This window comes from Paraburkholderia strydomiana (genome assembly GCF_046030495.1).
GTDB classification, from domain to species: domain Bacteria; phylum Pseudomonadota; class Gammaproteobacteria; order Burkholderiales; family Burkholderiaceae; genus Paraburkholderia; species Paraburkholderia strydomiana_A.
Genome location: NZ_JAQQCJ010000036.1, coordinates 1 through 57671, shown reverse-complemented (window position 1 = coordinate 57671; position 57671 = coordinate 1). Strand labels below are relative to the sequence as shown.

The window sequence follows — 57671 nt, the reverse complement described above, 5'->3', positions numbered from 1 at the left end:
TTCGCAAGCCGTGACCGGTCCTGCTGCCGCAATGTTGCCATTCATCAGGCGGGATTTGCTCAACCTTGCGATGCGCAACATCGACAATCCACGCTACACAGCCCTGCGGATCGCGGAAGGACACATTCTCCTCACACCTCTGTCCGACTTCGCTCCGATGGATCCGGATCCTGACCTGATTCCACATACGCAGACCTTGCGCCAGGCCTGGTAGAAGAAGACAAAATTACCGGCACGACGGGGGCGCGCCAAAGGATCGCATTGTGCCCCGATTTCCGGAGATGAATGAACCCGCTCTGGCACTTCAGTTCGTCTTCCTTATGCCGATAACGCGATAACGGTCCCACAGCTTCGCTCAGGTTATGCGCGCTTTTCCCTATCAGACAATCCGGCAGGTCATCGGTCTCGCGGCGACGGTGCTTGCAACTGTCTTCGCATTATCCTGTTTCTGGGAAGTTGAACTGGAAGGCTGGACCATGCGCGCGATCGGGTTGGCCTACGAACCATCATTCGAGACGGCACAGCGCTGGCGCTTTATTTTGACGTCCACCAGCTTTGCGCTCCTTGCGCTTATCGTCCCCGCAGTATGGCTGGGTCGACTGTTACGTAACCAGCACGAGAGCTACATCGCACTGAGACGCGAGCAGGCGCTGAGCGAATCACTGGCGCGCCATGACGCGCTGACAGGGCTTTTTAACCGTCGTGTGTTCAGTGACCAGCTGGGAGTCATGCTTGCGGACGACCGGAAGAAGGCTGCGGTTCTTCTGATCAACCTCGACATGTTCAAGTCAATCAATGACTCGTATGGTCATGCGATCGGGGATAAGGTGTTGTGCGAGATCGCCGAGCGCCTTAGGCGTTTTACTGACCGGCCCGCGTCGAGCCTCGCCCGACTCAGCGGCGACGAGTTTGCGATGATCGTCGACGATGCCGACAAGGAGTCGCTTGCGAGTCTTGCAAGAGGCATCTTGCGGGAAATAGGTGCACCCCTCGTTTCGTTGCAGGGCGCCATATCGATCAGCGCGACAATCGGGATGAGCATCGCATACGTTGATGCGATCCTGCCCGATGCACTTTTGCACTGCGCAGACCACGCAATGTATCGTGGGAAAAGTACCGGACGCGCTACATTTAATTTTTACGACCCGGGATATGAAAGCGAGCAGCAAATAGCAAAGCAGTTGGAATTCGATCTGATATGCGCTGTCGCACAGGATCAAATCGAACCGTTCTTTCAACCAATTGTCAGTCTGCCGGACGAAGAAATTGTGGGATTCGAAATATTGGCCCGCTGGCAGAATCCCCATCGCGGCATGCAGATGCCCTCGACCTTCATTCCGATTCTGGATCGTTTGGGCATGATTCCGTGTATGACTTTCTCATTGCTGAGAAAGTCGATCGACTATGCAAAGCTCTGGCCGCGCGACTTGATATTAGCGATCAACGTGACTGCGTCGATGCTGGAGGACACCGGCTTTGCGGGCCAATTGCACGATACGCTGGTCGAGCATGACTTTTCTCCCGGCAGACTCGAAGTGGAAATCACCGAGCAGGCACTTGTCACTAACATCGCGGCAGTTCGTGAAAGTCTGGCGAAGCTTCGCGCGCGCGGTATAAGTATCGCACTCGACGATTTCGGTACGGGTTATTCCGGGATTTACCATCTGACGCAGCTTGCGATCGACAAAATAAAAATAGACCGCTCGTTCCTTGACCTTGGCGTGCCAGGGCACGAGAAAGTTGTTTCCGCGGTGTTAGGCCTCGCGAATAGCCTGCGGATCAAAGCGACCGCCGAGGGTGTCGAGCGACAGGACATTGCACGCTGGCTTTCGTCGCGGCGCTGCGATTTTGCGCAAGGGTACTTGTTCGGTAAGCCTATGTCGGTAGATCAGGTCTCAGCTCATCTCAGGGAACGCCGGAAGTGCGAAAAGTCCGCTGCGATCCGAGTATGAAGTCCGGACGCGCGTGTAGTGGCGGACGAGGCCGACCCCTGCCGCACGATGGCTTCAGTCGCTGCTTGTTGTGCAAGGGCGCCGGGGATGGATGTGCACGTGGAATTACGCTCAGGCCCGACATGGATTATAGGTAGCCGCCGAGCATCAAGGATGCGCCGCCATCGATGGCGAACGGCGGCACAACGGGGCGCTCGCGCGGCTCGCAGGTGGGCTTGCTCGGAAACCCGGTATTGAATAAAGCTTTTGCAAGGTGAGATTTTGTCTGATTGGTCCAAGGAGCCGAGCCAGGGCATGGATGACGTCGCCGTATGCGTCGCCATGATCGGGCTCAATGAGCGCGGGAATCTTGTCCTCACCGCCTGCAACGACCCGTTCTTCCAGTTGACAGGCGGAGCGGGTGCAGTTTCGCAGGCATTCCCCATTCCATTCGGAGCGCTGACTACGGATTCGGCGTCGCGCGGGCTTGGCGAGAAACTCCTCGCTTGCTTTGCGTCCGACCGAGCACAGGAGCCGGCGCAAACTTACGATTTCCGCGACGGGAAACGGTGGTGGCGCCTATCGCTCAAACTGATCGGGCATACAAGCGCCGACGTTAGCGTTCGCGAGATTCTTGTGACCGGTTTCGACATGGCTGCGAAGTTAAATCTGACGCAGCAGCCGGATGTTGATGCCTCGCGCTATCGCGCCTTGGTCGACTTGGCCTACGACGCTATCGTGGCAATGGACGATCAGCACAACATCACGCTGTTCAATCGCGCAGCGGAAAATCTCTTTGGCTATTCGTCAGCCGAGGTGCTCGGGCGGCCAATCGTCACCTTGTTGCCCGAGAGGTTTCGCGCGAACCATCCGCGCAAGGTGCAGCAGTTCGCGGACGCGTACGATCCGGGCGCGCGGCAGGCGACGCCGCCGCGCATGGACGAGAGTAATAGTGTGTACGGTCGGCATCGCGACGGATCGGTGATACCAGTCGAAATCGCGGTCTCCAAAATCGACCTGAACGGAGGGATCGAATTCATGGCAGTCGTGCGCGACATAACCGATCGCGCCCGATTAATGGACCTGCTAAAAAAGCAGGCCACGACTGACGCGTTGACAGGTCTGCCAAATCGCCGTGAGTTTGTCGAATGCATAGAGAAAATGCTTGTCACCGGAGACGATTTGTCGGTGTTCATTCTCGACATCGATTTTTTCAAGAAGATCAACGATCAACATGGCCACGATGCCGGCGATGAGGTTTTGCGCGTGCTGGCGAAGGTCGGGGCATCAATGACAGACAGGCCGAGTTTGTTCGCTCGCTGGGGAGGCGAGGAGTTCGTAGCGGCCCTGCCGGGCGCGGACGCAGATCTTGCGCATATGATCGCGGACGACCTTCGGCAGCGCTACGAACGACAGGATTTCGAGCACGTGTGGGGCCTTAAGCCGATTCCGTTCACCGTCAGCATCGGCGTGGTCACACGTGAAGCAGGCGAGGTCAACGTTGACGCGTTGATGAAGCGCGCGGACCGTGCGCTCTATCGGGCGAAGAAATCCGGCCGTAATCGCGTCGAGGTTGGATAGGCGCTGTGAGCGGGCCAGGAAATATCCGCTCCAGCAATACGCGACCATTGGGGCAGACGCTCACAACGATGCCCGCACGAAGGTTTCATGCGCCATCGTTGCTGACAATATGCTGCCGTTGATGAGCGGTGTTCAATTGTAGCGGTCGGTCGCATCACACCCCGTCTACTTTTCGGTCCCGTTCCTGCTGCAATCGGCAGTTGACAGGGTGCCGGCAGACGCTCGTCCCACTGCATTTCTTCGAAAGCCGTACTCACCGGCGAAGTTTCTTGCGCTTCTGGAGGGCATGAACCCTTCCCTGAATCGTACGGATCCCCTTTGGCTCAGGCGCGCTGTGTCGCGCAGGCGCGCAGGCCGTGTCTTTCGGGAGAGTCCCCTGGACCGATGCCTACTATAACGACCCGCGTCGGTCGGCCATCACATAACAACATAAATAGTAGCGGCCGTTGCTCCGGGGAAGCGGCTTTCGCGGCACGCCACTCATCACCGATCCAGCGCCGTCCGCCGCAGCTGGGACTTTGAACTAAACAAGGTTGGCGCGTATACCGGAAATAGGGAGAGGCCCGAGGTGAATTGCTGAAATCCGTAGACTACCCTAGCAGGGGTGCGTGCCTTTTGAGTATCGGCAGATTCCTGTCGATGCAGCTGCTGTCCCAACCAGCGATACGATCACGCGGAGAACCAACATGCACGACCTTGTAAAGTCCACCCTGAAGGACATGTTGCCACCAGGGCTCGTGCGATTGCTGCGACCCAAAGATCAGTCTCCCGATGCTTGGGGAACCGCTCGATACGGTCTGCACGGGTTGAGGCTTCCCGGCGGAAGGCGCTTCAATTTCCGGCCTTCAATACCGGACCGAACGGTGTGCAAGCAGATTTTTTTTCGACGGGTGTATGCAACGGACCATCTTAGCCGGGCGCAAGAGATAGTCGACTTTTACCGGGCCTGTCCGGATCCGATCATCGTCGACGCCGGGGCCAACATCGGGGCCAGTGCGGTTTGGTTTGCGCTCACGTATCCGAAAGCGAAGATCCTGGCTATTGAGCCGGACGTATCGAACTACGAACTCCTCAAGAGCAACTCGATCTCGTTCCCATCTGTGGTGCCGCTGAACGCCGCCATTGCAGCGACCAGTGGTACGCTTTATCTGGACGATCCGGGACGAGGCGCCTGCGGATATCGTACGGCTGAGCAGCCCACCGATCACTCGTACGCCGTTGAAGCGATGACGCTGGAACAGGTGATAGCGAAATCGAGCGGAACGCCGTTCATCCTGAAGATTGACATCGAGGGCGCAGAGTCGGACCTCTTTTCACGCCACTCCGAGGAATTAAACAGATTTCCGCTGGTGATCATTGAACTGCATGATTGGATGCTTCCACGGAAATCGAACAGTCGGAACTTCTTGAAGTGGCATGTCGAAATGCAGCGTGATTTCGTATACGCCGGCGAGAACGTTTTTTCGATTTCCAATACGATTCGGCCAGTGTGATTTAACGCCAGGTATCGTAGGCCGTCACTGCGCTTCGCTGACCGGCAATTGATCATCCAGGCTGCGTTGGAAAGCAGCCGTCGATTCGCGCACGAAAATCCCTCTCAGATCAGCAAATCCAGCACGCTGGATAACGCGTGCGCATCGAGGTCGGCTGCGCGTAGATGGATCAGCGGGGTCAAGTGCTTAAGCAACAAGTCAGTGACGTCGCTTTCAAGTAAAGCGGCCGCTCGCAAGACTGACGCGTTCCTCGTCGCCGTCGCCCTGATATCGGACCACGCCGTCACTACGGCGAATCGATCGGCTGCCGACCCGCAACATCGACAGTACGTCTAATAACGCGTCCACAAATGTACGATCGAATAAGAACTCAGCCTTATTGATTATAGCCGCGGTCAATCTCCCGCGCGATCATTGTCGCCACTGAAGCGGCGAGAAAACCTGCACGAGATCCTTTTGCCACTTCCGGTGAACATTGGTCGAGATCGATTTACTTGGCCTGGGGACTTGCGGCCAGCATCTTTTGATAACCGGCGCGCGATCCCAAACGCCGTCAAGGACACGCTATGAAAGCATGGCAACTCGAACGTCTGGGCGGTTGGCCCCGATGCCCATGGCACCGCAGCGACGTTTGCTCGATCTGACTGGTAGCGGTCCGCTCGACATCGACCTGCCGCGCTCACGCATCTCTCCACTCGCCGCGTTGCCCGAAGCCATGGCGGCTGCAGCCCGGGCGAACAATTTCGAATGTGTCGTCATCGATCATCACGAGGCATAGACCCATGCAGATCCTGCACAAAGCCTTTCGTCTTTACGTCATGCCACAAGCACTAGAACGCACTGTCGCGTTCTACGAAGCGGTCCTGGGACAATCGTGCGAACGACGTATCCGGCTCGACTCCGTCGGTATCGAAATCGCAGTGATCGGCGCAGTGATCGTTCTGGCCGGTAGTCCGGAAGCACTCGCCCCTGTGCGTGACGCGCAGGCGGTATTCATCGTCGACGCGCTTGACGAGTTCCTGCCGCAGCTGCGTGCCCAGGGTGCGGAGATTCTGCATGAACCGCGCGCCGCGGCGGGCGGCCGGAATTTCACCGTGCGGCATCCTGACGGGCTCGTCGTTGAGTATTACCAAGCGGACCAGCCCGTTTGACGCCGGGCGGCGTTGCACACCTTTTAACTTCAGGAAGAGCAGATGACAGCCAGACAAACGCCCCTTCACTCCGGCTTCGGTTCGACCAGCACCGCCGCACAAGTAATCAACGGCATCGATCTACACGGCAAGACCGCGGTGGTGACCGGCGGGCACTCGGGCATCGGACTCGAAACGACGCGTGCACTCGCACAGGCGGGCGCAACGGTGATCGTTCCCGCGCGAGCGCCGGATAAAGCACGCGAAGCACTGAGCGATATCGCGGGCACCGAGGTGGCTCGGATCGATCTGCTCGATCCGGCTTCGATCGATGCCTTCTCCGTGAATTTCGTCGCCAGCGGACGTTCGCTCGATCTGCTCGTCAATAACGCCGGCATCATGGCCGTGCCGCTCGCACGCGACGCCCGCGGTTACGAGTCCCAGTTCTCCGCCAATCATCTGGGGCATTTTCAGCTTACGGCAAGGCTCTGGCCTGCGCTCACGCGCACCTGCCATGCGCGTGTCGTGACGTTGTCGTCCGGCGCACACCGGCGTGCCGCGTTCGACTTCGACGATCCGAACTTCGAACGCCGCGACTACGACAAGTGGCGTGCGTACGCGCAGTCCAAAACCGCCAGCGTGCTGTTTGCCATCGCACTCGACCGCCGCGGTGAGCCGCACGGTGTACGGGCGTTCGCGGTACACCCGGGCCGGATCGAGACAAACTTGCAGCGATTCATCACGATGAAAGAACTCCAGGCGCTCGGTTACCGGAACAAGGATGGCGAGATACCCGAAGCGCAGCGCGGGTTGTACAAGACCGTGCAGCAGGGCGCGGCGACGACCGTATGGTGTGCGACGAATTCTGCGCTTGATGGAATCGGCGGAGTCTATTGCGAGAACGCGGATATTGCGGCTAGTGTGCCTGCGGATCATGCGACGCCTGACGGCGTGCTGCCCTGGGCAATCGATCTAACCATGGCAGAGCAGTTGTGGGCTCTGAGCGAAGCGATGACAGGTGTCCGATTGTGACCGATCGACATGCGTCCTTGCGCCACCTGATCATTGTTGCCGAGCGCCGAAACGTCTGCAATTCACCGGAACTCAGCTGATCCCCTCTGTCGCAGGACTGCTGCCATGAGGTCGCTTGCTGCCGATCGCCGCATTACGCGCAATAAGAAAGAATGCCCTGTGCATGAGACAGCAGGCGGCCGACAGAAAGGAGGTCGAGATTCGTTCGAGATAGCAATTCGTGTCCGTATGCAAAGTCGCGGTGCGGCTTGCAAAGGCGCAAAGAGTTGCATATGTTCATACGTAAGCCACCGATCACGAATCTGGAATCTCGCTGGCCGATCATTCACGTGAATGATCACTACCCTTGGAGAGCATCGGTCATGGTCGAGCAAAAGCGCATTCATGCTGCGATTCTCGCTGCAGTGATCGCCTCGATTGCGCCAGCCAGTCAGTCGGAAAACACCACGGACTGGCTGGCGAACACCTATGGCACCCTCGCCGCCCACGTCGGTAACACCGCGCGTTCCATGTGGGTCGCGCCCGAAGGCGTTATCTACACGGCCTCGATGTGGGACGAGTACGAGGGTGGCGTCGCTGTCTACCAGGCCGGCAAGAGCCTCGGCTCGATCGGGGCGCACGGAGAGTTTCAGGGCGGCGCGATCACGGGCAGCGCGACGTCGATCTTCGTGGCACTGCAGCCTGGCGGGACATACGGAAGTGGTGCGGTGGGCCGATACAACCGCACCACCAGGACTCGCGATCTTTTGATACAGGTCAGTGCATTTAACAACCTGCCCCGGGTCGACGTCGTCACTGGACTGGCCACGGCGGCCTCGCTCCTCTATGCGAGCGACTTCTATGGCAACCGCGTCCGGATATTCACCGCCGACGGTGTCTGGAAGCGCGACATCGACGTCACGGGCCCGGGTGCCCTCGCAGTGGATGGCGCGGGCGACGTCTGGGTCGCCCAGAAGGGTGAGGGCTCGGTCGTCGAGTTCAGTCCAAGCGGCGCGTTGTTGAACACCATCCAGATGCCGAGTGGGGCGCGGCCATCGGCGCTTTATTTCGATGCGTCATCGGGGCAGCTCATGGTCGGGGACGAAGGCCCCGACATGAACATCAAGCGCTACAAGCTCTCGGGCACGCCGGCGCTGGTCGGTACGTTCGGTATTCAGGGCGGTTATCTCGATACCACGACGGGCATCAAAGGGCAGGTTGGCGACAAGCGCTTTACCCGCGTCACTGGCATCGGCAAGGACACCGCAGGCAACCTCTATGTGCTCAACAATCCATGGGGCGGAAGCTGGGATCTCGGCCGCGACGGCGGCACCGACATTCACGCTTACAACAATTCTGGTCGCCTGCAATGGAAGCTTCAGTCTCTCAACTTTGAGGGGATCGCCGCTGCGGACCCTGGCACTGACGGTGTCGACTTCTATGGAGGCACCAACATCTATAGCGGCACAGCAGGGGGAGCCTTCGTAGCGAACACTGTCGATCCGTTCGACTATCCATCCGATCCACGCATCAACATCAACGATCGCTCACGGGACGAGCATTTCGGTCAGCTTGCCACCGTCGGCGCAAACCGCATCCTCGTGGCATCGGGCCAGAATCCCGATATCTACTACTTCTTTCACTTCAATGCGGCGAATGGCTACATCGCAATACCGGACGCCACGCTTCCCGGTCCGGCGTTCAAAACGACCGCCGCGGTCAGGGATGGATTCTGCATCGACAGCAAGGGGGGCGTATGGGCCGGCCTGGACAAGACCGGGTACATCTACCACTATCCGCTGATCGGCTTCGATGCCAGCGGCAAGCCGACATGGGGGCCCGGTGTCCCCATTCGCATTCCCGAGAGCATCAAGCCGTTGACGCGCATCGTCTACCTCGCGGACAGCGACACCATGATTCTCGCGCAGGGGATCGTTGGGAGTACGGACTGGACGTCGATAGGTACGCGGATTGAGGTGTATCACGGCTGGAGCGCGGGCAACACCACGACACCCAATCCGGTGATCAACCTCACCCACGCTGGCGCCAAGTCGATTGACGCGGCGGGCAGCTATCTATTTGTCGGCTACTGGTTCGGCAGCGGGCAAGCTTTGCCGAACATCGACGCCATCAATCTCGCTACAGGCAATCTCGACACCACACTCGTCAACACCAGTACCGGTACCGTTGACGCCAGCAGCGCCATCGATTCGATGTACGGCGTCAGGGCATTTCGTCGGTCGACGGGCGAGTACGTGGTCACGAAGAACAACGTCAAAGGTTCCAGCATTACCGTTTATCGCTGGACGCCCTGATCCTGCGTTTCGTCAGGGAGAGACCGGTTTGTCATGACCGTTTCTGCTCCGCAGAGCATCCTCACGGGTGAACGGCTACGTTGGGGAAAATCAAACGGCCGCTGGGGGGCGACCTGCGGCGCTCATCATCTGGCTGAGTGTGGCGAGGATCGGCCAGTCGATGCCTCAGCAGGAATGATCGGAACCAGCAGCAACGCAATCGGTTGAGCGGGGTATCGCTGCTATTCAGCAGCGATGAAGGCATCTGCTCCATTGCTGGACATCAACATGAACGCTTCGAGCGCAAAGGCCATCCGGCTGCTTGGCTGGAGGCCGCGATCAAGCGATGAGGCAATCGTCGCCAGTGCTGAAAGCCTCGTGCGACTCGGGCTGCCTGGCGATCACCAATCGTAAGAATCCCGCAACGGCTGCCGGCACGCGAGAACGATGATTGAACTTCCTGCCGGGAGCGGCCTGGCGAAGGTGCGGCGTCAGTGCATGACGCCGTCGGCGGATGAGTGCTGCTATCCTGCAATCTGATATGGTTCTTGTCTCAATACGTTTGCAGATTTCATCTTTATTGCGAAGGATCACGAAGTTGCCATTGCAGAACGAGCGCATCTACGCGCCCTATAAGATCGCCGCGCTGGTCGAGGTGCTCAGCGAGCAGGGCATTGCGCCGGAAGACAGCCTCAAGGGCAGCGGTGTCGACGTCGACAGGATCTACGACGCGGCGGCATTGACCTCGGTCCGGCAATACGCCGCCGTCTGCAGAAACGCGATCCTGCTGTCGTGCTCTCCCGCCACGCCGTTCATTGTCGGCTCGCGCTTGCATCTGTCCGCGTACGGGATGTATGGCTATGCGCTGATGTCGTGTCTCTCGCTGCGGGACTATTTCCGGCTCGGCGTGAAGTATCACCAGCTCGCGACGCCCACGCTGACGATCGAGTGGACCGAGTATCCCAACGAGGGCATCTGGACGTTTCCGGATGCGTTCATCTCCAGTCCTTCGAGCGAGCTGCGCGAGTTTTTGATCGAGCAGCAGTTCACCCAGCACGTGACCCATCTTCAGGACGTCGCTGGGCGAACCTGCCCGCCAACCAAGGCGTGCTTTTCGTATCCGGCGCCCGCGCATGCCGCGATTTATTCCGAGTACCTGGGGTGTCCGTGTTACTTCGATCAGCCGCAATGCGAGCTTCACTACGACAGCGCGATTCTCGAGCAGAAGCCGCAACTCGCGCACCGCTTGACGGCCACGTTATTGCAGGAAACGTGTGACAGGCTCATCGGCGAGGCGAAGACGTCGGTAGGCGTATCCGGCGAGGTGTATCAGATTTTGATGCGTCAACCCGGCGAGTTTCCGGGCATGGAAGTGGTCGCGAAAGCGTTGCGGATGACGAGCCGAACGCTGCGGCGTCGGCTGGAAAGCGAGGGCACGTCGTTCGTGGCGATTGTCGACGACGTACGTTGTTCGCTCGCGACCGAGTACCTGAAGACCACCAGGATGAGCACCGACGACATCGCGATGCTGCTGGGATTCAGCGACCCGGCGAACTTCCGGCGCGCGCTGAAGCGTTGGACGGGTAAGGGGCCGAGGGAGTTGCGTCGCTAGACGGCTACCTCGATTGCGCAAGCTTCCTGTTCAACCGGCGCATACCGTCGAAGACCGCATCGGCCACGTCCATCGGGAAGTCCGCAGGCAAGCGCGACGACACTTCGTCGATCACCGCGTCGGTGCGTGCCGTCAGCTCGCCGATCATCGCCTCTACGGTCGCCGCGGAAAATCCGACGCGTTGCCCCTCGGCAATCCAATGCCGCCGCTGGATCTGATTGAGCAGATAGTGAACGTTCTTGCCATGTACGGCCATCGCCAGCTTGACCTTCTGCGCGGGCAATCTGCCGGCGCCCGCACCGATGATCGGATGAGCGGACAGCACGTCGTAGAGCGGCGTGGATTCGTACCGGTTGCCGGGCAGGTGCGCGATGCTGAAGTTCTTTGCGTGGCCGTCGGTCGCGGCGAGTAGCCAGAAGACCATCTGCGTGATGAAGAAGTTGCGCCGGTCGAGCGCCGCGCGCGCGGAGCCGGAGAGCACTTCCATGATGGCCTCGATCCCTGGGCCGCCATCGGACTCGTACTTGTGGAGCGCCGAGGTGGCCGTCGCCTGGCACATGTCTTCTTGCGGGAGCCGCACGATCCATGTCGCGTCGCTGGACGGACGGCGGTCGAATCGCTCGACGATCAACACCTTCTGATCCTCGAATCCGGCGATGTCGCAACGGGCGACGGGCAATCCATAAGCCGCGACTATTTGCGAGCAGAGCCACTCGTTCTCGACGGAGGTGCGCATGTCCGCTCGCATATTGCCGACCAGTCCGAGCGGCAACTTGAAGATATGCGTGGTCGGCGTGCTGCCTTCAGGCAGCAGCCAGCGGTCGCGATGCCGGAGCAGGGCGGTCTTTTCCTGCGCGCCCGCGATCGACAGACGCAGATCTTCCAGGGGATCGTGTTGTCCCAGCGGTGACGTCGAGGTCGTGCCGCGCAGCAGCTGGGCGATCTCGCTGTCGCTGAGTTCGCGTCCGTGGATGCTTGTGAGGTCGGTGGGGGATTCGTCCGGCGGCAGCATCTGCAGCGCGCCAACGCAGTCGCGGCCGAGCGTGGCGAGCAGCGCGAAAGGCGCGGTGCTGCCGGTCCGGTAGCGTGTGGCGATCCGGCGGCGGATCGGTTCGCTGTCGGGAAGCAGGTTGTCGAAGTAGTCCGCGACGACCTGGCCGCGATACGGCTGGTTGCCCGGCGTGAATGGCAGCGACAGCGACAGCGGGCGTCCTTGCGGATCGTCGAGCCAGTCGTCCCGGTATGCAAGACGTTCGCCGTGACGCGTCGTTTCCCAATAGCCGACCTGCAGGCCGTTCATCCAGAGGTTTAGCCGGCTGGGTTGCGTGCTTCGCGCCATGCTTACCAGTTCTCCCGTTTCTTGCTGACGCGCCTCGCCTTCGCGGCGGCGCGTTGGGCTTCAGACGCGGCATGGCCGACGACTTCCCGCGTGCTTGTCCGCGCGCGGGGTTTCGCCGGGCTTTTGATGCGCGCCGGCGTTTCGGCGGACGTTGTCTGCTTGCGCGTCGATTGGGCTTTGCGTTTTACGTCGCCCGTTGCTACGGCCGATGCTTTCTGTACGAGGCGTGCGGACGTGGTGCGAGTTGCTACAGGCGCGGCGGCGGGAGCGGATGCTGGATTTTCCGCAGCGGCGTTTTCGGCTGAGTCGCCAGCGGATTGAGTGAGTTTCAGATCGACCTGGAGCACCCGCAGGACCTTGAAGAGCCGCTCCACGCTGACCGCCGCCGGATTGGCTTCGAGTTGTGCGTAAGTCTGCTGCGTCACGCCGAGATGACTCGCCATCGCGGCTTGGGTGAGACCGGCGGTCTTTCTGTAGCCCTGCAGGATTGGCCGCAACTGGCTCAGTGTTTTGATGGGATAGTCCACGGCGATTCTCCGGCAGGTGCGTTGGCACCATGACAGGCTAAAGCCTGTAAATTGTTTATACAGTCTATACGCTGTATTTCAAAAATACAAGCTAAAGACTGTTAATAGTAGATGCGCGGCAAGACAGGCACGGCGCCGATGCCGTGTGTGGCTGCCGATCCGAATTTATAACGCAACTAACGGCCAAGCCGGTTTGCCGACCGCCAAGCTGCTCCACTGCTCCATCCCGCCATCACGAGGAACCGGCGCGATCAATGATGGCGCCTGACCGGAACGATACATCTTCTGATTCCGCATCTTATTTCGGGATTTTCCCAATGCTTATTGGATAGGCTGGGAATTGTTCTGACGCTGGCAGATATGGGTACGAGAGTCGATGAATAAAAGGCTGAATCCGTTGCACCAGATGGTTAATGAGAAATAGTTGTTTGCGAGACGCAGAATGTCGGTGTCCTGAAGAATCTCATAGGTCTCACAAATGCTATGTCCTATTTCCTGACTTGCCAAACCTTCGAGGCCGCCCAGAACTTCACGCAACGTGCTGTTGAGACCTATCCCGCGAGCCAATATAAAGAATTTCTCGAAGTAGGAATTGCTAAATGGCGCTTCAAATTGCAAGGCGAGGTACATGACGCACGACTAGATCATGTTCGTCATGTTTATTCGGGAGGAACAGCTATGCCTGCCATCCAGTGAATGTCGCGCTTGTTGCTGTACGGAGATGGGTCGGTCGGGCAGGGGCGCAACGCGCTATTTGCCGAACAGCAGGCAACGGCGTCGGCCGGCTGGACGCTCTCGCAGAATCAGACACACGACGGCACATGGCGCGTGAGTGCGCTGCTGGGCGCAAGCTACACGCTGCTGTCCCGATGGACCCAGACGCTGGAACTGCTCTATAACGGCGACGGCTACACGAGCCGCGAGCGGCGAGAGGCGTGCGTATCAGAACGCGATCCGCTCCGGCAACACCGCACTTGCTATGGGCGATGCGGCGGCCGCCGGTTTGTTGGGGCAGGCGCAGCAGAGTTTGCTCGGACAACGTTATGTATTGGTACAGCGGGGCCGCACGGAGCTGTTCAATAGACTCGATGTGACACTGAGCTATATCCAGGCATTCGATACGCCATATGGAGGAAATCTGGCATTGTCACTGACCTACAAATTGAGTCCATCCGCCGAGTTGTTTGCATTCGGCCAATGGAATGTCGGCAACCCGCAATCGGAGTTCTTGCAGCTTTACAGATTTTCTGTCATCAGCGGCTTGCACTACTACTGGAACTGAATTCAACGCGCTATGGCCGAATGACAGTTTCTTTTCCCCCGGTGACCGGCGCCGCTTTCTTTCGGGTCCATTGTATTGCATTGCGACGCGCGGCAATCATCGTTCCCTGTGGTTTCGACCGCGTGGAAATGAGCTTGGAAATTATAGAAAACGGCCCTAGACTCTATATCGAGCCGGTTGTTCAGGTTGGCTGACTGTGCCGGCCGACCGGTCGTATCCGCAATCAATTCCAGTGATCCGGGTAGACATCTGTCATTCTGCGCATCGTTGGAATAGCTCTCCGGTAACGCCGGAGCGGATGCCTTCACTGCGTAAGTCGAGTCTGAAAAGGAGACCCAAACAGCCCCCAGACCATTTCTCGACACAATTCGATCGACGCCGCCGGAGACGGTCGGCAGCAAGCTGCTGGAGAACATAACTTCCATGGAGTACGTGATGGCAACTAAACCACAATGGCGAACGCTGTTATCTCTGGGTTGTCTGTCGTTCGTCCTGATGGGCAATGCCGCCCGCGCAGAAAGCATTCCGATTGTGACGGGCGAGCAATGGGTCGCGTCGTCGCCGGAGGCCAAGAAGGCGTATCTCGTCGGCGTCGCCAATGTGCTTGAAATCGAGCGCGCCTACGCCGGCAATACGGCCGCCCATAGCAACGATATCGCGCCGCGCTTCGCCAAAGGCATGCAAGGTCAAACTCTCGATAGCGTGCGCCAGGGGCTCGACAACTGGTACGCCGCGAATCCGACGAGAATCCAGCACCCGGTGATTGAGACCCTGTGGTTTGAAATGGTCATGCCCGGCCTGAAGAAAAACCAATGAGGAAGACGATCATGAAACGACTTGGATGGATCATGAGCATTGGCGTTTTCGCGGCCGTGGTCGGATGTACGGACATGAGCGCGCAACAACAGGGAACGATGAGCGGCGCGGCGATCGGCGCGGCCGGCGGCGCGGGCATTGCGGCGATCTCGGGCGGCGACGCATGGACCGGCGCGCTCATTGGCGGTGCGGCGGGTGGGGTGGCTGGCAATATCAGGGGCGGGCGACAGTAAGACGCCAGGACGGACGGGACGCGGAGTGGTCAGTGCGCCACGCCCCGTCAGCGTTCGTAGTGCGCGTCGACGCGCTTTGCATCACGCCGGGCGGTTCGGCTGTCGAGTCGTCCGGCCATCTAACGGCATGGGCCTGAGTGCCTACTGCCGCATTACAAACAGCAATCCGATTCTGCGCGTCGCCGGCGAGTTGCCGCAAGCCGAAGCAATGTGAAAGCCTTCCATTGTGTTCACGTCGCGTTTCGCATTCAAGGTGCGGCGCCACCGATCACCCCATTCATCTTTCGAGCACCGCCCATTGCGGCGCCTGCGCCCTTCGTAGCCCAGTCCATCGCACTTCATGGCCTCCTGGGCAAATGTCAAATGGTCATGGCGAGCGCCGAAGCGATTCACCGATCGACACAAGAGTTTGAACGGATGGATAAAAAACCTTAGGATATCCAGGCGGGAACAGGCAACGAACGCGCGCCGTGATCGCAGCCAAACTGGGAAAACCATGACGGCGCTCTTTAATAGCCTCGCTCCGTCGGCTCGATGAACGGCCTTCGCCTTGCAGGCCGTTGCAAGGCCCGGCCAGCGCGTATGATCGGACGATGGACAACCGCGAGCCGAGGCCCCGCGCCCGAGCCCCTGAACGCCGTCGAGGTGGCGGCATGAGCACACGGCGCAGACGCCTGTCTGCGAGAGTGTGCAATCCTCACTAAGAGAGCACGAATGCTACGCACGTCGCTGAAGGTAATAAAGATAAGTGCATTGATTCTGGTTCTGCTGATCATCGCCGCGCTAGGGATGCGCGCATGGTACGCACAGCGTGCTCCGGACCTGTCGGTCTGGCATACCTATGTGCCGCGCGAAATGACGATCGAGGAAATGGACGCCGGCGACTGGAATGCCTACATGAAGGCGGAGGCGCGGATTTTTAACGACGTGCGCGTCAATGTCGTCGAGAAACTGAAGCCAGCCGAGCGCGTGCCGTCGAACCGCTATTACAAAGGCTCGCCGATCTATCCAGAGCAGTTCGCGGAGAACTGGAACCGCTCGTACATCCTCGAACCGTCTGGGCCGCCCGTGGGGGCCGTGGTGATGCTGCATGGCCTGACGGATTCGCCTTTCAGCTTGCGCCATATCGCGCGCCGCTACCGGGACCGGGGCTTTGTCGCAATCGGCATCCGTCTGCCGGGACATGGTACGGTGCCGGCCGGGCTGACGCGCGTCGAATGGCGTGAATGGGCCGCCGCGACGCGGCTCGCGGTGCGTGAAGCGCGCCGGCGTATCGGTCCGGACAAGCCGCTGGAATTGGTCGGCTTCTCGAACGGCGGCGCGCTGGCGCTGCAATATGCGCTCGACTCCATCGAGAATCCTGCGCTCTCGCGTCCGACGCGTGTCGTGCTGATCTCGCCGATGATCGGTGTGACCCGCTATGCCCGCTTTGCCGGCCTGGCCGGCTTGCCTGCGGTATTCCCGGCATTCGCGCGGGCCGCCTGGCTCGGCATCGTGCCGGAATTCAATCCATTCAAATACAATTCATTCCCGGTCAACGGCGCGCGCCAATCCTATCTGCTCACGAGTACGATTCAGGATCAGATCAACCGGCTGCATCGTGAGAACAGGCTGGTTGCCTTGCCGCCGGTGTTGACCTTCCAGTCCGTGACCGATTTCACCGTCAGCACGCCTGCGGTCATGTCGTCGCTTTACGATCAGCTTCCCGAGAACGGCAGTGAAGTCGTGCTGTTCGACGTGAACCGCAGCGTGAGATTCAGAACCTTTCTGCGCGTGGCGTCCTATACCGCGCTCTCACGATTGCTGCGCACCGGCCCGCAAAACTATCGCACCACGGTCATCGCGAACGCATCGCCGGACTCGAGCCACACCGTCGCGCGCAGTGTCGATGCGGGCCAGGTGGAGACCCATGTCACGCCTTTGGACATCGAGTATCCGCAGGATATTTTTTCGTTGTCGCACGTCGCGATTCCGTTCCCGGTGACGGACGCGCTCTATGGCATCGCGCCGAACGACGAGGAAAATTTCAACGAAAATCTGGGCACGCTCGCCCCACGCGGCGAACGCGGTACGTTGATTCTGACGCTCGACTCCATGTTCCGGATCGCATCGAATCCGTTCTTCCCGTATCTGCTGGAGCGCATCGACGAGGGCATCGGCAAGCTGCCGAATCCCGTGGTCAAGTCGCCCGAGCGCTCTCACGAAACCGCCGCGGGGCAGCCGGACGCAACGGCTGACGAGCTGCCGGAACTCAACGAGGTCGGGTCTTATGAGCCGTGACAAGCCGATGCCGCTGTAGTCGACGATCGACGAGAGACTGCGCCCGCTCATCGCAGTCTCTTGAATCACGCGAAAGTTACGGCTGATAGGACGGATCGACGATCGTCCAGAACGCCGCTTTCGGCTGCAGGTTGGCCGCGAACAGCAGCGGCAGATTGTTGCGCGGCACTGGCGTCGACGTCAGCCACGTGTGCTTGTCGGTATAACCCCACAGCGTCACCGCCTTGATGCTCGACTCCTGTTCGAACAGGTCGAACACGGCACGATAGCGCTGAGCCTGGGCGCGCATCACGTCGTTCGGCACCGGACGGCCGAGGTCGGGCAGGCACGCATGCGGGTTGCTCCAGCATTCGCCAGAGTCGGTATAGAGGCTCACGTCGAGCTCCGTCACCTGGTTCTCGAGTCCGAGCGCGGCGACGTCGTCGACAGCCTGCTTGATGTTCGGCAGTGGCGGCCAGTTGACGCTGATGTGCATCTGATGCCCGACGCCGTCGATCGGCACGCCCTCGGCGCGTAACTCGCGAATCACGGAGAGCAGTTTCGCGCGCTTGCCTGCATCGTCGGTGTTGTAGTCGTTGATATAGAGCTTGACGTTCGGATCGGCCGCCCGCGCCGCACGGAACGCGATCGCAATGTAGTCCTTGTCGAGCGCGCGATACCACGGACTGTCTTCGCGATAGACCTGATGCGGGTCGTTGGGGTCGCCGGCAAAGAACCAGTCCGGCGCTTCTTTCCAGTCGCCGCTCCTGAAGTGCCAAACGAGCGTGTGCCCGCGCACCGCGATGCCGTGGGCTTGGGCGAATGCGATGATCTCGTCGGCCGGCGCGAAGTTGTACTTGCCCTCGCCGACACCGATCGTGCCCGGCTTCATCTTGTTCTCGGCGATGTTAAGTAGCGGCACGGACCCTCGCTATGCGGGGTTAACCTGACTGATCCGGCGCAGCCGACACGGCGCGCAGCAACCGCGCGACGCTTCATCGTCATCGGCACGCCGAACCTTCGCGGTGCCTACAAACTCGTAGGGCAGCGCGGCGTCAGTTTAATAAGCTTCGCCGGATTACAACCTTGGCCAGACCAGCGCATGGGCATTCGACAGCTCGCCAGCGAGCTCAATCTTTCTGTTTCCACGATCTCGCGCGCATTGAACGACAGCGACGAAGTCAGCGCCGAGACCCGCGAGCGCGTGCGCGCCGCGGCGCTTGCCCACGGTTACGCGCCGAGCAAGTCGGCGGAGAGTTTGTGCAAGGGCCGCCTGGACATCATCGGACTGATGCTGCCGATGCGGCGCGAAGAAGAGAAATACACGCTCGGCGTCTTCATGACGCTGGCCGATGGACTGCAATCGGTGCTGGCCCAGCATGGCATGGACCTCGTCATGTATGCGAGCGAGTCATGGGACGACGAGTTCGCCCGCTTGCGGCGCATTGTCGAGCGGCGCCACGTCGACGGCGTGATCCTCGCCGGCACGCGGCAGCACGACGAGCGGCTCGATTACGTGATGAGCCGCAATTTCCCGTTCGTTGCGTTGGGCCGCAGCGAATCGGGCGGCGAGCACGCGTGGGTCGACCTCGATTTCGAAGCGGCGGCTGACGCGGGTGTCGCGCGGCTCGTGGCGCTCGGGCATCGGCGCATCGGTGCATCGCGCTGGGTGTCCCCGATAACGACGCAATGCATGCGCATGTCTATCGCCGCGCACGGCAGAAAGCGATGAAGCGGCATGGTGAAGGTGCCCGCCGACTACATACAGCGCAACGAGTTGTCCGAGCGTGGCGGCTATCTGATCACGGAGCAGTTGCTGCAACTCGCGCAACCGCCAGGCGCCCTCATGTTCCAGAGCGACTGCATGGCGATCGGCGCCTATCGCAAGCTTTACGAACTGGACAAGACACCGGGACGCGATCTCGCGATCTCGGGCGGCGTGCTGGCGGGCGATCTGCCGGAATACCTGGCACCGCGTCTGACCGGCTTCATGCTCGACGCCTATTCGTTGGGGCAGCGCCTCGCGCAGGCGCTGCTCGCGCAATTTCCCGACCTCGCCGCGGCCTACGGTGCAGCGCGCGAGCCATGCGTGTGGCCGCTGACGCTGCGTGAGCGCGACAGTGACGCCATCCCGTTCCCGTCCCAGGGCCGCTGACCAGACGCTTACGCTGAATCTATGATTTTTAGTGGCATAGCCCCACGCTAGCGAAAAACAAAGTCTGTACCTAACTACATCTCGTCACTTACAGGATCGGGAGATGGTCGCGGGATAGAGGCTGAACGATTCGGCGACTTCTTTGTGCGGCGGGCGAACGCCTCCCGCACGCAGGTGTCGACGCCATTCAAGTTGACAGAAGTCGTGTGCTATCGACCGTGCGCACCGTCAAAATCCATTCCGGTTTATGACGTATCAAAGCCGCTGCAGTTCTTCTCTCATCCACTCGTGAACGGCTCGCCCCAGTTCCTGCTGTGACAGGTCTCGAGGGGAGAAGGCCGGCCCAACAACTACACGAATTCGCCCACGGCCGCTGGGCCAGCCTTTCGCCGGCCAGACCTTGCCCGCGTTGAGGACCACCGGGACAGCAGGTACGCCTGTCGCGCAAGCCAATCGCACGCCTCCCGATGTCATCCTTAACGGCGCATCATGGGGCACTCGGGTGCCCTCCGGGAAAATGACCACGACGTCTCCCTTCGCCAGTCGCTCAGCGCTTTCTTGCGTGACAGCCTGGTGAGCTTGTCGAGCGGAGCCGCGGTTCAGACTGACCATATCGAGGCCGCGCAGCACCCATCCAAAAAAGGGAATACGAAGAAGCTCTTCCTTGAAAACGAAACTGATCCGCCGTGGGAAAAGTGCAAGAAATGCGAGAGTTTCCCAGGTCGATTCGTGACGGCACAGTAGTATCGCTGGCCCTTCAGGAATATGTTCGAGCCCATCAACCGTACATGAGACTCCCGGCAGCACGCGCATCACAATCACCAGTGCCCGGCACCATTGTTTTGCCAGCCAGTATCGTCCAGCCCTGCCGACGAAAGGAAACAGGAGCAGTATGACCATCGAATACAGCGTCCCGCTACCGAGAAGGTAGACGATGAACAACCATTTGGTGAAAGTCGAGCGCATCGGGGCCTGATTCAGATTGATTTCGGGTGAAACACTTCACCGTTGGCAAGTAAGACTACGCCATGAAGGATGGGTTCGCTGCCCAAACCGAAAGTGACGACCCCGCGCCTGAAACATGACGCACTCAGCAAGCCATGGGTTCGAGGACGGCCAAAACCGTAGCACTGATGCCCACCAACACCGGGCAGGCGACCTGGCGGTAAGGCCCTCCCGGAGAGCGCTGTACTGCTCCCGCTGAATTCAAGCCCTTCTGCGGCTTTGCCTCCTGGGTATCGAAGCATTAAAGATTCATGAAGTTGGACCGCAATAATACAGACGTGGTGGCAAGCGTCGCACCACCACGACCTGGTCATCGTGCGAGTTGCTGCATTGGGAGAAGCACGACAAGCGTCTGCATCCGCAAGAAATTCACGAATCGTCGCGCAGCGAGTGCAGTTGCCGAACTTTGTCGAAGAGCCACTGGAAGACCGAATGGTCGGTGTCCTTCGCTGCAGGAATAGCTGTCATTAGTTTGCCAATCGCATCCTGACGATAGGCCAGCAATCGGCACATCTGCTTCGCCACCTGGGGATGCTCTTTCAGGAACGAAGTCATATCGTCCTTGCTTACCTGATAAAGCACGCAAGGGGTAAGAGTCGCAATGGAAACATGCATGGGAAGTCCAGCGAGTAGCCCGGTTTCGCCAAATGTTTCGTCCGGCCCAATACGAGCAATTTCACGGCTGCCGGACGATTCAGCAAAGGTAACGGCAAGGACGCCGGAGTGGACAATTGAAAGACTGTCCGGGACTGCTTCAGACGTCAGAATCTGTTGATTGGCTTGGTATTCGTGTCTCGAAAGCCGCGCTGCAAGCCGTGTGACTTCATCGCCTGTCAGGCTTTCGAACAGGCTGACCCGTTTTAGAAGTGCTTCCTTGGCGTCATGCGCGGTAGGGGTTGGCGCAGGCATCCCCAAGGCACGCAGTGCCACGCCCGATGCGGCGAGATGTCGATAACAGAGGTCGAAAAGCTCGTTGGATGCGCTGAGCTTTTTGTTCATATCGTCGACGAATCCAACCACCTCGTATTGCACCGAGTTCAGCGTGGTGCGCTTCATGCGGGCCGAGGGAGCAGGGGCGGCAAGGATAGCGTTGCAACCGGTCAGCGCCTGGCCTAAGGCATCGAGCACCGTCTTAGGCCGTGCCTCTGGCTCAATCTCCAGGACCAGCGACAGGCCATGAACATTCGCCGGCCTGCTGTTGTTGGAAATCTTTGCCTTTGCGGCGACAGCATTGGGAACAATAAGCGTGTTTCCCTGACCGGTAAGCAAATGCGTGGCGCGCCAGTTCATCTCGACCACCTTGCCTTCAACGTCATCAATCATCACCCAGTCGCCAACCGAGTAAGGTTCAGTGGTGTTAAGCACGATGCCTGCGAAGACGTCGCTGAGTGTGCTCTGGATTGCCAGGCCAAGTACGATGGCGAGGGCGCCCGATGTGGCGACGAGCCCACGCACCGGCAACTCAAGCACGAAACCGAGAGCTGCCACGATCGCGGCAAGAAATACGACAGCACCGAAAACATCCGAGAATAACCGCTGCCGTCGCCACGCACTTGGAAGTAACAGCGTATCAAGGGAGAGGGTGAGCAGTCGCGCCGCCATCAACCACCAGATTATTTCCAGCACCTGGCCTAACCAGTGCTGTTCGACCGCGCCCAGGTCGGGTGCTTGTGTGAATGGACTCAGGCCGGACCCAAAGAGTACCCAACTCAGCACGGAAAAAAGCGCAAGGCGTATCAGGAGCCGCGAGAACTCGTGAGCAGGAAGTCGGAAACGCCACACGATGACGTCGATAGCGACGATACCGAATCCCAGAATCAGTGGATATTTCACAGGCGCTTCCCCAGGAGGCAACCTTGGGAGGATACACACATCGCATCCACATTCGGAGAGATTATGCGATGTCGCCGTTGTGGGCGCGAGCGGCCGCCAACTATCGTGGCAAAGTTGAATCAGTCAAACTCCACACCCCCATTACATTGGAGTTGGTAAAGTTTCCGGACCTGTTGAGGCAAAATGCGACCCAGCGACAACGGAGGCAGTGCGTCAATGTGAAAGAAACCGGCGGCGTTCGTTTCAACGCCGGAAATCTCGCTCAAAGCGCCAATCTCTCCGAGGAACACAAGTTTCCAGATGTGAAAGACAGATGGGGGGTGCCCGTGTTTTGGCATGTCCCAAAGTGCGAGGAGTCGCTTGATGGTTACGGCGTACCCGCTTTCCTCGCGAACTTCACGTACAGCGTTCTCAGCCGGCGAGGCACCGACGTCAGCCCATCCCCCAGGGAGGGACCAGCGACCATCGGCCGCTTCGCGCACGAGCAGAACTTCACCAGTGCCGGTGAATACCGCGCATCGGACGTCGAGCTTCGGATTGGCGTAGCCTTCTTCGCGAGCAAAAAGTTGCGCAACCTCCTCTGTTTGCATGTTAGCGAGTTCGGCTAGCTGGGCGTGGGCAATGCGTAGTATCTCTTCGTAGCGTTCGCGGTCGAATGCCTCCGTCGCGTAATGCAGTCCGGTTTGCGCGATTGCCAACAGCCGACGCGCCTGCGTCAATCTGCGTTCCGTCAATTCTCCAAATCTATTCATGAGACGCTCCGCATCACGAGGATTGAGTGCAAACATACCACTCTAAATTGCTGGCTTCCGTTGCGGGTAACGTCACAACTCGCGCGGCCATGCCACTGCGCGAAGAGCGGCGTGGCAACCCATCGATAACGCATAAATTTCAAAGTTACTCGAAGGTCGGCCACAGTTTGTTGTCACCGGTACAGGCTTTATTGCCACTCGTTACCGCCGCGCCGTCGCCGCTCTTTGCCGAAGGCATGGCGAAGGGCTACCTGCTGCGCAAGCCGAACGGCGACGTCTGGCAGTGGAACCGCTGGCAGCCCGGTCAGGGCATCGTCGACTTTACCAATCCGGCCGCCGCCGGCTGGTATGCGGGACATTTGCGCCGCCTGCTGGAGATGGGGGTGGATTGCTTCAAGACAGGCGGTCGATCATGGCACGCCGATGCTGCGCGCGATGCTGCTGGAATTCCTCGACGATCCCGCTTGCGATTACCTCGACCGCCAGTACCTGCTCGGCGATGCGTTGCTGGTGGCGCCGGTGTTCAACGCCGAGGGCGACGTGGACTTCTATCTGCCCGCGGGACGCCGGACGCACCTATTCAGCGGCAAGCAACTCGATGGCGGCCGCTGGATGCGTGAGTCGCACGGTTTCACGAGCCTGCCGCTCTACATGCGGCCCAATACGCTGCTCGCGCTTGGCACCGAGGATCAGCGTCCCGACTACGACTACGCGAGACGCAGCGAGCTGCACCTGTTCGAGCTGGGCGATGGTGCAACGGCCACCGTGACCCTGCGCGATCTGGACGGCACGGCGGTGACGCATGTGAGGGTGACCCGTCAGGGCGACATGCTGCGGGTCCGGCACGAAGGCGTGCAAGCCCCGTTGCGTCTGGTGCTACGTCGGCGGCATAGCGTGCGGGATGCGGGCAGCTTGCCGATGCAGGCGGGGGAATCTGGCGTAAGCATCACACTGCCGATGGGCGAGGGCGAGGGCGAGGGCGAGGGCGAGGTGACGGTGCGCGTTTGATGGCTCCGTCCTGTCGAGCCGGGCGTTGCGCGCGAGGAACTGACGTTCCGCGCAACGCTTGCGGGCGCCGTGCTCACCGCGGGCGCTGCCGCTTAAGTTGGGCGATTGGTGTAGTCACTGACATGATCTCGCTGTCGTTCAGGTGTTCCAGCGCAGTTCCATTTCCCGGGCGATCAAAGCTGCCGAAGCAGACCACTATTTAGCGCGCGGACGGTTTGGCTTGTCGTCCGCGCAGCGATATCGTTTGATTTCAACGTCAATTCAACCGTCCCCCCGATCGCGAGAGCAGATTGTTCACCGAGGTGACGCCGTCAACGGTGCGGGCGCTCTGCTCGGCCAGCGCGACCTGCGTGCCCTCGGGCACCCATCCGACCAGTGTGACCTGTCCCGATCGCGCAAAGACGAATACGTGAGACAGGCTGACGCCGCTATGCGCAAAGCTGACGCGAACGTTATGGGCGAGTTGCCGGTCGGCGGCCGACGAATCGCCTTCGGCATGGACCGCCGGTGCGATAGCGCTGGAAATCAACAATGCGAGAGTGGAAGCAATGGCTATTTTCACGATAGCTCCTTAACGAGAGGCAACTGTGCCGGCGAACTCCGGCAGCAGGTCTTCCGGTCCACTACGGGAGGGGCCGCGGAAGGCGATGACAAAAATCCCCGTGCGCACCATGCCTGCCTCTATGGATGGCGCGATCAGGGGTTTTGTCTGTCGGGTCGTTTGGGGTTTTGTTCTCGCCCGGCGAATAGCTTGCGCGTTCATCGTGGGGAACGCGGCGTTGGATTGACGGCGTGACGCCAAGCCGCCGGAGCACACTCGTGAAGACCCATTGAGCGATTTCCGCATGGCGCGGCGAGCCCTCGTGGATGCGTCGACGAGATCGCACTTCGCGATCTGCCAACACGGAGCACGAGTCGTGGCTCAGCGTCGTATCTGTTGATCATAGTCCCGAAAGCCGGGGCCTGCTGACGGCGGCCAGAGCGGCGGTTCGAAGGTTCGTCAGCCAGGTGACTCGCGTGTCACTGCCGGGAGTGTGAAGGAGGGTGACGGCGACATTTTTTGTTACCGGTACCTCGAAATCTGCAAGCGGCGCGCAGTTCGTCGTTGCATTTGCACAACATCAAGATCGGCGCACGTGCGTGTTCGAACGTTTCCTGGCGTCCCGCGAACAGCCCGGCAGGCAGCGCACGTCCTTCTGGCGGCTTTTCGTTGCATGGATTCAAACGGATTTGCCAGGCACATGACCACGGCGTCATGGTCACGAAGCGCGTGCTACTTCGTCATTGAATTGCGCGCAACCGCTATGTGCAACAGCGTTTTCCCTGACACGGAAGATCGATACGCAGCGCATTGGCGCTACCTATAATCGCCTCGAAATGTGTATCGGACATTTCAGCAAAGCGGGGAGTGCGGTGAATCAGCACATCCCGAGCGGCTTGGAGACGCCAAAATGTATATAGGATATCTAATGAAAAAAGAAGTTCTTGCTTTGTCCATGATGGCAGCTGCGACGGTGGCCCACGCGCAGAGCAGCGTCACGCTGTATGGCCGTATCGACAACGGTATTCAATACGAGACCGGCCTGCCGGGTGGTCACGCATGGGCCGCTCAGAGCGGTAACTGGGGCTGCTCGTGGTTCGGCCTGGAAGGCGCCGAAGATCTGGGCGGCGGCACCAAGGCGGTCTTCCAGTTGGAAGGCCAGCTGAACACGATGACCGGCGCGTCCGCAGGCAATCTGTTCGGCCGCCACGCCACGGTCGGCTTCACCAACGACCGTTTCGGTCTGTTCAAGATGGGTAACCTCGGCGCCGGCGAACTGTCGCAGGACAGCTGGGGCACGGACCCACAGCTGATGCAGCGCTACGCCATCTCGACGCTGGTGCGCGGCCGTAACTGGGCAAGCGCCAACAACGGCGCGGAATACAACTCGCCGGTGCTGCTTGGCGGCCTCGTCCTCAAAGGACAGTATTCGCTGACCAACAACACGAGCTGGAACTCGGCGCCGAATAACGCGCAAGGTGTTCCGACCGGTCAGGGCCGCACCAACGCCGTCGAAGGTGTCTACACGTTCGGCAGCGGCGACTTCCGCGTGATTTACGACGAAGTCCGCGGCGCGAACGGTTCGTTCAACAACGTCTACTCGGCTTCGCGCTCCATCCTCGCGGGGGGTACGTATGTCTTCGGCCCGGTGAAGCTGTACGCTGGCTACCAGCATCTGAGCGCACCCGACGCAACCAATTCGAGCATGGGCGTGAGCGACGCGTCGCAGCCGATCGGCGTGAGCGCACCGACCAGCGTCAATCACGAATGGGTCGGCGCAGCGTGGCAGGTGACCAATGCCACGGCGATTACGGGCGCGGTGTTCCACGCGAACGCGAACAACGGCAACGGCAACGCGACGCTGTTCACGCTCGCCGCGACGTACGCCCTGTCCAAGCGCACCTTCCTCTACACGGAAGCCGGCTACGTCCACAACAGCTCGACGTCGAACCTGAACCTGGGCAACGGGCCGTACGGCAACAACAACTTCGATGCGGCGACCAACACGTCGTCCAACAGCAACCCGAACTACGGCCAGAGCCAGACCGGCGTGTTCGCGGGCATCATGACGACGTTCTAAGCTGGACCTGCCTTAACGGGCAAGTAGTGAGTAGTGCGTAGTGTAGTGATCTCCGGGTTTTAAAGTACTGCTTATATCTCTTCACTAGAGAGGCCGGTGCGACGCAATCCTCCACCCTCGTCGCACTGGCTGTTTTTTGGGTCGCCCGCCCAGCGCTTATGCACAACCGGGTAGGGTTTACTCACGTTTGAAAGCGCTTTCAAAAAATCGTATGCTGTGGACATGATCGACGACAGCCCTAATCCACCCAATGTGACACTCGAGGAAATTGCGCGGGCAGCCGGCGTTTCCCCCAGCACGGTGTCGCGCATCCTGAACGGCACGGCGCGCGTATTGCCGGCCAAGCAGAAGGCGGTGGAGCAGGCTATCGCGAGATTCAACTACCGGCCGAACGTGCTGGCGCGCAGCCTCGCGAGCGGCAGGACCGACACGATCGGTGTGCTCACACAAACCGTGTCCAGTCCGTTTTACGCGGAGTGGCTGCGCGGTATCGAAGACGGTCTGTCGGAGACGGGCTTCACCGCGCTCTTCGTCAGCAGTCGCTGGAACGTCAAGGACGAGATGGCGCGCCTCGAGCAATTCATCGCGCGCCGCGTCGACGGAATGATTCTGTTGCATGCCCAACTCGACGAGCCCTCGCTCAACGAATACTCCAGGCATGCGCCCTTGCTCGTGCTGGGACGTTCGCTGCAAAACAGCGCGACGCTCGCGAGCTTGCCGCTCGACAACGTGCAGGGCGCGCGCGACGCAACCCGTCATCTGATCGAGCAGGGCCATCGCAGGATCGCGTTCATCGCTGGGCCGTCCAATCACGAGGATGCGATCGAGCGCCTCGACGGTTACCGGATGGCGCTCGAAGAAGCGGGCATCGGCTTCGACGCCGAACTCGTCGAACAGGGCGACTATCTGGAGACGGGCGGCGTGGCGGCGATGGCGCGATTGTTCGCACGCGGCCCCGTGTTCAGTGCGGTCTTCTGCGCGAACGACCAGACCGCCTATGGCGCGCGGCTCACGATTTTTCATCGTGGTCTGCGCGTGCCGGAAGACGTCTCGCTGGTCGGCTTCGACGATTTGCCTACCTCGTCGTATATGACGCCGCCATTGACGACGGTCCGCCAGCCCACCTATGAAATCGGGCGCCTCGCGGCTCAGGGGATCGTGCAGATGATCCGCAAGCAGCCCATTGCGCTGAACCCGATTCCGCTCACGCTCGTGACGCGGGAAACCACTTGCCGGCTCGCGCCTCCATCGAAGCGAAAAGCGGCGCGAAGTTAGCACATCTCGCAGCCATCAGGCTGCAGCACCCCGAGGGGCATTTTTTTTTGCAACGTCATGAAAGCGCTTTCAAAACTGTCGGGTTTTTAAGTTACCGCTAACAATTCTCAGGTAAAACGCAAGCAAGCACAAAGAAGCAAACGAAGCAAAAAGAAGAAGCAATAAGCAACCGAACGCAATCAACAAAACGGTTCAAAAGGAGACGAGTAATGAAATTTCGCTTTTCAGGTCCTGCCGCCGCCGTGCTGCTCAGCCTCGCGGCAGTCGGCGCGCAAGCCAACACCACGTTGACGGTCGCGGTCTTCCCGAAGCTGGATCAGGAGATCAAGGACGCGCTGCCCGCATGGAAGAAGCTCCATCCGGACGTCGATATCAAGGTGTCGTCGCTGGCGATCGCCGACCACCACAACGCGATGACCACCGCGCTCGCGACCAGCTCCGATCTGCCCGACGTGATGGCGGTCGAAGTCGGCTTCATCGGCCGGTTCGCGGCGGGCGGCGGCCTCGAAGACCTGTCGAAGGCACCCTACAACGCGGGCCAGTACAAGAACCAGTTCATCCGCTACACGTTCGCGCAGGCCACCACGCAGGACGGCGCGATCGTCGGCATGCCGGCCGATATCGGCCCGGGCACGCTGTTCTATCGCAAGGACATCCTCGAGAAGGCCGGCGTCACCGAAGCTGATCTGAACAAGTCATGGGACTCGTATCTCGCCGCCGGGCAGAAGATCAAGAAGGCCACCGGCGCGTACCTGATGGCATCGTCGCGTGATATCGAGGACATCTACATTCGCGCCGACCTGAAGGAAGGCGACGGCGTGTACTTCGACAAGGCCGGCAATCCGGTCGTCACGTCGGAGCGCTTCGTCAACGCATTCAAACTCGCGAAGAAGGCGCGCGATCTGGGCCTCGACGCGAAGATCACGCCGTGGTCGAACGAATGGGCCGAAAGCTTCAAGCGCGGCACCGTCGCCACGCAGATGATGGGCGCGTGGCTCGGCGGCCACCTGTCGTCGTGGATCGCGCCGGATACGAAGGGCCTGTGGCGCGCGGCCAATCTTCCGAACAACGCGTACGCGTCGTTCGGCGGCACGTTCTACGCGATTCCGGTGAAGGCGACCCAGAAGCCGATGTCGTGGGAATTCATCAAGTTCCTGACGACGCGCCAGGACACGCAGCTCGCATCGTTCCGTTCGATCGACGCTTTCCCGGCACTGCTCGCCGCGCAGAACGACGGCTTCTTCGCCGAGCCGGTCGCGTTCCTCGGCAACGAAAAGGCGCGTCTGATCTGGCGCGATGCGGCCGGGCATATTCCGTCGATCCAGCGCAGCAAGTATGACCAGGTGGCCGAAGAAGCGGTGCACTCGGCGCTCGACAAGGTCGTCGACGGCAACGAAGACATTGGCACGGCACTGAAGGAAGCGCAGGACCAGATCGCACACCGCGTCCGGCGTTGAGGAAGCGGCGCGGCGCCGCGCGCGCCGTGCTGAAGTTTGCAATAGCGTGGCCGGCGTCGTTCGCCGGCCTCGCCAGACTGGATGGACGGAACTACCGATGAGCCTTTCGCTGCCCACCCCCGAACCGGCCGCCCCTGACGGGCGCATCGCCGACGTGCGCCTGCCGCTGAGCGCGCCGCGCAAGAAGTCGCTGATTGATCCGGTGAAGATCGCGCCTTACCTGTTTCTCACTCCTTTTTTCGCGCTGTTCGCGTTGTTCATCGCTTTTCCGCTGCTGTTCTCGCTGTATCTGTCGTTCCAGAGTTGGGACGCGACGGCGGGACTCGCCAGCATGAAGTGGGTGGGCCTGTCGAACTTCACCTTCACGCTGACCGACCCGTGGTACTGGAAGTCGCTCTACAACACGGCGTCGATGGCCATCATGTCCGGCTTGCCGCAACATCTGATTGCGCTGCCGCTCGCGTTTTTCCTGCAGACCGCGTTTCGCCGCTGGCGCAATTTCGTCGTCGGTCTGTATTTCCTGCCGTTCATCACGTCGAGCGTGGCGATCGCACTGATCTTCTCGTCGCTGTACTCGACGGACTTCGGCATGATCAATCTCGCGATTGCCGAGATCGGCAAATTGCCGGGCCTGCACTGGATCGTGCCCGCTCATCCGATCGAATGGCTGTACAAGCCAGCTAGCGTCAAGCCGGCGGTGTCGGTGGTGATTTTCTGGCGTTATGTCGGCTGGAATACGGTGCTTTATCTGTCGGCGCTGCAAACCATTCCAAAGGATCTGTACGAAGCCGCGAAGATCGACGGCGCGAACGGCTGGCAGCAATTCACCCGCATCACGATCCCTCTCATCAAGCCGATGATTTTCTTCGCGGTGACGCTGTCCATCATCGGCGGTCTGCAGCTGTTCGAAGAGCCGTTCATCCTGCTGCCGAACGAAGGCATGGGCACGAGCCAATCGGGCTTGACCACGGCCGTCTACATGTACCGCACGGCTTTCCACGACGGCGATTTCGGCACCGCGAGCTCGATTGCATGGCTGCTGTTCATCACCATCGCCGCGCTGATGTGGCTCAACACGCGCATCTTTCACCGCAGCGGCATGAACGAGGAGAACCAGCGATGAAACTGTCGCCACTGTCCAATAACAAGGCTCGCTATACCGGCTATGCAATCGTGCTGACGGGCGCGCTGCTGATGTTCTCGCCGTTCTATTTCATGTTCGTATTCGCGACGCACACCAGTTCAGAAATCTTTTCGATGCCGCCGCCGTTGTGGTTCGGCAGTGCGTTTCTGGACAACATGGCCTCGCTGATGCGGCACATCCCGTTCTGGCGCAATCTCGGCTGGAGCTTCTACACAGCCACGATGCAGACGCTGCTGACGCTGCTCGTCACGTCGATGGCGGGCTACGCGTTCGCGATGTACGAGTTCCGCTTCAAGAAGACGCTGTTCGCGGTCGCGCTGACGGCGATGCTGGTGCCGCCGTTCCTCGGCATGATTCCGACCTTCATGACGATGAACCTGCTCGGCTGGATCAACGAGCCTCGCGCGCTGTACGTGCCCGGCGCGGCTGCCGCGCTCGGCGTGTTCCTGATGCGCCAGTACGTTGCGTCGGCGATTCCGTCCGAGCTGATCGAGGCGGCGCGCATCGACGGTTGCGGCGAATTCCGCATTTACTGGAGCGTGGTGCTGCCGCTCCTGGGACCGGCATTGGGCACGCTTGGGCTCATCAGCTTCATCCAGGCATGGAATAACTTCCTGTCGGCGCTCGTCGTGCTGCGCTCGCCGTCGATGTACACGCTGCCCCTCGCGCTGCGCATTCTGCAAAGCCCGACCAATTCGGATTGGGGCGCGGTGATGGCGGGCTCGGCGGTTGCGGTACTCCCGCTGCTCATGCTGTTCGCGTTCACTTCACGCCGGTTGATCGACGGTCTGACGACCGGCGCGGTCAAGGCCTGATCCGGTTTCATCCGGCTTACTTCGAGCCCTCACCGGGCATGACTATCCAGGACAACATTATTTATGTCGACATATCGGTTCAAGGAAGACTTCGTTTGGGGCGTCGCCACCAGTTCCTATCAGATCGAAGGCGCAGCGCATGAAGACGGCCGCGGCCCGTCGATCTGGGACGCGTTCTGCAACGTGCCGGGCAAGGTCGTGAACGGCGAGAACGGCGATGTCGCGTGCGATCACTATCATCGTCTCGAGCAGGATCTCGACCTGATGGCCGAACTGGGGATGCAGGCCTATCGTTTCTCGATCGCGTGGCCGCGCGTGCAACCCGACGGCCGTGGCACGTTCAACGAGAAAGGCCTCGGCTTTTACGAGCGTCTCGTCGACGGGTTGCTCGAGCGCGGCATTCAGCCGTTCGCGACGCTGTATCACTGGGACCTGCCGCTCGCGTTGCAGGAAGCGCAAAACGGCTGGGAAAACCGTGACACCGCCTATCGCTTCGCCGACTACGCGCGCAAGATCGGCAGCGTACTCGGCGACCGGGTGGCGTCGATTGCGACTCACAACGAACCGTGGTGCACCGCGTGGCTCGGCAACGCGACCGGCTATTTCGCGCCGGGCAACGCAGACCTGAAAAAAGCGGCCAACGTATCGCACCATCTGCTGCTCTCGCATGGCCTCGCGCTGCAGGCGCTGCGTGCCGACGGCGTGAAGGCGCCGCTGGGCATCGTGCTCAACCAGTCGCCGGCGCACGGCGCGACCGATTCGCCCGAGGACCAGGCTGCCGCATCGCTCGAATATTCGAAGTTCGTCAGCTGGTACATGGACCCGCTGTTCAAGGGCGAGTATCCGGCCGAAGCGTTGCAATGGTACGGCGAGAATGGCCCACAAGAAGTGATTCGCGACGGCGACTTCGACATCATCGGCACGCCGATGGACTTTCTGGGTATCAACTACTACACCCGCATTTTCGCGAGCGCATCCGGTGAAAAGCGGCCGCCGGGTGCACTCGGCTTCACGGACATGGACTGGGAAGTCTATCCGCAAGGCTTGACCGAACTGCTGACCGGCCTGAACGCGAACTACAAGCTGCCGCCCATCTACATCACCGAGAACGGCTGCGCGGCGAGAGACGTGCTGGACAACGGGCGCGTGCGCGACACCGACCGCATCAAGTTCTACGACCTGCATCTGGCCGCATTGTCGGATGCTGCACAAAAAGGTGTCGACGTGGCCGGCTATTTCGCGTGGAGCCTGCTGGACAACTTCGAATGGGCGTCCGGCTACGACAAGCGCTTCGGCATGGTGTACGTCGACTACGCAAGCCAACAGCGCACGCCGAAGGACAGCGCGCACTGGTATCGGGACGTGATCGCGCAGCACGCCGGCGCGGCGTTGCCGCGCTAAAGCGGGGACACCGGCATCACAACCCGCGTGACGGCGCCGCAAAGGCGGCGTCGCGTGGGAAAGCAAGGTCAAGGATTCAGGAGAAGCTAGACATGGGCGAACTCGTATTGCGCAACGTAGCGAAGACGTATGGTGAAGGGCCACAGGTCATTCAAGGCATCGATCTTCACATTCCGGATGGCCAGTTCACGGTTTTCGTCGGGCCGTCCGGGTGCGGCAAGTCGACCATGCTGCGCATGATCGCCGGGCTCGAATCGGTGAGCGGCGGTGACATTCTGATCGACGGCGTACGGGTCAACGATCTGCAGCCCGCGGATCGGGGCATCTCGATGGTGTTCCAGAGCTACGCGCTCTACCCGCACATGACGGTCGCGGAAAACATGGGCTTTTCGCTGAAGCTGTCGGGCAAGTCGAAGCAGGAAGTCCGTGAAGCGGTCGGGCGGGCAGCGGAGATTTTGCAGATCAGCCATCTGCTCGAACGCAAACCGAAGGCGCTCTCGGGTGGTCAGCGGCAACGCGTCGCGATAGGACGGGCGATCGTGCGCAAGCCGCGCGTGTTCCTGTTCGACGAACCGCTATCGAATCTCGACGCGGCGCTGCGCGTGCAGATGCGCATCGAGCTCGCGAAGCTGCATCGTGAACTCGGCACGACGATGATCTACGTCACGCACGATCAGGTCGAGGCCATGACGCTGGGCGAGAAAATCGTCGTCTTCAACAAAGGACATATCGAGCAGATCGGTGCGCCGCTCGATCTGTATGACCGGCCGGCTAACCGTTTCGTCGGCGGCTTTCTCGGCTCGCCGCAGATGAACATGCTGCCCGCCACGCTCGTGTCGCAAGGAGATACGCAAACCGTCATCACGCTTGCCGGCGCGACTGAACAGATCGTGTTGCCTGGCCGTCCGGGCCGGGCGCTCGGCGGCAAGCTGACACTCGGGGTGCGGGCCGAGCATCTCGACATCGGCGCGACGGGCGAAGGACTCGGCGCGCGCGTCGAACTGGTCGAGCATCTGGGCGACGTATCGTTGCTGCATGCGCACCTCGACGGCGCGGGGCAGGCGATTTCACTGAAGCTCGACAAGAAGGACGCGCAGCATGCGGTCGGCGCACGCGTCGGCATCAAGGTCGCGGCGTCGGCGGTCACGCTGTTCGATGCGGACGGTGTTGCGGTGCCGTTTGAGCGTAGCGAAGTCGAAGGGCATGTCCACGCGCTGATTTGATCGCGTCGACAACAAACAACCGGCCGGGTGGAGAGCGCAATGGAAAAGCGAGTATCGAAAGCCATATTCAAGTCCAGGGCATGCGAACTGTTCCGGCAGGTCGAGTCGCTGGGGGAAACCGTGGTGGTCACGGATCGTGGGCAACCGACCATCGAGATTCGCCCCTATCGCAGCAAGCTCGGCAATCCGCTCGAACTGTTGCGCGCTTCGATCGTTCATTTCGATGCTACGCAGGCGTCGCCGCCGGACCCGATAGAGGAAGCGCAATGAATACCCTCGATGCTGCGGCGACAACGAGGTTCATTTGATCGGGTATCAGGCGTTTCTAACGTTATCGCTAACGGTCATGCATTCGCCGAGTATGATCTGCAACCTTGCAGCTGCCTTTCACCCGACAACAAGCGCTGGGCGGTGCCGTAGGCGAGTCTCCGGAGCGGTCCTCACGAGACCAGGTAAACTCCGCATGGCGGTCGCGGAATCGTGCTACTAACATAATCTAACGTTAGGGATAACGTTAAATCTGTTCCTGGTTTCACTATCACGACAAAGGCAGCTATCGGCCAGATCGGAGCGCCGCTCCACCTGTGCGACGCTTCATGTTGCCGGACCGTCGCACGAGCGTTGTTGGAAGTAGGGGAGCCGGAGAGAGCTTCCTCGTAGCAGGTTGAAAATCGATAACAAATATCCGGCCGTCAACCACGATCGTTGCGGCCCGATCCAAAAAATAGCTGGTCGAATTATCTGGGTGGAGAGCGCAATGGAAAAGAGAGTATCGAAGGCTATTTTCAAGTCCCGGGCATGTGAACTGTTCAGGCAGGTGGAAATGCTCGGGGAGACCGTTGTCGTCACGGATCGTGGGCAGCCCACCATCGAAATCAGGCCCTACCGGAACAAGCAGGAGAACCCGCTCGAACTATTGCGTGCTTCGATCGTGCATTTCAACATGCAGCACTCGCCCCTTCCCGTCGCGGCGGAGCAGGAAGATCGATGATCACGCTCGATACGCTTGCACTGGTGTGCTGGCTGAGCAGACAGAAGGCGTTGAGTCAGGCAGCACACGATGCGATCGATCGCGAACTGGACGGCGGTGAAATCCTGATTTCGGCGATCAGTGCGCTCGAAATCGCGGAATTCGTCAACGAAGGCCGGCTCGGGTTGTCGATGGACGCGCGCAGCTGGCTGTCGACGTTCGTCTCGATGGAAGGCGTGCGGATGGTTCCAGTGGACACCGAAATCGCCTTGCGCGCGGCGCGGCTGTCGTCCGCGCTCACGTCCCATCAGCGCCTGATCGTCGCCACTGCCCGCACGTTCGGCGGCGCGCTCGTCACGTCGGACGCGAAGGTGCGCGCCTCGACTTACGTGGAAACCATCTGGTGACGTGCGCGGCGGCGCGGCTTCGTGCGGACTGGTCCGGTGGAGTCGCGCACGACCAGTTCCGCCGGCAGCGTGATGCGCTGCGAGGCCGCGTCGATACCGGCGATCCGCGCGAGCAGCGTATTGACCGCCGAGCGCGCCATCTGCTGGAAAGGTTGCCGGATCGTCGTGAGCGCCGGATGAAATTGCTCCGACATTGGGATGTCGTCGAAGCCGATCACCGAAATATCGTCCGGCACGCGCAAGCCCGCTTCCCTGATCGCGGCGATCACGCCAAACGCGCTTTGATCGTTCGCGGTGAAGATGGCGGTGGGCGGATCGGCGAGGTTGAGCAGATCGAACGTGACGTCGAACGCCATCATTTGCGACAGATCACCGGCGGCGACCAGCGCGTCTTCACGCGGCAGCCCGAGCCGGGCCAGCGTGTCGTGATAGCCGCGCTGACGGTCGCGCACCCCTTCGATCGTTTCGTCGCCTGCGAGGAACGCGATCCGCTTGTGACCGAGTTCCGCGAGATGCTCGACCGCGAGACAGGCGCCGCCATAGTTATCGACCGACACCGACGGAAAACCGGTCAGCGTGCCGCGCTGATCGACGACGACGACCGGCACCTTGGCGGTTGCGAGCGCTTCGAGACAGAGCGATTCGCGCGGCAGAATGGCGAGAATCCCATCCGAGAATTGCTGGATCAGGCCGAGCAGGTCGTGATGCGTATCGCGGTCTTCGTCGAATACCGTGTAGACGAGCATCTCGCAACCCGCGCCGCGTGCCGCACGGCCAGCGCCGAGAATCAGCTCGCTGGAGAACTGGGTGTCCAGTGTCGGCGTGATGATGCCGATGATGCCGTTGCGGCCACCCGAGAGTTTCTGCGCAGTGCGATTGACGACGTAACCGATATCCGACGCGATTCGCAGCACTTCGTCGCGAGTTTCCCGCGACACGCCCGGGCGGCCGTTGAGCGCGCGCGAAGCGGTCATCTGCGAGACACCGGCGAGCTTGGCGACATGCTCGAGCGTGGGGGTCTGTCTTGCCATGCGTGATGAAGGCGTACGAGAGGTCATGTCGAATTGGACTCGCTTTTAACGTTAGCGATACCGTTTATATTCTAACTATTCTACCAGAATAGGTTGCGCGCGCCGACCCTTCGGCAGTCAATCTTCTTGTAGCATGCAAGCCGTGCGGGCGGCGACCAGGTAAAATCCCGCATAGCGGTCGTTCGCACGGCGGCCTAACATTCGCTAACGTTAAGGCTAACGTTACGTGGTGTGGTTGATATTCCAATATTCATGAGGGGACACAAACATGGCGTACCCGGCTTTTTTTAAAGCGCGGTCAATTGTCGGCGCCACGGCGCTCGTATGCTCGCTGTCAGCAGTCGTATCGACAGCCGCATTCGCACAATCGGGCAAGACGATTACGGAGTGGGATCAGCAAACCAACGTCACGTCGAGCAAGGTGCTTCGGGATGCGGCAGACCGCTTCGAGCATCAGAATCCCGGCTACAAGGTCGAGGACTCGCACGTCCTGAACGAAGCCTACAAGACCAAGCTGAAGGTGGCTTTCGGCGCCGGCGAGCCGCCGTGCGTGTTCGAATCGTGGGGCGGCGGTCCGCTGCATGAATATGTGAAGGCCGGCCAGGTGGTCGACCTGACGCCGTATCTGCAGAAAGACCCGGCTTATCGCAACCGCTTCATGCCGACCTCCTGGCATGCGGTGACGTTCGGCGACAAGACATATGGCGTGGCGGCGGAAAATGCGTCCGCGGCCGTGATCTTCTACAACAAGGATCTGTTCAAGCAATACAACCTGACGCCGCCGCAAACGTGGGATCAGTTGATGCACGTCGTGCAGGTGCTGACCTCGCACGGTATCGCGCCGTTCGCGCTGAGCAACAAGAACAAGTGGACCGGCTCGATGTACTACATGTACCTCGTCGACCGGATCGGCGGCCCCGAAGTCTTCCGCAAGGCAGTGGATCGCGCGCCGGGCGGCAGCTTCGCGGACCCGGCTTTCGTCGAAGCGGGCAAGTACATCCAGCAACTCGTGAAGGCGGGCGCTTTCGCGCAGGGCTACAACGGCCTCGACTATGACGTCGGCGCATCGCGTCGTCTGCTGTATTCGGGCCGCGCCGCGATGGAACTGATGGGCGGCTGGGAAGCATCGACGATCCAGAACGAAAATCCGGCGTTTGCGAGCAAGCTCGATTTCTTCCCGTTCCCGAGCGTGCCGGGCGGCAAGGGCGATCCGCGCGACGTGATCGGCACGGTCGGCGACGGCTTCATGAGCATCTCGACCGAGTGCAAGGACCCGGCAGCGGCGTTCAAGCTGATCCAGACGATGACCGACGACACCTCGATGCACGGCCGCGTGCTCGACAAGAAGATTCCGCCGGTCAACAACATCAGCATCAGCGATCCGTTCCTGAAGCGTCTGCAAACCTTGATCGCCGACGCGCCGAACGTACAGCTCTGGTACGACCAGGAGTTGCCGCCGAAGCTGGGCGAGCTGCACAAGGATACGTCGCAGGCGCTGTTCGGCCTGTCGCTGACGCCTGAAGCGGCTGCGCAACAAATGGAAGCCGCCGCGAAGGCGGGAAGCTAACCCGTAGTCTGAAGAGGAGCCCGGCTCGCGTCGTTCGACGCGGGCCGGACACACGATCTGTGAATATTGCAATTTCCACTGCGCCCGCCGAGCGGGCGCGTATTTCGTCGCAGTGGCTGGTCATCACAGTGTTTCTCGCCCCCGCTGTGCTGCTGCTGGCGATCTTCCTGCTGTACCCGTTGCTCTCCAGTCTGCGGCTTTCGCTGGTCGACTGGACCGGGCTCGGTACGCATTCACGCTTCGTCGGGCTCGCCAACTGGATTCAGCTCGCTCAGGACACGGTTTTCTGGCGCTCGCTCTGGAACAACGTGATTCTCGCGCTCGCGTCGATCGTGATCGAGCTGCCCATTTCACTCGCGCTGGCCGTGCTGCTGGACAAGGCGGGACGTGGCTCGCGCATGCTCAAGATTCTTTATTTCCTGCCGCTGCTGATGTCGAGCGTCGCGATCGGCGTGCTGTTCAAGAACGTCTACGACCCGAACTTCGGGCCGCTGAACGCCGCGCTGCACGCGATCGGCCTCGATTCGCTCGCGCAGGACTGGCTCGGCGACACGCGCTTCTCGCTCGCCTCGACGATCGCGGTGATCTGCTGGCAGAACGTGCCGTTCTACATGATCCTGTTCCTCGCCGGGCTGTCGTCGATGCCGGCCGAGTTGAACGAGGCGGCGCGTCTCGATGGCGCCTCCGAATGGACCATCTTCTGGCGCATCAAGCTGCCCCATCTGCAAGGCGCGATCCGCACGGCGGTGCTGCTGTCGGTGCTCGGTTCGCTGCGTTATTTCGATCTGATCTACGTGATGACGGGTGGTGGTCCGGAAGGCTCGTCGGAACTGATGGCCACTTACATGTACCGGACCGTGTTCAGTTCTTTCCAGCTGGGCTACGGCAGCACGATCGGGTCTGCGATGTTCATCATCGTCTCACTGGTTGCGGCCATTGCATTACGCATGACGCGTCGTTACGAAACGGAAGTTTGAAGCATGGCCACTGAAACGAATCGCCTTCATTTTCCAAAGATCCGCATCGGCGTGCCGTTGCTGGCGCTGATCTGGCTCGCGGTGACGACGCTGCCGTTCATCTTCGTCGTGGTGACGAGTCTGAAGACGCAGGAAGAAACCTTCTCGGAGCCGGTCTGGGCGCTGCCGATCCACTGGTACTTCGGCAACTACCTGGCCGTGTTGCGCGGCCCGTACCTCACGTATTTCGCCAATAGCGTTTTTGTGGTCGGTGTCTCCGTTCTGCTGATCGTGCTGCTGAGCGCAATGGCGGCCTACGTGTTCGCACGCTTGCGCTTCCGTTTGAACAAGCTGCTGTTCGGGCTGGTGATTGCGGGAATGATCGTGCCGCTGCACGCCACGCTCGTGCCGATCTACCTGTTGACCCGCAACCTCGGTCTGTACGACACCCAGTTCGCGTTGATCGGGCCGTACGTGGCGCTCAGTTTGCCGATCTCGATCTTCATCCTGACGGAGTTCATGCGCCAGATTCCGCACGAGCTCGAAGAAGCCGCGCAACTCGACGGCTGTGGTCCGTTCAAGATCTTCTGGCGCATCTTCTTTCCGCTCTCGACGCCGGGACTCGCGACGGTCGCCATCTACAACGGCATCGCGCTGTGGAACGAGTTCATCTTCGCGTACATGCTGACCTCGACTCCGCCGCATCGCACGCTGCCGCTCGCCGTGTGGGATTTCCAGGGGCATTACTCGTCGAACATTCCGGCGATGCTGGCGGTCGTCACGATGACGTCGTTACCGCTCATCGTGGCCTACGCATTCGGCCAGGAGCGTTTGATCAAGGGCATGATGGCCGGCTCCCTGAAGGGCTGACGGGCCGATGACGAACCGGGTCACGCCGGCCTGCATGGACGGCAGGACCAGTCGGGCTGAAGAACGCCCGGCAATTTAACTGCGAAGAACACAACGAGCTATGGCAAGCATTACCCTGACAAAAGTACAGAAGGCGTACGAAGGCAATTCGCCGATCATTCGCAACGTCCATCTCGAAGTCGGCGAGAACGAATTCTGCGTGTTTCTCGGGCCGTCGGGATGCGGGAAGTCGACGCTGTTGCGCATGGTCGCCGGACTCGAATCGATCACCGAGGGCGAGTTGCGCATCGACGGACAGTTGATGAACAACGTGCACCCGTCGGAGCGCCGTGTCGCGATGGTGTTCCAGAACTACGCGTTGTATCCGCACATGAGCGTCTACGAGAACATGGCGTTCGGGCTGCGTCAGGCGAAGATGGACAAGGCGACGATCGACAGCAAGGTGCGCCGCACCGCCGCCGCGCTGCAACTCGACGGCTTGCTGGAGCGCCGTCCTGCCGCGTTGTCGGGCGGGCAGCGCCAGCGTGTGGCGATCGGCCGGGCGATCGTGCGCGAGCCGGGCGTGTTCCTGTTCGACGAACCGCTGTCGAATCTGGACGCGGCGTTGCGCGTGCAGACCCGCATCGAAATTGCGCGCCTGCACCGCGAATTCCGCCGCGCGAGCGCGATTTACGTCACGCACGACCAGATCGAAGCGATGGCGCTCGCCGACAAGATCGTGCTGCTGCACGCCGGCGCGGAAATGGAGAAGCACGGCAGCATCGCGCAGATCGGCGCGCCGCTGGATCTGTATCACCGGCCGAAGAGCCGCTTCGTGGCCGGCTTCATCGGCTCGCCGAAGATGAATTTCCTGCCGGGCGTAGTCACGGCGATCGACGACAAAGGTCTCGAAGTGGAACTGACGACCGGCGAGCGGGTGCGCACGCACGTGGACGGCCGTAAAGTGCGCGTCGGCACGCACGTCACGCTGGGCATCCGGCCCGAACACCTCGGTCTGCCGTCAGGCCAGCCCGGTGCTCAAACGATCCGTTGCGCGGTACGCCTCGTGGAGCGCATGGGCGAGCACAGCTACGTTCATATCGACGGCGGCAGCCGGGATGGCAACGCAATGATCGCCAAGTTGCCGGGCGACGGCGGCGTGACGCACGATGAACGCATCGAGCTCACGCTCGCACCGGACGCATGCCACGTGTTCGACGACCAGGATTTCGCGCTGCCGCGTCTGCACTGAGCATCGCCTTCCAGGCGACGAGGCCGCGTCGGCGACGCAGCCTCCGGCGGTGCAGTCAAGCTGCTTCGTCACGAGATCGAGGTAACGGATTTCGAGTCTCTTGATACTGAATTTATTCAGAGGACTACGAATTTCTGCAAGGAATGTGAAATTGCGAGGCGAGGATTCATCTGAAGCAACACCGCCTCTGCATTTGCGATGAAAAACGGATTTGTCGGCGCCTCGCGCGCTCTGTACACCAGAATCATTAAAAGGAGTTTCTTGATGTTGCTTCGCCAAAGTGAAGTTCCGCTCTACCGCAATCCCGGGGCTGCCATCGAGGAGCGCGTTTCCGATTTGCTCGCGCGCATGACTCTGGACGAAAAAATTGCCCAGCTTCACGCCGCGTGGCTGAAGCTGTCGTCCGACGGCAATCACGAAGCGCGTACGGTGGATTTCGCGCACGGCGACGGCGCCATCACGGTGGAAACGATCCTTCAGCACGGCCTGGGTCAGATCACGCGCCCGCTCGGCACGCACACGGTCGATCCGAAAGAAGGCGTGCGCGCGCTCAATGCGTTGCAGCGGCAGATGGTGGAGGACACCCGCCTCGGTATCCCGGTGATGTCCCACGAGGAATGTCTGGTCGGCCTGATGATCAAGGACGCGACGCTGTTTCCGTCGCCGCTGAACTATGCGGCGACGTGGAACCCGCGTCTGGTCGGGCAGGTGGGCGAGATCATCGGCGAGCAGGCGCGCTCGATCGGTTGCCATCAAGGACTCGCGCCGGTGCTCGACGTGTCGCGCGATCCACGCTGGGGCCGCACCGAGGAAACGCTCGGCGAAGACCCGTATCTGGTCGGCGTGCTCGCGTGTCATTACGTGAAGGGGCTGCAAGGCGAACGCCGCGATCTGCTCGCGACGCTCAAGCATTTCGTCGGCCATTCGGCGAGCGAGGGCGGCCGTAATCATGCGCCCGTGCATGTCGGTCCGCGCGAACTCAACGACGTGTTCATGCTGCCGTTCGAAATGGCGGTCAAGCTCGCGGACGCCGGCTCGATCATGCCCGCGTATCACGACATCGACGGCGTGCCGTGTCATGCGGACCGCACGTTGCTGCAGGACACGTTGCGCGACAAGTGGGGCTTCGACGGCCTCGTCGTCGCGGACTATGCGGCGGTCGATCTGCTCTACAGCCACCATGCAGTCGCACGCGACAGCGCGGCGGCCGCCGCGCTCGCGTTCAACGCGGGACTCGACGTCGAGTTGCCCGGCCACGAGTGCGCGCTGCATCTGAAGGAAGCGCTCGCGCGCGGCGAGATCAGCGAAGCGACGATCGATACTGCCGTTTCGCGCGTGCTGCGCGCGAAGTTCCGTCTCGGCCTGTTCGAAAATCCGTATGCCGATCCGGAGAGCGTGGATGTGAAAAGCGAATCGGCCGGCGACACGGCATACCAGGTGGCGCTCGAATCGGCGGTGCTCCTGCGCAACGAAGGCGGCGTGTTGCCGCTGGACGCGAAAGGCGCGGCGAAGGTCGCGGTGATCGGCCCGACCGCGGACGACCCGTTGGCGCTGCTGGCCGGCTACAGTTTCCCGGTCCACCTGATCAACTCCGGCGAGCAGTCGGTCGCATCGATCAGCACGCCGCTGAAGGCGCTGCGCGCCCTGCTCGGCGACGAGCGGGTGATTCACGCACGCGGCTGCGACATCATCGCGGAGCGCCGTGCGGGTGCGCCGGTGTTCCCCGGCGACGTATCGCTGGACACGATGGCCGACGCGAACCGGGACGAGCTGATCAGCCAGGACACCGGGCGCATCGCCGCAGCGGTCGAAGCCGCACGGCAGGCGGGGGTCGCGATCGTGTTCGTCGGCGATCTGGCCGGGCTGTTCCAGTCCGGTACGGTGGGCGAAGGCTCCGACACGGACAGCCTCGATCTGCCGGGCGTGCAGCAGGCGTTGCTGGCGGCGGTGGTCGATAGCGGCACGCCGACGGTCGTCGTGATGACGGGCGGGCGGCCGTACAATCTCGGCGGTCTGGAAGACCGGATCGCCGCGCAGATCATGGCCTTCGCGCCGGGCGAGCGCGGCGCCGAAGCGCTCGCCGATCTGCTGGTGGGCCGCGCGAATTTCACGGGCCGCCTGCCGTTGTCGGTGCCGAAGAGCGCCGGAGCCGTGCCGTACACGTACAACCATCGGCTCAAGAGCGCCGGTACGCCGGTCGCCTATCATTTCGGCTGCCGCTACCCGTTCGGCTTCGGACTCAGCTACACGCAGTTCCGTTATGGCAATCTTGTGGTTGCGCAACGCGAAGTGCCGATCGGCGACGGCACGGTCGAACTCGGCTTCACGGTCGAGAACACCGGTTCGAGCGAAGGCACCGAAGTCGTGCAGATTTATGTGCGCGACCGGCTGGCGTCGTCGGCGCGGCCGGTGCGCGAATTGAAGGCCTTCGCCCGTGTGCCGCTGGCCGCAGGCGCCTCGGCCCAGGTTCGCGTGCGCATTCCTGTCGACATGCTGAACTTCACCGATGGGCGCGGAGAGCGTATCGTCGAGCCGGGCGACTTCGATCTGATGGTCGGAAGCTCGAGCCGCGATATTCTGCTGAGCGACACGGTGACGGTCGCGGGCAACGCGGTGCGAACGCTCGAACGTGACTGGCGCATGGTGAGCGAGGTCGAGGTCCTGGCTTAACCGGCGGCATGTCGAAGATGCGTCCGGCCGGGGGCGGCTGGACGCCATGTATTCGTTGTCATACTCGGAACAAGTGGAATATCAGATGTCGTACGCAATCTATCCCAGTCTCTCAGGCAAGACGGTTGTCATCACCGGTGGCGGCAGCGGCATCGGCGCCGCGATGGTCGAAGCATTCGCACAGCAGGGCGCGCGCGTGTTCTTCCTCGACGTCGCGGAGGGCGACTCGCTCGCGTTGCAGGAAGCGCTGCGCGACGCGCCCCATCCGCCGCTGTTCCGCCGCTGCGATCTGCGCAGCGTCGACGCGATCCAGAGCACGTTCGCCGAGATTATGGAACTCGCCGGGCCGATCGAGGTGCTCGTCAACAACGCGGGCAATGACGACCGGCACGAAATCGAGGCCGTCACGTCGACCTATTGGGACGAGCGCATGGCCGTGAATCTGCGGCACCAGTTCTTCTGCGCGCAGGCGGCAGCAGCCGGCATGCGCAAGATCGGGCGGGGCGTGATCCTGAATCTGGGCTCGGTCTCCTGGCACCTCGCGTTGCCGAATCTCGCGATCTACATGAGCGCGAAGGCGGCAATCGAAGGGCTGACGCGCGGCCTCGCGCGCGATCTCGGCGATGCCGGCGTCCGCGTGAACTGCATCATTCCCGGCGCGGTTCGCACGCCGCGTCAGATGCAGCTGTGGCAGTCGCCCGAGAGCGAGGCGAAGGTCGTCGCGAGCCAATGCCTGCGCTTGCGCATCGAGCCCGAGCACGTCGCGCGCATGGCCTTGTTCCTTGCATCCGACGATGCATCGCGCTGCTCCGGCCGCGATTATTTCGTCGATGCCGGGTGGTATGGAGAATGAAAGTCCGTCTCCCTGAGTGCCTCTGGCCGGTCAATGCCGAACTTGGCGAAGGCCCGCTGTGGCAGGCCGCGGAAAACGCGGTCTACTTCGTCGATATCAAGGGCCGCCATATCCATCGTCTGACGGTCGACACCGGAGAAACGCAGACGTGGCGGGCGCCGAACCAGCCGGGTTTCATCGTACCGCTCGCTGATCAGGCCTTTGTCTGCGGGCTGCCGGACGGCCTCTATCGTTTCGATGCGGGCAGCGGACAGTTCAGCAAGCTCAAGGACGTCGAGCCGCACCTGCCGGACAACCGCCTGAACGACGGCTTCGTCGATGCCGGCGGCCACCTGTGGTTCGGCTCGATGGACGACGGTGAAGAACAGCCGAGCGGCACGCTGTACCGCGTCAGCGACGCCGGCGAAGTGGCGGCTCAGGACAACGACTACGTGATCACCAACGGCCCGGCCATGAGCCCGGACGGCCGCACGCTCTATCACAACGACACCATGCGGCGCGTGGTGTATGCGTTCGATGTGAACGAAGACGGGACGTTGTCGGGCAAACGCATCTTCGCCGCGATTTCCGGCGACGGCCACCCCGACGGCATGGCCGTCGACGCCGACGGCTTCGTGTGGGTGGCGCTGTTCGGCGGCTGGCGTATCGAGCGTTTCTCGCCCGATGGCAAGCTGGTCGAGCAGGTGCCGTTTCCGTGCGCCAACGTGACGAAACTCGCTTTCGGCGGCGACGATCTGCAGACTGTCTATGCAACGACCGCGTGGAAGGGATTGTCGCCGGCAGAGCGCGAGCGGCAACCGTTGGCCGGTGGCCTGTTTTCGTTTCGCGCGCCGGTGCCCGGCCAGCCTCAGGCGCAGTGCACACGGGGCTTTTCGCAATAGACCAGAAAGCGGAACGCGCGTGAGCCCGGCATCCGACGCAATGTGCGGGCGAGGGTGAAACCTCGCCCCGTGCCGGGTGCCGCCAGGTATCATGTGCGTTCCGTGACTTCCGCGCACTCGCAGTGATCCCTACCATGACGTCCAGGCCGCCTGTCCCGCCCCGCATGTCCGATGTTGCCGAACGCGCCGGCGTGTCGAAGATGACCGTGTCGCGCGTGCTGGCTGGACGCAGTGTGTCGCAGGCCACGCGCGAGAAGGTGCAGAAGGTCATCGACGAACTGGGGTATGTGGCCGATGCGGCCGCCGGCGCATTGTCGTCGGGGCGCTCTGAGTTCGTCGCGGTGCTGGTGCCGTCGCTGTCCAGCTCCAACTTCTCCGACACGGTGCGCGGCCTCACCGCCGCGTTTAGTCCGCATGGTCTGCAATTGCTGCTCGGCGATACCGACTACCGGCACGAGCAGGAAGAGCTGCTCGTGCGCTCGATGCTGCGCCACCAGCCGCGCTGCGTCGCGTTGACGGGCGGCCGGCACACCGAGGCGACCCGCACGCTGTTGCGGCGCGCGGGTATCCCGGTCGTCGAAATGTGGGACCTGCCTGCCGATCCGATCGACACCGCAGTGGGCTTTTCGAATGCCACGGCGGCGCGCGCGATGGTTCGGCATCTGCATGAGTGCGGCTATCGGCGGATCGGTTTTATCGCCGGGGCGAGCGAGCGCGATCGGCGCGGTCTCGACCGGATGCGCGGCTATGTCGCCGAAATCAAGGCGCTCGGGCTCGGCGAGCCGCGCGTGATCCGCCTTGGCGAATCGCCGATCACGATGAGTCACGGCGCACCTGCCATCGGGGCGCTGCTCGAGGCGTGGCCCGATACCGACGCCGTGATGTGCGTGAGCGATATGTCGGCGTTCGGCGCGATCATGGAGTGTCACCGGCGCGGGTTGTCGGTGCCTGGCGACATCGCGATTGCCGGTTTCGGCAACTTCGAGGTGTCGTGGTGTTGTCAGCCGAGCATCACCACGGTGTCGGTCGATGCCTACGGAATCGGCTTGCGGGCCGGCGAGACCTTGCTCGCGGCACTGGCGGCGCGCGAGGCGGGGCAGACGTCGCGCACGAAAGCGGTCAAGATCGACTTTGAGGTAATTGCTCGGGACAGCGCCTGAGCCACCGGCTCGGCGCCAGCCGCGGCTGACTCCCCAGGCCGTATTTCACGCAGAAAGTCAGGGATATCCCTTGGTTGTTCAGATGATGAGCCACGCGTAATATCCGGATTCAGAAATGTTACCGGTAACTTAGATCGGGGACGATACAGCGGCCTACGTGGCACGCGGCTGTGGCGCCCGGGACATTTCCCAGAAAAATACGCTGATGGAGATTTGAATGACCACTGTGCCGTCCGCCGTCGCCGCGACTTCCGCGGGGAGCAGCGAGTTTGAAGAAAAGACCTATCGCAAGGTCGTGCGCCGTCTGTTGCCGGTGCTGTTGCTGTGTTACGTCGTGGCTTATCTGGATCGGGTGAACGTCGGCTTCGCGAAGCTGCAGATGCTCGACGACCTCGGTTTGTCCGACACCATGTACGCGATCGGCGCCAGCGTTTTCTTCTGGGGCTACTTCATCTTCGAAATTCCGAGCAACGTGTTCCTGCATCGCTACGGCGCACGCTTCTGGATCGCGCGGATCATGTTCACGTGGGGTCTCGTGTCGATGGCGCTCGCGTTCGTTGAGCCGCTCGCGCGTCTCGCGCATGTCGAAACCGCGACGATGTTCTACACGCTGCGCTTCCTGCTCGGGATCTGCGAGGCCGGTTTCTTCCCCGGCGTCATTCTTTATCTGAATTACTGGTTCCCGGCACATCGGCAGAGCCGCGTCATGTCGGGCTTCCTGATCGCGATGCCGGTCAGCCTGATGCTGGGCGGCGTGGTGTCCGGCTGGTTGATGGACCACACCGCGGGCCTGTTCGGCTACCAGGGCTGGCAGTGGATGCTGCTGATCGAAGGCGTGCCGTCGCTGTTGACCGCGTTCGTCGTGTACTTCTCGCTCGATGACGGCATCGAGCGCGCACGCTGGCTCACGCCGCAAGAAAAGAGCCTGCTCGCGGCGAATCTGCAGCGCGAGAGCACGCACAAAACGGCGCGCTTCGGATCGGCGGTGCGCGATCCGCGCGTGTGGCTGCTGGTGGCGATTCTGCTGACCTTCAACACGGGCTTCTACGGCCTCGCGTTCTGGCTGCCGTCGATCATCAAGGCGACCGGTGTGCAGGACCCCTTGCATATCGGCTTGCTGACGGCTATTCCTTATGGTGTGGCGATCATCGCGACGCTCGCCAACGCGGCGCATTCGAAGAAAACCGGTGAACGGCGCATGCACGCGGCGATTCCGGCGCTGATCGGCGGTCTCGGACTGATTCTGAGCGCGGCGTTCGCGCATCACATCGTATTGGCGATCACGTTTCTCACGATCGCCACGGCGGGGATTCTCGCGTTGATGCCGATCTACTGGACGTTCCCCGGCCAGTTGCTGTCGGGGGCGGCAGCGGCTGCGGGTATCGCGATGATCAACGCGATCGGTAACCTGTCAGGCTTCACGGGCTCGATGATCACCGCCGTCGCCAAGAACCTGACCGGCGATATCAACAACGGTACGTATGCGCTGGGCGCGTGTCTGCTGGTCAGCTGTATGCTGATCCTGCTCGTGCCGCGCAGCATGCTGACACGGGCGGCGCCCGCCGGGGACGGCAAAGCCGCCGCTCAGGCGGACGCGCCGGGCAGCACGCAAGCGGTTTAACTTCCTCAAGACAGAGAGACAAGCAACATGTCAGCATCCACACCGCGCCGGCTGAGAAGCCAGGAATGGTTCGACGACCCATCGCACGCGGATATGACTGCGCTCTACGTCGAGCGCTTCATGAACTACGGCCTGACGCGCGAAGAACTCCAGTCTGGCCGGCCGATCATCGGCATCGCGCAGACGGGCAGCGACCTCGCGCCGTGCAACCGGCATCACATCGAACTTGCGGCGCGCACGAAAGCAGGCATCCGTGACGCGGGCGGTATTCCGATGGAGTTCCCGGTTCATCCGCTCGCCGAACAGAGCCGCCGGCCGACCGCCGCGCTCGACCGAAATCTTGCCTATCTCGGCCTGGTCGAAATCCTGCACGGCTTTCCGCTCGACGGCGTCGTGCTGACCACCGGCTGCGACAAGACCACGCCCGCCTGTCTGATGGCGGCGGCCACCGTCGACATGCCCGCGATCGTGCTGTCGGGCGGCCCGATGCTCGACGGCTGGCACGAAGGCAAGCGCGTCGGCTCGGGCACGGTGATCTGGCATGCGCGCAATCTGCTCGCCACGGGCGAAATCGACTACGAAGGTTTCATGCAGCTGACGACCGCGTCGTCGCCGTCGATCGGACACTGCAACACGATGGGCACCGCGCTGTCGATGAACAGCCTCGCCGAGGCGCTCGGCATGTCGTTGCCCGGTTGCGCGAGCATTCCGGCGGCGTATCGCGAGCGCGGCCAGATGGCATACGCGACCGGCAAGCGCATTGTCGACCTCGTGCGTGAAGACGTGCGGCCGTCGCACATCATGACGAAAGAAGCGTTCGAAAACGCGATCGTGGTGGCGTCGGCGCTGGGTGCGTCTAGCAACTGTCCGCCGCATCTGATCGCGATTGCGCGGCACATCGGCGTCGAACTGAGTCTCGACGACTGGCAGCGAGTGGGCGAGCAGGTGCCGCTGATCGTGAACTGCATGCCGGCGGGCGAGTATCTCGGCGAGAGCTTCCATCGCGCGGGCGGCGTGCCCGCCGTATTCCACGAGCTTGCGAAGGCGAACCTCGTCCACGGCGACTGTCTGACCGTAGCGGGCCGGACCATCGGCGAAATCGCTGCGGGTGCGCAGACCGGGGACCGCGACGTCATCAAGACGACTGAAGAGCCGCTCAAGCATGGCGCAGGGTTCATCGTGCTGTCGGGCAACTTCTTCGACAGCGCGATCATGAAGATGTCGGTGGTCGGCGAGGCTTTCCAGAAGACCTATCTGAGCGAGCCCGGCAAGGAGAACATGTTCGAAGCGCGAGCAATCGTGTTCGACGGTCCTGAGGACTACCACGCGCGCATCAACGACCCGTCGCTCGAAATCGACCAGCACTGCATTCTGGTGATTCGCGGTGCCGGGACCGTGGGATATCCGGGCAGCGCCGAAGTGGTGAACATGGCGCCGCCGGTGGAACTCGTGCGTCAGGGCATCACCTCGTTGCCGACGCTCGGCGACGGCCGGCAAAGCGGCACGTCCGCGAGCCCGTCGATTCTCAACATGTCGCCAGAAGCGGCAGTGGGCGGTGGACTCTCGCTGCTGCGCACGAACGACCGCATCCGCGTGGACCTGAATTCGCGCAGCGTCAACGTGCTGGTCGACGAGGACGAACTCGCGCGGCGCCGGGAAACGGCGACGTTCTCGATTCCGCCGGCGCAGACACCCTGGCAGGAACTGTACCGCCAGACGGTGGGCCAACTCTCGACCGGCGGCTGTCTCGAACCCGCGACGCTGTATCTGAAGGTGATTGCCGAGCGTGGCAATCCGCGGCATTCGCATTGAAATGCAGGTTGCAGAGCCGGGCTCGGATTCGAGCCCGGCTCTGCCCGTCTTCCAACTTTCCTGAAGAAATCCATTCCCATGTCCGCAACTTCTCAATCCAGTTTCCTTCCGGTTGACCTCGATCAGGCGCTGCTCGTGGGTCGTGTGTGGCGCAAGACCGATCAGCATGAAGGTCCGTGCGTGGTCGTCGTGCGCGGCGGCGAAGTGTTCGATATCACCGCCACCGTGCCGACCACGGCCGATCTGTTCGACCGCGAAAACGCCGCGCGCATCGCGCGGACCGCACCGGGCGTGTCGCTCGGCAGCGCGGCGCAACTGATCGCGGCCAACCTGCCGGGCGCGGTCGCGCCGGCCGTGCAGCTGCTCGCCCCGTGCGACGTGCAGGCCATCAAGGCGTGCGGTGTGACGTTCGCGGTCAGCCTGATCGAACGCGTGATCGAAGAGCAGGCGGGCGGCGATCCGGCAAAGGCGAAGGAGGTCCGCGAGACCATCGCGTCGACGATCGGCACGGACCTGTCGAAAATCAAGCCGGGCTCGGACGCCGCGATGAAGCTGAAGGCCGAACTCGAGCGGCGTGGCGCGTGGTCGCAATACATGGAAGTGGGCATTGGTCCGGACGCCGAAGTATTCTCGAAGTCGCAGCCGATGTCGTCGGTCGGCTTCGGCGCCGACGTGGGGCTGCTCGCGGCTTCGACCTGGAACAACCCGGAACCCGAGATCGTGCTGGCGGTGAATAGCCGTGGCGAGATCGTCGGCGCGACGCTCGGCAACGACGTCAACCTGCGCGATATCGAAGGCCGCTCGGCGCTGTTGCTCGGCAAGTGCAAGGACAACAACGGCTCGTGCGCGATCGGCCCATTCGTGCGCCTCTTCGACGAAAGCTTCTCGCTCGACTCGGTGCGCACGGCCAGCGTCGCGCTGCGCGTGGAAGGCGCCGATGACGACTTCGTGCTCGAAGGCGTGAGCCACATGAGCGAAATCAGCCGCGATCCGGCGGACCTGGTCACGCAAACGTGGGGCCGGCATCACCAGTACCCGGACGGCTTCATGCTGTTCCTCGGCACCATGTTCTCGCCGATCAAGGATCGCGATGCGGCCGGCGGCGGATTCACGCATCACCTGGGCGACCTCGTGACGATTTCGACGCCGCAACTGGGCGCGCTGACCAACACGGTCCGCCTGAGCACCGACATCGAACCGTGGACGTTCGGCGTGCGCGCGCTTTATCAGAGTCTGGCGGCGCGCGGGCTGCTCGGCGCGGCCTGAGCCGTATCGAAGAACGTACGAGGGGCCGGCGCCTCGCGCGCGGCCCAGGTGTATTTCGAGTCGCCTCCGCCCGGACCTGACGATCAGGTCTTTCGTGCGGGGGCTTTATTCCGTATCGACGGGAGAAAGAGACATGAGCCAGTTTGCAAACTACATCGACGGACAATGGGTGGATGGCGCGAGCGTATCGCGCAACGTCAACCCGTCCAACCTCGACGACGTGATCGGCGAGTTCGCGCAGGCCGACGCCGAACAGACGCAACGCGCGATCAGCGCCGCGCGCAAGGCGTTTGTGCAATGGTCGCTATCCACGCCGCAGCAGCGTTTCGATCTGCTCGATCAGGTGGGCAGCACGATCCTCGCGCGCAAGGCCGAACTGGGTCGACTGCTCGCGCGCGAAGAGGGCAAGACGCTGCCCGAGGCGATCGGCGAAGTGGGCCGCGCGGGGCAGATCTTCAAGTTCTTTGCGGGCGAGGCGCTGCGCATTGGCGGCGAAATCGTGCCGTCCGTGCGCCCCGGTATGACGGTGGAAGTGACCCGCGAGCCGCTCGGCGTGATCGGCCTCATTACGCCGTGGAATTTCCCCATCGCAATTCCGGCCTGGAAGATCGCGCCGGCGCTGGCGTATGGCAACACCGTCGTCGTCAAGCCGGCGGACCTCGTTCCTGGCAGCACGTGGGAGCTCGTGAAGATCATCGCCGAGGCGGGCGCGCCGGCTGGCGTCATCAACCTCGTCATGGGACGGGGCTCGGTGGTGGGCGAAGCGCTGGTTTCTTCACCCGATGTCGATGCCTTGAGCTTCACCGGTTCTGTCGCGACGGGCCGTGCAATCGGCGCGAAATGCTTTGCGTCGGGCAAGAAATTCCAGCTTGAAATGGGCGGCAAGAACCCGATGGTGGTGCTCGACGATGCTGACCTCAACGTCGCGGTCGAAGCATGCATTAACGGTGCGTTCTACTCGACGGGCCAACGCTGCACGGCGTCGAGCCGCTTTATCGTGACCGAAGGTATTTACGACCGGTTCATCGACGGCATGAAAGCGCGCATGCAGGCTCTGAAGGTGGGCGACGCGTTGGCCGACGGCACGCACATCGGTCCGGTCGTCGACGACAAGCAGTTGCAGCAGGACGAGCGCTATATGGCCATTGCACGCGAAGAAGGCGGCACAGTCTTCGGCGGTGAGCGGGTCGAGCGCGACACGCGCGGTTACTTCCTCGCACCGGCGCTCGTCACCGACACGACGCCGGCCATGCGCATCAACCGGGAAGAAGTGTTCGGCCCGGTGGCCTCGGTCATCAAGGTCAAGGACTACGACGAGGCGCTTAAGGTCGCCAACGACACGGAATTCGGCCTCTCCGCGGGCATCTGCACGACCTCGCTGAAGTACGCGAGCCACTTCCGCCGTCACGTGCAGGCCGGCATGGTGATGGTGAACACGGCGACTGCGGGTGTGGATTATCACGTGCCGTTCGGCGGGCGCAAGGGTTCGAGCTACGGTCCGCGCGAGCAGGGCAGTTATGCCCGCGAGTTCTATACGACGGTCAAGACCGCGTATGTGAGTCCGGGCGCCGTCTGACGTTCATCGATCGAGCCGTTTGCGGATGAATGCGAGTGGTGGTGTTGCCTGCCGTTGTCGAACGAAGAATCTGCACGACGATTCGATGGCGAATGGCGACGCATTCGGCGTGGACGGCGTGAGAGTGGGAGTGCGCGGGGCAATGTACGTGGCCACCGAAGACCAGGAGATGCCGCCGGGAATCCGGAGGCGGAGGTTCTGAAACGAAACTGGCCCGCGAAAGCGGGCCAGTTTCGTTAAACGCGCGAGCCGTAGTGTGAGTACACGCTACGGCAAAGCGACAGCAGCTTTGCTTTCTGGCGGAAAACTTACTTGGCGACTGCCTGGCCTTGTTCCGACGAACCGCTGGCGACGCCGCCAACTGCGCTGTTCTGAGCGGCAACGCGCGCTTCAGCAGCCTGGATGTTGGCCGGATATTCGTTCGGGTTCGAGCGCGCGGGGTTGTAGCCAGCCTTTTCGATCTGAACCAGTTCTGCGCGAACTTGCGCACGGGTGAGCGGCTGGTTCGATTGGGCGAAAACGGCAACCGGGGCGGCAAGGGTAGCGGCGATAACGACGGCTTGAACGAGCGACTTCATGGTACGACCTCCAGAGATTTGTCTTGTTTGGACTGCAAACTCGTTTGTCTGCAGCGATGAAGACAGTCTAGAAGCGTGAAGTGTTAGGGTAAATACCTAATTCACGAAATCACTGTTTCACAAATCAAAACAATTGGGTGGTGAACGCCCTGCGGAAGCTCATGCTGATGCAATAAGTGCAAATATTGGGATTCTGAGGTATTGCGGCCTGCCTTACCGCTATGGGCCCAGTTTCTCTATCAGAAAGTCGACGAAGCTACGCACGCGCGACGAGAGGTGCCGCGCATGCGGATAAAGCAGCACGAATGGCCGCGAACAACCGCCATAAGGAATCAGCAACTCCTTGAGCGTCCCGTCGGCAAGATCTTTCTCGACGATAAACCGATACGTCTGGAAAACGCCCGCATCATGACGCGCCAAGGTCACTCCGGACAGGACGTCACCCGAAGATCCGTAGCCGCCTCGCGTCATCGTCTCCGTCACCTCGTTTTTATGCTTGAACAGCCAGGGGAGATTGCGGCCGCTGCTAGGCAACGCATACTGGATGCAGTCGTGGTGAGGCAGGTCGTCCGGCGTTTTCAGTTTGCCGGCTTTGCGCAGATACGCGGGCGAAGCGACGACCACCAGTTCGGCATCTTCGATCTTTCGCGCAATCAGGCCGGAATCGCCCGGGGCGCGTCCACGAATGGCGAGGTCGAAGCCCTCTTCCGCAAAGTCGATGTTGCGGTTGCTCAGGTGCGTTTCGATCGTGACGCCGGGATACCGCGCTCGAAATTCCGCGAGCAGCGGCAGCACACGATAGTGACCGTAGGGCGTCGGCATGCTGATCCGCAACACGCCAGTGGGAGTCGTCTGCTGGCCGGTCGCTTCGCGCTCGGCTTCCGCAAGCTGATTCAGCGCTTGCCGGCACTGTTCGAAGTATCGCCGGCCTGCATCGGTCAACCGGATCTGTCTTGTGGTCCGCACGAACAACCGGACATCCAGGCGCGTTTCCAGACGTGCGACCGAACGGCTGACGGCAGCCGGCGTGACGCTCGCGGCCGTCGCGGCAAGCGTGAAGCTCTCCAGTTCGGCGGCGAGACAGAACAGTTCGATACCGCCCAGAAGAACATCTTCGAATTGACGCTGCATGGTTTCGATGACCTGCTTTTGTCGCGTTTTTCTGGTCGGACAGAAGGGCACGCCAGGAAAGCGCAGTGTGAACGCGAGCGTACACACCGGACGGTGTGGTCGCCTTCGGCGCGAAGCGCGGGTGCTATACGATATCAGGGCTATATTGTAGAGAGCTTCGATGGGGGATAGACATGAACGAGCGGATTGACAAGCGGATGTTGCTGTCATTGTTGGGCATCGAGAAGCCGATCATCCAGGCGCCCATGGCCGGTGTCAGCACACCCGCGCTGGCCGCAGCCGTTTCCAATGCAGGTGGTCTCGGTTCGTTGGGTGTCGGAGCGATGAACGCCGCAGGAGCCCGCAAGGTCATCAAGGAGACCCGCGCGCTAACGGGCAAGCCGTTCAATATCAACGTCTTCTGTCATCGACCGGCGCAAGCGGACGAGGCGCTCGATCGGCAATGGTTGAACTGGCTCGCGCCATATTTCGAAAAATACGACGCCACACGGCCCACGTCGCTGTCGGAGATCTATACGAGCTTCGTGGCGGACCCGGCCATGCTGGATGTTTTTCTCGAAGAGAAGCCTGCGATCGTCAGTTTCCATTTCGGTTTGCCTTCTGCCGATGTGATCGCCGAACTGAGAAAGGCCGGCATCAAACTAATCGCGACTGCAACGAGCCTGGATGAGGCAGCGCGGGTTGCCGAGGCGGGCGTCGATGCGATCGTCGCACAAGGTATCGAGGCGGGCGGTCATCGCGGCATCTTCGAACCGGACGCAACCGATGACGGGTTGGGCGTGTTTGCGCTGACGCGCCTGCTGGTCAGGGAATGCCAGTTGCCGGTGATCGCTGCCGGCGGCATCATGGACGGCGCCGGGATCGCAGCGGCGCTTGCGCTCGGCGCGCAAGCCGCGCAGTTAGGGACGGCGTTTGTTGCTTGCCCGGAGACGTCGATCGACGAGGGTTATCGCCGCGCGATTCTCGCGGACGCGGCGCGCCACACGACCTTTACCACGGCGATTTCCGGTCGCGTGGCGAGAAGCATGGTGAACCGGTTCACGACACTCGGCAGCGACGCGCGCGCTCCGAAGCCGCCCGCGTATCCGATCGCGTACGATGCCGGCAAAGCGCTGCATGCTGCGGCGAAGGCGACGGGCGAGTTCGGTTACGGGGCACAGTGGGCGGGGCAGGCAGCCGCGCTCGCCAGATCGTTGCCTGCCGCAGAGCTGGTTGCGCAGCTGGAGCGTGAATTGAAGGAAAGCATCGGGCAACTGCGGCGGTTCGCGGGCTAGCAGTTCGTGCGGGAGCGATCGATTGTGGACGTGCGTTGCGGCTGGATGAGGGTACACGTCAAGGATAATCAGCCATCCTTGACGTGTGCCCCGGCTGCAATGCGGACTGCTGGCGCCTGAAGCAAAGGAGGCGCGCTAACGTTCAATCCGGCCTCGAACCACGCTGCTTGCGATAAGCCTCGACCGGCAACCCGCCCCAGCCCCAGTTCTCGGTCTCCACCTCCTGAATGACGACGAAGGTCGATTCGAGCGGCTTGTTCAGTACGTCGAGCAGCAACTGACTGACGCCCCCGATGAGCGCGGCTTTTTCGTCCGCGGTGACCGCGTTGTTGCCGGGCTGGGAGCCCTCACGGGTCACCTGAATTGTGACGATAGGCATGTTGATCCTCCGTAAATCTCGGTTGACTTGAAGGGCGCCGGCCGGCGGCGCCCGCGTGTGATCAGTGGCCGGCGCTCTGGCCGCCATCGACGTGCAGGATCTCGCCGGTCACGAACGGTGCAGCGTCAAGATACAGGACGGCGCCTACGACATCGCTCATCTCGCCCATGTGGCCGACCGGATGCAATGCGCCGAGCGCCTCGTGGGTTTCTTTCGCGTGCATCGGCGACTTGATGACGCCCGGTGAAACGGCATTGGCGCGAATGCCTTTCTTCGCGTATTCGATCGCGAGCGACTTCGTGGCTGCGTTCAGGCCGCCCTTGGTCAGCGAGGCCAGCACCGATGGCACGCCGTCGATGGCGTGGTCCGCGAGACTGGTCGTGATGCTGACCACGTGGCCGCTGCCATGCTTTTCCATTTCGGCGATGGCGAGTTGCGTGATATGGAAGAAGCCCGATACGTTGACGGCGATGAAGGTCGCGTAGTCTTCCGCGGTATAGCGGGTGAAGGGCTTGGCGATGAAGATGCCGGCGTTGTTGACCAGCGTGTCGATGCGGCCAAAACGGGCGACGGCTTCGGAAATCACCCGCTGCGCAGTAGCCGGATCGGCGATGTCGCCAGCCACGGTCAGGATGCTGGGGTCATCCGAAGGCTTGACCGAGCGTGCTGTTGCGACCACGCGATAGTCGAGTTTGCGAAACGCGTTGACCAGTTCGCCGCCAATGCCTTGCGATGCACCGGTAACGACGACGACTTTTTGTGACGTGCTCATGATTGAGGCTCCAGATAAGTTACTTGGATCAGATGCTGATCGGACCACGTGCTCCGATGGGTACGAAATCTAGGCGCATTGGAGCCAAACTCGAATACCCGTCATGGACAAACAGTCGTGCGTGCCAGGTACAAATGGATGAGCGAGGGTCGTGCTGTGGCGGCGCGCCGCGGTGGGGGAAACGTCTGAAGAATGACGCTATGCACAGGAGTGCTCGAGCTGAGCACTCATCGTTGATGAGCGCTCTACGGGTTACGTTCACACTCGGTCGTAGCGATTGAAGCGAATGTGGCGCGTTGAACGTCACGCCGACGACGACGGATGAAACGTGTGCGCGTCACGGCCATAAGACGATGGTGTCTTTGCGACGAGAGCAATCGACAGGCATGGCATTGCTCGTTTCTTTAGCGCGCCGTCGAGAGCTTCAAAAATATTTCACAAAGTGGGTTGACCGATAGGTTTTCGGTCT

The 57671-nt window shown here is 61.4% G+C and carries 52 protein-coding genes and 2 pseudogenes; 42 read left to right on the top strand and 12 right to left on the bottom strand.

All coding sequences use genetic code 11. The features are described 5' to 3' along the window. Positions 1-31 precede the first annotated feature (31 nt). The 10 genes and pseudogenes from PQQ53_RS32235 to PQQ53_RS32190 all read left to right on the top strand — a co-directional run bounded on the left by PQQ53_RS32235 (position 32) and on the right by PQQ53_RS32190 (position 11052). A complete protein-coding gene (locus PQQ53_RS32235) occupies positions 32-214 on the top strand; it encodes a hypothetical protein (protein ID WP_408156418.1) in 183 nt (60 codons plus the stop codon). A 148-nt stretch (positions 215-362) separates the two neighbouring features. Further along, positions 363-1952 (top strand): putative bifunctional diguanylate cyclase/phosphodiesterase, encoded by a 1590-nt coding sequence (locus PQQ53_RS32230; protein WP_408328611.1) that lies wholly within the window; start codon positions 363-365, stop codon positions 1950-1952. Positions 1953-2246: 294 nt separating this feature from the next. Further along, positions 2247-3512 (top strand): sensor domain-containing diguanylate cyclase, encoded by a 1266-nt coding sequence (locus tag PQQ53_RS32225; RefSeq protein WP_408156414.1) that lies wholly within the window; start codon positions 2247-2249, stop codon positions 3510-3512. A gap of 686 nt (positions 3513-4198) precedes the next feature. Then, positions 4199-5005, top strand: a complete 807-nt coding sequence (locus PQQ53_RS32220) for an FkbM family methyltransferase (RefSeq protein WP_408148882.1) — start codon at positions 4199-4201, stop codon at positions 5003-5005. A 613-nt stretch (positions 5006-5618) separates the two neighbouring features. Further along, entirely contained in the window at positions 5619-5783 is a 165-nt protein-coding gene (locus PQQ53_RS32215; protein ID WP_408148884.1) for a hypothetical protein, read from the top strand. 4 nt (positions 5784-5787) lie between these two features. Beyond that, on the top strand, positions 5788-6156 hold the full coding sequence (locus tag PQQ53_RS32210) for a VOC family protein (RefSeq protein WP_408148886.1): 369 nt from the start codon (positions 5788-5790) through the stop codon (positions 6154-6156). Between the two features lie 42 nt (positions 6157-6198). After that, entirely contained in the window at positions 6199-7167 is a 969-nt protein-coding gene (locus tag PQQ53_RS32205) for an oxidoreductase (RefSeq protein WP_408328608.1), read from the top strand. A 362-nt stretch (positions 7168-7529) separates the two neighbouring features. Continuing rightward, positions 7530-9461, top strand: a complete 1932-nt coding sequence (locus tag PQQ53_RS32200) for an SMP-30/gluconolactonase/LRE family protein (RefSeq protein ID WP_408328605.1) — start codon at positions 7530-7532, stop codon at positions 9459-9461. A gap of 231 nt (positions 9462-9692) precedes the next feature. Continuing rightward, positions 9693-9854: pseudogene (locus PQQ53_RS32195) on the top strand (aldehyde reductase); the annotation flags it as partial. A gap of 127 nt (positions 9855-9981) precedes the next feature. Next, positions 9982-11052 (top strand): AraC family transcriptional regulator, encoded by a 1071-nt coding sequence (locus PQQ53_RS32190; protein WP_408148891.1) that lies wholly within the window; start codon positions 9982-9984, stop codon positions 11050-11052. Positions 11053-11056: 4 nt separating this feature from the next. On the opposite strand, the gene PQQ53_RS32185 is transcribed toward PQQ53_RS32190, so the two are convergent. Both PQQ53_RS32185 and PQQ53_RS32180 read right to left on the bottom strand, forming a co-directional pair. Beyond that, the gene (locus PQQ53_RS32185) at positions 11057-12391 is read right to left on the bottom strand and encodes a type II toxin-antitoxin system HipA family toxin (protein WP_408148893.1); all 1335 of its coding nucleotides are present in this window, start codon (positions 12389-12391) and stop codon (positions 11057-11059) included. 2 nt (positions 12392-12393) lie between these two features. Continuing rightward, a complete protein-coding gene (locus PQQ53_RS32180; protein WP_408148895.1) occupies positions 12394-12918 on the bottom strand; it encodes a helix-turn-helix transcriptional regulator in 525 nt (174 codons plus the stop codon). 483 nt (positions 12919-13401) lie between these two features. Here PQQ53_RS32180 and PQQ53_RS32175 point away from each other — a divergent pair, with 483 nt between their 5' ends. The 5 genes from PQQ53_RS32175 (at position 13402) to PQQ53_RS32155 (ending at position 17529) form a co-directional block, all read left to right on the top strand. Further along, positions 13402-13614, top strand: coding sequence for a hypothetical protein (locus tag PQQ53_RS32175; RefSeq protein WP_408148897.1), 213 nt, complete (start codon positions 13402-13404; stop codon positions 13612-13614). 283 nt (positions 13615-13897) lie between these two features. Then, entirely contained in the window at positions 13898-14200 is a 303-nt protein-coding gene (locus PQQ53_RS32170; protein ID WP_408148899.1) for a hypothetical protein, read from the top strand. A gap of 435 nt (positions 14201-14635) precedes the next feature. Then, the gene (locus PQQ53_RS32165) at positions 14636-15016 is read left to right on the top strand and encodes a hypothetical protein (RefSeq protein ID WP_408148967.1); all 381 of its coding nucleotides are present in this window, start codon (positions 14636-14638) and stop codon (positions 15014-15016) included. Between the two features lie 11 nt (positions 15017-15027). Then, positions 15028-15249: a YMGG-like glycine zipper-containing protein gene (locus tag PQQ53_RS32160; protein WP_408148901.1), complete on the top strand. Its 222-nt coding sequence runs from the start codon at positions 15028-15030 to the stop codon at positions 15247-15249. A 714-nt stretch (positions 15250-15963) separates the two neighbouring features. After that, positions 15964-17529, top strand: a complete 1566-nt coding sequence (locus tag PQQ53_RS32155; protein ID WP_408148903.1) for an alpha/beta hydrolase — start codon at positions 15964-15966, stop codon at positions 17527-17529. A 76-nt stretch (positions 17530-17605) separates the two neighbouring features. Here the strand turns inward: PQQ53_RS32155 and PQQ53_RS32150 are convergent, their stop codons facing one another. Further along, entirely contained in the window at positions 17606-18430 is an 825-nt protein-coding gene (locus PQQ53_RS32150) for an endo-1,4-beta-xylanase (protein WP_408156404.1), read from the bottom strand. 180 nt (positions 18431-18610) lie between these two features. On the opposite strand from PQQ53_RS32150, the gene PQQ53_RS32145 reads away from it, so the two are divergent. Together PQQ53_RS32145 and PQQ53_RS32140 are read left to right on the top strand one after the other, a co-directional pair. Beyond that, complete coding sequence (locus tag PQQ53_RS32145) at positions 18611-19240, top strand: LacI family DNA-binding transcriptional regulator (RefSeq protein ID WP_408156402.1); 630 nt, start codon at positions 18611-18613, stop codon at positions 19238-19240. A 6-nt stretch (positions 19241-19246) separates the two neighbouring features. Then, a complete protein-coding gene (locus PQQ53_RS32140) occupies positions 19247-19663 on the top strand; it encodes a substrate-binding domain-containing protein (protein ID WP_408156400.1) in 417 nt (138 codons plus the stop codon). A gap of 255 nt (positions 19664-19918) precedes the next feature. Here the strand turns inward: PQQ53_RS32140 and PQQ53_RS32135 are convergent, their stop codons facing one another. From PQQ53_RS32135 to PQQ53_RS32125, 3 genes are all read right to left on the bottom strand, one after another. Then, complete coding sequence (locus PQQ53_RS32135) at positions 19919-20629, bottom strand: lysophospholipid acyltransferase family protein (RefSeq protein WP_408148911.1); 711 nt, start codon at positions 20627-20629, stop codon at positions 19919-19921. Positions 20630-21037: 408 nt separating this feature from the next. Next, entirely contained in the window at positions 21038-22501 is a 1464-nt protein-coding gene (locus PQQ53_RS32130) for a mechanosensitive ion channel domain-containing protein (protein WP_408156398.1), read from the bottom strand. A 119-nt stretch (positions 22502-22620) separates the two neighbouring features. After that, complete coding sequence (locus tag PQQ53_RS32125) at positions 22621-23253, bottom strand: NUDIX hydrolase (protein WP_408148915.1); 633 nt, start codon at positions 23251-23253, stop codon at positions 22621-22623. A gap of 89 nt (positions 23254-23342) precedes the next feature. Between PQQ53_RS32125 and PQQ53_RS32120 the strand changes: the two are divergent. Both PQQ53_RS32120 and PQQ53_RS32115 read left to right on the top strand, forming a co-directional pair. Beyond that, positions 23343-23642: pseudogene (locus PQQ53_RS32120) on the top strand (TIM-barrel domain-containing protein); the annotation flags it as partial. Positions 23643-23676: 34 nt separating this feature from the next. Continuing rightward, a complete protein-coding gene (locus tag PQQ53_RS32115; RefSeq protein ID WP_408328623.1) occupies positions 23677-24261 on the top strand; it encodes a glycoside hydrolase family 31 family protein in 585 nt (194 codons plus the stop codon). 256 nt (positions 24262-24517) lie between these two features. Here PQQ53_RS32115 and PQQ53_RS32110 read toward each other — a convergent pair whose 3' ends face one another. Beyond that, positions 24518-24823 carry a BON domain-containing protein gene (locus PQQ53_RS32110; protein WP_408148917.1) on the bottom strand — a complete coding sequence of 102 codons (306 nt, stop codon included), beginning with the start codon at positions 24821-24823 and terminating at the stop codon, positions 24518-24520. 907 nt (positions 24824-25730) lie between these two features. Between PQQ53_RS32110 and PQQ53_RS32105 the strand changes: the two genes are divergently transcribed. From PQQ53_RS32105 to PQQ53_RS32060, 10 genes are all read left to right on the top strand, one after another. Continuing rightward, positions 25731-26882: a porin gene (locus PQQ53_RS32105; RefSeq protein ID WP_408148919.1), complete on the top strand. Its 1152-nt coding sequence runs from the start codon at positions 25731-25733 to the stop codon at positions 26880-26882. Between the two features lie 222 nt (positions 26883-27104). After that, positions 27105-28157 (top strand): LacI family DNA-binding transcriptional regulator, encoded by a 1053-nt coding sequence (locus tag PQQ53_RS32100; protein WP_408148921.1) that lies wholly within the window; start codon positions 27105-27107, stop codon positions 28155-28157. A gap of 209 nt (positions 28158-28366) precedes the next feature. Further along, positions 28367-29614: an ABC transporter substrate-binding protein gene (locus PQQ53_RS32095; RefSeq protein ID WP_408156394.1), complete on the top strand. Its 1248-nt coding sequence runs from the start codon at positions 28367-28369 to the stop codon at positions 29612-29614. A 97-nt stretch (positions 29615-29711) separates the two neighbouring features. After that, positions 29712-30737: a carbohydrate ABC transporter permease gene (locus PQQ53_RS32090; protein WP_408148925.1), complete on the top strand. Its 1026-nt coding sequence runs from the start codon at positions 29712-29714 to the stop codon at positions 30735-30737. After that, positions 30734-31573 carry a carbohydrate ABC transporter permease gene (locus PQQ53_RS32085; protein WP_408148927.1) on the top strand — a complete coding sequence of 280 codons (840 nt, stop codon included), beginning with the start codon at positions 30734-30736 and terminating at the stop codon, positions 31571-31573. Before PQQ53_RS32090 ends, PQQ53_RS32085 begins: the two co-directional genes overlap by 4 nt. Before the next feature lie 63 nt (positions 31574-31636). Beyond that, a complete protein-coding gene (locus PQQ53_RS32080; RefSeq protein WP_408156391.1) occupies positions 31637-32974 on the top strand; it encodes a GH1 family beta-glucosidase in 1338 nt (445 codons plus the stop codon). Positions 32975-33066: 92 nt separating this feature from the next. Next, positions 33067-34197 carry an ABC transporter ATP-binding protein gene (locus PQQ53_RS32075; protein ID WP_408156389.1) on the top strand — a complete coding sequence of 377 codons (1131 nt, stop codon included), beginning with the start codon at positions 33067-33069 and terminating at the stop codon, positions 34195-34197. A gap of 39 nt (positions 34198-34236) precedes the next feature. Then, entirely contained in the window at positions 34237-34467 is a 231-nt protein-coding gene (locus tag PQQ53_RS32070) for a type II toxin-antitoxin system Phd/YefM family antitoxin (protein WP_408156387.1), read from the top strand. Between the two features lie 487 nt (positions 34468-34954). Next, on the top strand, positions 34955-35188 hold the full coding sequence (locus tag PQQ53_RS32065) for a type II toxin-antitoxin system Phd/YefM family antitoxin (RefSeq protein WP_408148933.1): 234 nt from the start codon (positions 34955-34957) through the stop codon (positions 35186-35188). Beyond that, positions 35185-35574 carry a type II toxin-antitoxin system VapC family toxin gene (locus PQQ53_RS32060; protein WP_408148935.1) on the top strand — a complete coding sequence of 130 codons (390 nt, stop codon included), beginning with the start codon at positions 35185-35187 and terminating at the stop codon, positions 35572-35574. Before PQQ53_RS32065 ends, PQQ53_RS32060 begins: the two co-directional genes overlap by 4 nt. Here PQQ53_RS32060 and PQQ53_RS32055 read toward each other — a convergent pair. Continuing rightward, positions 35553-36605 carry a LacI family DNA-binding transcriptional regulator gene (locus tag PQQ53_RS32055; protein ID WP_121324568.1) on the bottom strand — a complete coding sequence of 351 codons (1053 nt, stop codon included), beginning with the start codon at positions 36603-36605 and terminating at the stop codon, positions 35553-35555. The two genes, PQQ53_RS32060 and PQQ53_RS32055, sit on opposite strands and share 22 nt — an antisense overlap. 268 nt (positions 36606-36873) lie before the next feature. Between PQQ53_RS32055 and PQQ53_RS32050 the strand changes: the two genes are divergently transcribed. From PQQ53_RS32050 to PQQ53_RS31995, 12 genes are all read left to right on the top strand, one after another. Beyond that, on the top strand, positions 36874-38172 hold the full coding sequence (locus PQQ53_RS32050) for an extracellular solute-binding protein (RefSeq protein WP_408148938.1): 1299 nt from the start codon (positions 36874-36876) through the stop codon (positions 38170-38172). A 59-nt stretch (positions 38173-38231) separates the two neighbouring features. Beyond that, on the top strand, positions 38232-39149 hold the full coding sequence (locus PQQ53_RS32045; RefSeq protein ID WP_408148940.1) for a carbohydrate ABC transporter permease: 918 nt from the start codon (positions 38232-38234) through the stop codon (positions 39147-39149). 3 nt (positions 39150-39152) lie between these two features. After that, positions 39153-39998, top strand: coding sequence for a carbohydrate ABC transporter permease (locus tag PQQ53_RS32040; protein WP_408148942.1), 846 nt, complete (start codon positions 39153-39155; stop codon positions 39996-39998). A gap of 100 nt (positions 39999-40098) precedes the next feature. Then, complete coding sequence (locus PQQ53_RS32035; protein WP_408148944.1) at positions 40099-41229, top strand: ABC transporter ATP-binding protein; 1131 nt, start codon at positions 40099-40101, stop codon at positions 41227-41229. A gap of 264 nt (positions 41230-41493) precedes the next feature. Beyond that, positions 41494-43899 carry a glycoside hydrolase family 3 N-terminal domain-containing protein gene (locus PQQ53_RS32030; RefSeq protein WP_408328600.1) on the top strand — a complete coding sequence of 802 codons (2406 nt, stop codon included), beginning with the start codon at positions 41494-41496 and terminating at the stop codon, positions 43897-43899. Between the two features lie 85 nt (positions 43900-43984). Then, positions 43985-44752, top strand: a complete 768-nt coding sequence (gene xylB / locus PQQ53_RS32025) for a D-xylose 1-dehydrogenase (protein ID WP_408328597.1) — start codon at positions 43985-43987, stop codon at positions 44750-44752. Continuing rightward, positions 44749-45633: an SMP-30/gluconolactonase/LRE family protein gene (locus PQQ53_RS32020; protein WP_408328594.1), complete on the top strand. Its 885-nt coding sequence runs from the start codon at positions 44749-44751 to the stop codon at positions 45631-45633. The genes xylB and PQQ53_RS32020 overlap by 4 nt, the downstream gene beginning before the upstream one ends. A gap of 164 nt (positions 45634-45797) precedes the next feature. Beyond that, complete coding sequence (locus tag PQQ53_RS32015) at positions 45798-46793, top strand: LacI family DNA-binding transcriptional regulator (protein WP_408328591.1); 996 nt, start codon at positions 45798-45800, stop codon at positions 46791-46793. Positions 46794-47010: 217 nt separating this feature from the next. After that, a complete protein-coding gene (locus PQQ53_RS32010) occupies positions 47011-48414 on the top strand; it encodes an MFS transporter (RefSeq protein WP_408328588.1) in 1404 nt (467 codons plus the stop codon). Positions 48415-48441: 27 nt separating this feature from the next. Then, positions 48442-50226: an IlvD/Edd family dehydratase gene (locus tag PQQ53_RS32005; protein ID WP_408156373.1), complete on the top strand. Its 1785-nt coding sequence runs from the start codon at positions 48442-48444 to the stop codon at positions 50224-50226. A 78-nt stretch (positions 50227-50304) separates the two neighbouring features. Beyond that, complete coding sequence (locus tag PQQ53_RS32000; RefSeq protein ID WP_408148957.1) at positions 50305-51492, top strand: fumarylacetoacetate hydrolase family protein; 1188 nt, start codon at positions 50305-50307, stop codon at positions 51490-51492. Between the two features lie 133 nt (positions 51493-51625). Continuing rightward, entirely contained in the window at positions 51626-53068 is a 1443-nt protein-coding gene (locus PQQ53_RS31995) for an aldehyde dehydrogenase family protein (protein WP_408148959.1), read from the top strand. Between the two features lie 308 nt (positions 53069-53376). On the opposite strand, the gene PQQ53_RS31990 is transcribed toward PQQ53_RS31995, so the two are convergent. Together PQQ53_RS31990 and PQQ53_RS31985 are read right to left on the bottom strand one after the other, a co-directional pair. Beyond that, the gene (locus tag PQQ53_RS31990; RefSeq protein WP_121324558.1) at positions 53377-53646 is read right to left on the bottom strand and encodes a DUF4148 domain-containing protein; all 270 of its coding nucleotides are present in this window, start codon (positions 53644-53646) and stop codon (positions 53377-53379) included. Positions 53647-53865: 219 nt separating this feature from the next. Continuing rightward, positions 53866-54777, bottom strand: coding sequence for a LysR family transcriptional regulator (locus PQQ53_RS31985; protein WP_408328584.1), 912 nt, complete (start codon positions 54775-54777; stop codon positions 53866-53868). Positions 54778-54950: 173 nt separating this feature from the next. On the opposite strand from PQQ53_RS31985, the gene PQQ53_RS31980 reads away from it, so the two are divergent. Next, a complete protein-coding gene (locus tag PQQ53_RS31980) occupies positions 54951-56051 on the top strand; it encodes an NAD(P)H-dependent flavin oxidoreductase (protein ID WP_408328620.1) in 1101 nt (366 codons plus the stop codon). Between the two features lie 142 nt (positions 56052-56193). Here the strand turns inward: PQQ53_RS31980 and PQQ53_RS31975 are convergent, their stop codons facing one another. Both PQQ53_RS31975 and PQQ53_RS31970 read right to left on the bottom strand, forming a co-directional pair. Beyond that, on the bottom strand, positions 56194-56430 hold the full coding sequence (locus PQQ53_RS31975) for a tautomerase family protein (RefSeq protein WP_408148963.1): 237 nt from the start codon (positions 56428-56430) through the stop codon (positions 56194-56196). Between the two features lie 61 nt (positions 56431-56491). Then, the gene (locus PQQ53_RS31970; protein ID WP_408156365.1) at positions 56492-57202 is read right to left on the bottom strand and encodes an SDR family NAD(P)-dependent oxidoreductase; all 711 of its coding nucleotides are present in this window, start codon (positions 57200-57202) and stop codon (positions 56492-56494) included. Positions 57203-57671: the final 469 nt, after the last annotated feature.

Bases quoted from the DNA above. Each gene is read 5' to 3' on its own strand.
- PQQ53_RS32085 (WP_408148927.1), top strand. From the start codon at position 30,734: ATGAAACTGTCGCCACTGTCCAATAACAAGGCTCGCTATACCGGCTAT.
- PQQ53_RS31970 (WP_408156365.1), bottom strand. From the start codon at position 57,202: ATGAGCACGTCACAAAAAGTCGTCGTCGTTACCGGTGCATCGCAAGGC.
- PQQ53_RS32220 (WP_408148882.1), top strand. From the start codon at position 4,199: ATGCACGACCTTGTAAAGTCCACCCTGAAGGACATGTTGCCACCAGGG.
- PQQ53_RS32070 (WP_408156387.1), top strand. From the start codon at position 34,237: ATGGAAAAGCGAGTATCGAAAGCCATATTCAAGTCCAGGGCATGCGAA.
- PQQ53_RS32115 (WP_408328623.1), top strand. From the start codon at position 23,677: ATGCTGCGCGCGATGCTGCTGGAATTCCTCGACGATCCCGCTTGCGAT.
- PQQ53_RS32040 (WP_408148942.1), top strand. From the start codon at position 39,153: ATGGCCACTGAAACGAATCGCCTTCATTTTCCAAAGATCCGCATCGGC.
- PQQ53_RS32065 (WP_408148933.1), top strand. From the start codon at position 34,955: ATGGAAAAGAGAGTATCGAAGGCTATTTTCAAGTCCCGGGCATGTGAA.
- PQQ53_RS32050 (WP_408148938.1), top strand. From the start codon at position 36,874: ATGGCGTACCCGGCTTTTTTTAAAGCGCGGTCAATTGTCGGCGCCACG.
- PQQ53_RS31975 (WP_408148963.1), bottom strand. From the start codon at position 56,430: ATGCCTATCGTCACAATTCAGGTGACCCGTGAGGGCTCCCAGCCCGGC.
- PQQ53_RS31985 (WP_408328584.1), bottom strand. From the start codon at position 54,777: ATGCAGCGTCAATTCGAAGATGTTCTTCTGGGCGGTATCGAACTGTTC.
- PQQ53_RS32145 (WP_408156402.1), top strand. From the start codon at position 18,611: ATGGGCATTCGACAGCTCGCCAGCGAGCTCAATCTTTCTGTTTCCACG.
- PQQ53_RS32055 (WP_121324568.1), bottom strand. From the start codon at position 36,605: ATGGCAAGACAGACCCCCACGCTCGAGCATGTCGCCAAGCTCGCCGGT.
- PQQ53_RS32170 (WP_408148899.1), top strand. From the start codon at position 13,898: ATGGGCGATGCGGCGGCCGCCGGTTTGTTGGGGCAGGCGCAGCAGAGT.
- PQQ53_RS32015 (WP_408328591.1), top strand. From the start codon at position 45,798: ATGTCCGATGTTGCCGAACGCGCCGGCGTGTCGAAGATGACCGTGTCG.
- PQQ53_RS32090 (WP_408148925.1), top strand. From the start codon at position 29,712: ATGAGCCTTTCGCTGCCCACCCCCGAACCGGCCGCCCCTGACGGGCGC.
- PQQ53_RS32005 (WP_408156373.1), top strand. From the start codon at position 48,442: ATGTCAGCATCCACACCGCGCCGGCTGAGAAGCCAGGAATGGTTCGAC.
- PQQ53_RS32225 (WP_408156414.1), top strand. From the start codon at position 2,247: ATGGATGACGTCGCCGTATGCGTCGCCATGATCGGGCTCAATGAGCGC.
- PQQ53_RS32000 (WP_408148957.1), top strand. From the start codon at position 50,305: ATGTCCGCAACTTCTCAATCCAGTTTCCTTCCGGTTGACCTCGATCAG.
- PQQ53_RS32060 (WP_408148935.1), top strand. From the start codon at position 35,185: ATGATCACGCTCGATACGCTTGCACTGGTGTGCTGGCTGAGCAGACAG.
- PQQ53_RS32185 (WP_408148893.1), bottom strand. From the start codon at position 12,391: ATGGCGCGAAGCACGCAACCCAGCCGGCTAAACCTCTGGATGAACGGC.
- PQQ53_RS32010 (WP_408328588.1), top strand. From the start codon at position 47,011: ATGACCACTGTGCCGTCCGCCGTCGCCGCGACTTCCGCGGGGAGCAGC.
- PQQ53_RS32125 (WP_408148915.1), bottom strand. From the start codon at position 23,253: ATGAATAGATTTGGAGAATTGACGGAACGCAGATTGACGCAGGCGCGT.
- PQQ53_RS32035 (WP_408148944.1), top strand. From the start codon at position 40,099: ATGGCAAGCATTACCCTGACAAAAGTACAGAAGGCGTACGAAGGCAAT.
- PQQ53_RS32235 (WP_408156418.1), top strand. From the start codon at position 32: ATGTTGCCATTCATCAGGCGGGATTTGCTCAACCTTGCGATGCGCAAC.
- PQQ53_RS32205 (WP_408328608.1), top strand. From the start codon at position 6,199: ATGACAGCCAGACAAACGCCCCTTCACTCCGGCTTCGGTTCGACCAGC.
- PQQ53_RS32160 (WP_408148901.1), top strand. From the start codon at position 15,028: ATGAAACGACTTGGATGGATCATGAGCATTGGCGTTTTCGCGGCCGTG.
- PQQ53_RS32230 (WP_408328611.1), top strand. From the start codon at position 363: ATGCGCGCTTTTCCCTATCAGACAATCCGGCAGGTCATCGGTCTCGCG.
- PQQ53_RS31990 (WP_121324558.1), bottom strand. From the start codon at position 53,646: ATGAAGTCGCTCGTTCAAGCCGTCGTTATCGCCGCTACCCTTGCCGCC.
- PQQ53_RS32135 (WP_408148911.1), bottom strand. From the start codon at position 20,629: ATGCGCTCGACTTTCACCAAATGGTTGTTCATCGTCTACCTTCTCGGT.
- PQQ53_RS32100 (WP_408148921.1), top strand. From the start codon at position 27,105: ATGATCGACGACAGCCCTAATCCACCCAATGTGACACTCGAGGAAATT.
- PQQ53_RS32165 (WP_408148967.1), top strand. From the start codon at position 14,636: ATGGCAACTAAACCACAATGGCGAACGCTGTTATCTCTGGGTTGTCTG.
- PQQ53_RS32190 (WP_408148891.1), top strand. From the start codon at position 9,982: ATGGTTCTTGTCTCAATACGTTTGCAGATTTCATCTTTATTGCGAAGG.
- PQQ53_RS32080 (WP_408156391.1), top strand. From the start codon at position 31,637: ATGTCGACATATCGGTTCAAGGAAGACTTCGTTTGGGGCGTCGCCACC.
- PQQ53_RS32075 (WP_408156389.1), top strand. From the start codon at position 33,067: ATGGGCGAACTCGTATTGCGCAACGTAGCGAAGACGTATGGTGAAGGG.
- PQQ53_RS32155 (WP_408148903.1), top strand. From the start codon at position 15,964: ATGCTACGCACGTCGCTGAAGGTAATAAAGATAAGTGCATTGATTCTG.
- PQQ53_RS32140 (WP_408156400.1), top strand. From the start codon at position 19,247: ATGGTGAAGGTGCCCGCCGACTACATACAGCGCAACGAGTTGTCCGAG.
- PQQ53_RS32105 (WP_408148919.1), top strand. From the start codon at position 25,731: ATGAAAAAAGAAGTTCTTGCTTTGTCCATGATGGCAGCTGCGACGGTG.
- PQQ53_RS32200 (WP_408328605.1), top strand. From the start codon at position 7,530: ATGGTCGAGCAAAAGCGCATTCATGCTGCGATTCTCGCTGCAGTGATC.
- PQQ53_RS32210 (WP_408148886.1), top strand. From the start codon at position 5,788: ATGCAGATCCTGCACAAAGCCTTTCGTCTTTACGTCATGCCACAAGCA.
- PQQ53_RS32020 (WP_408328594.1), top strand. From the start codon at position 44,749: ATGAAAGTCCGTCTCCCTGAGTGCCTCTGGCCGGTCAATGCCGAACTT.
- PQQ53_RS32030 (WP_408328600.1), top strand. From the start codon at position 41,494: ATGTTGCTTCGCCAAAGTGAAGTTCCGCTCTACCGCAATCCCGGGGCT.
- PQQ53_RS32095 (WP_408156394.1), top strand. From the start codon at position 28,367: ATGAAATTTCGCTTTTCAGGTCCTGCCGCCGCCGTGCTGCTCAGCCTC.
- PQQ53_RS32215 (WP_408148884.1), top strand. From the start codon at position 5,619: ATGGCACCGCAGCGACGTTTGCTCGATCTGACTGGTAGCGGTCCGCTC.
- xylB (WP_408328597.1), top strand. From the start codon at position 43,985: ATGTCGTACGCAATCTATCCCAGTCTCTCAGGCAAGACGGTTGTCATC.
- PQQ53_RS31995 (WP_408148959.1), top strand. From the start codon at position 51,626: ATGAGCCAGTTTGCAAACTACATCGACGGACAATGGGTGGATGGCGCG.
- PQQ53_RS32175 (WP_408148897.1), top strand. From the start codon at position 13,402: ATGTCCTATTTCCTGACTTGCCAAACCTTCGAGGCCGCCCAGAACTTC.
- PQQ53_RS31980 (WP_408328620.1), top strand. From the start codon at position 54,951: ATGAACGAGCGGATTGACAAGCGGATGTTGCTGTCATTGTTGGGCATC.